52 protein-coding genes (1 of these 52 only partly in view) are annotated in these 56237 nt (G+C 70.8%); 15 read left to right on the forward strand and 37 right to left on the reverse strand.

The window, feature by feature from the left end; all coding sequences use genetic code 11:
- Window positions 1-113: 113 nt before the first annotated feature.
- The 8 genes from ACIOC1_RS27055 to ACIOC1_RS27090 all read right to left on the reverse strand — a co-directional run bounded on the left by ACIOC1_RS27055 (window position 114) and on the right by ACIOC1_RS27090 (window position 6840).
- The gene (locus ACIOC1_RS27055) at window positions 114-455 is read right to left on the reverse strand and encodes a metal-sulfur cluster assembly factor (RefSeq protein WP_188284432.1); all 342 of its coding nucleotides are present in this window, start codon (window positions 453-455) and stop codon (window positions 114-116) included.
- Window positions 452-934 (reverse strand): Fe-S cluster assembly sulfur transfer protein SufU, encoded by a 483-nt coding sequence (sufU, locus tag ACIOC1_RS27060; protein ID WP_188284431.1) that lies wholly within the window; start codon window positions 932-934, stop codon window positions 452-454. Before sufU ends, ACIOC1_RS27055 begins: the two co-directional genes overlap by 4 nt.
- A 10-nt stretch (window positions 935-944) precedes the next feature.
- A complete protein-coding gene (locus tag ACIOC1_RS27065) occupies window positions 945-2192 on the reverse strand; it encodes a cysteine desulfurase (RefSeq protein WP_355334677.1) in 1248 nt (415 codons plus the stop codon).
- Between the two features lie 26 nt (window positions 2193-2218).
- Window positions 2219-3013, reverse strand: a complete 795-nt coding sequence (gene sufC / locus ACIOC1_RS27070) for a Fe-S cluster assembly ATPase SufC (protein ID WP_355333844.1) — start codon at window positions 3011-3013, stop codon at window positions 2219-2221.
- A gap of 7 nt (window positions 3014-3020) precedes the next feature.
- The gene (locus ACIOC1_RS27075; RefSeq protein WP_355333847.1) at window positions 3021-3359 is read right to left on the reverse strand and encodes a non-heme iron oxygenase ferredoxin subunit; all 339 of its coding nucleotides are present in this window, start codon (window positions 3357-3359) and stop codon (window positions 3021-3023) included.
- Entirely contained in the window at window positions 3359-4525 is a 1167-nt protein-coding gene (sufD, locus tag ACIOC1_RS27080; RefSeq protein WP_355333849.1) for a Fe-S cluster assembly protein SufD, read from the reverse strand. Before sufD ends, ACIOC1_RS27075 begins: the two co-directional genes overlap by 1 nt.
- A 72-nt stretch (window positions 4526-4597) precedes the next feature.
- Entirely contained in the window at window positions 4598-6019 is a 1422-nt protein-coding gene (sufB, locus tag ACIOC1_RS27085) for a Fe-S cluster assembly protein SufB (RefSeq protein ID WP_355333852.1), read from the reverse strand.
- Entirely contained in the window at window positions 6016-6840 is an 825-nt protein-coding gene (locus tag ACIOC1_RS27090) for an ArsR family transcriptional regulator (RefSeq protein ID WP_391044106.1), read from the reverse strand. Before ACIOC1_RS27090 ends, sufB begins: the two co-directional genes overlap by 4 nt.
- A 200-nt stretch (window positions 6841-7040) precedes the next feature.
- On the opposite strand from ACIOC1_RS27090, the gene ACIOC1_RS27095 reads away from it, so the two are divergent.
- Both ACIOC1_RS27095 and ACIOC1_RS27100 read left to right on the forward strand, forming a co-directional pair.
- Complete coding sequence (locus tag ACIOC1_RS27095; RefSeq protein WP_355333858.1) at window positions 7041-7967, forward strand: ABC transporter ATP-binding protein; 927 nt, start codon at window positions 7041-7043, stop codon at window positions 7965-7967.
- Between the two features lie 66 nt (window positions 7968-8033).
- Window positions 8034-8825: an ABC transporter permease gene (locus ACIOC1_RS27100; protein ID WP_355333860.1), complete on the forward strand. Its 792-nt coding sequence runs from the start codon at window positions 8034-8036 to the stop codon at window positions 8823-8825.
- Between the two features lie 6 nt (window positions 8826-8831).
- On the opposite strand, the gene ACIOC1_RS27105 is transcribed toward ACIOC1_RS27100, so the two are convergent.
- A complete protein-coding gene (locus ACIOC1_RS27105) occupies window positions 8832-10142 on the reverse strand; it encodes a glycosyl hydrolase family 28-related protein (protein ID WP_401856609.1) in 1311 nt (436 codons plus the stop codon).
- Window positions 10143-10287: 145 nt separating this feature from the next.
- On the opposite strand from ACIOC1_RS27105, the gene ACIOC1_RS27110 reads away from it, so the two are divergent.
- On the forward strand, window positions 10288-11283 hold the full coding sequence (locus ACIOC1_RS27110; RefSeq protein ID WP_355333865.1) for a COX15/CtaA family protein: 996 nt from the start codon (window positions 10288-10290) through the stop codon (window positions 11281-11283).
- Here the strand turns inward: ACIOC1_RS27110 and ACIOC1_RS27115 are convergent.
- From ACIOC1_RS27115 to ACIOC1_RS27125, 3 genes are all read right to left on the reverse strand, one after another.
- Window positions 11260-12387 (reverse strand): amidohydrolase, encoded by a 1128-nt coding sequence (locus ACIOC1_RS27115; RefSeq protein WP_401856610.1) that lies wholly within the window; start codon window positions 12385-12387, stop codon window positions 11260-11262. The two genes, ACIOC1_RS27110 and ACIOC1_RS27115, sit on opposite strands and share 24 nt — an antisense overlap.
- Before the next feature lie 86 nt (window positions 12388-12473).
- Entirely contained in the window at window positions 12474-12812 is a 339-nt protein-coding gene (locus ACIOC1_RS27120; RefSeq protein WP_355333869.1) for a hypothetical protein, read from the reverse strand.
- Window positions 12813-12864: 52 nt separating this feature from the next.
- Window positions 12865-13812: a heme o synthase gene (locus tag ACIOC1_RS27125; protein ID WP_355334680.1), complete on the reverse strand. Its 948-nt coding sequence runs from the start codon at window positions 13810-13812 to the stop codon at window positions 12865-12867.
- 312 nt (window positions 13813-14124) lie between these two features.
- Between ACIOC1_RS27125 and tkt the strand changes: the two genes are divergently transcribed.
- The 5 genes from tkt to pgl are packed head-to-tail and all read left to right on the forward strand — an operon-like array spanning window position 14125 to window position 20730.
- Complete coding sequence (tkt, locus tag ACIOC1_RS27130; protein ID WP_401856611.1) at window positions 14125-16227, forward strand: transketolase; 2103 nt, start codon at window positions 14125-14127, stop codon at window positions 16225-16227.
- A 34-nt stretch (window positions 16228-16261) separates the two neighbouring features.
- Complete coding sequence (gene tal, locus ACIOC1_RS27135) at window positions 16262-17380, forward strand: transaldolase (RefSeq protein WP_355333874.1); 1119 nt, start codon at window positions 16262-16264, stop codon at window positions 17378-17380.
- Between the two features lie 10 nt (window positions 17381-17390).
- A complete protein-coding gene (gene zwf / locus ACIOC1_RS27140) occupies window positions 17391-18920 on the forward strand; it encodes a glucose-6-phosphate dehydrogenase (protein WP_355334683.1) in 1530 nt (509 codons plus the stop codon).
- Window positions 18917-19954 carry a glucose-6-phosphate dehydrogenase assembly protein OpcA gene (gene opcA, locus ACIOC1_RS27145; RefSeq protein WP_355333876.1) on the forward strand — a complete coding sequence of 346 codons (1038 nt, stop codon included), beginning with the start codon at window positions 18917-18919 and terminating at the stop codon, window positions 19952-19954. The genes zwf and opcA overlap by 4 nt, the downstream gene beginning before the upstream one ends.
- Window positions 19951-20730, forward strand: a complete 780-nt coding sequence (pgl, locus tag ACIOC1_RS27150) for a 6-phosphogluconolactonase (protein WP_401856612.1) — start codon at window positions 19951-19953, stop codon at window positions 20728-20730. The genes opcA and pgl overlap by 4 nt, the downstream gene beginning before the upstream one ends.
- 84 nt (window positions 20731-20814) lie before the next feature.
- Here pgl and pgi read toward each other — a convergent pair whose 3' ends face one another.
- From pgi to ACIOC1_RS27165, 3 genes are all read right to left on the reverse strand, one after another.
- Window positions 20815-22473 carry a glucose-6-phosphate isomerase gene (pgi, locus tag ACIOC1_RS27155; protein ID WP_401313345.1) on the reverse strand — a complete coding sequence of 553 codons (1659 nt, stop codon included), beginning with the start codon at window positions 22471-22473 and terminating at the stop codon, window positions 20815-20817.
- Between the two features lie 292 nt (window positions 22474-22765).
- The gene (locus tag ACIOC1_RS27160) at window positions 22766-23530 is read right to left on the reverse strand and encodes a sugar isomerase domain-containing protein (RefSeq protein ID WP_401856613.1); all 765 of its coding nucleotides are present in this window, start codon (window positions 23528-23530) and stop codon (window positions 22766-22768) included.
- A 211-nt stretch (window positions 23531-23741) separates the two neighbouring features.
- A complete protein-coding gene (locus tag ACIOC1_RS27165) occupies window positions 23742-24779 on the reverse strand; it encodes a BadF/BadG/BcrA/BcrD ATPase family protein (protein WP_355333887.1) in 1038 nt (345 codons plus the stop codon).
- A gap of 70 nt (window positions 24780-24849) precedes the next feature.
- Here ACIOC1_RS27165 and ACIOC1_RS27170 point away from each other — a divergent pair, with 70 nt between their 5' ends.
- Window positions 24850-25716: a MurR/RpiR family transcriptional regulator gene (locus ACIOC1_RS27170; protein WP_188284199.1), complete on the forward strand. Its 867-nt coding sequence runs from the start codon at window positions 24850-24852 to the stop codon at window positions 25714-25716.
- Between the two features lie 108 nt (window positions 25717-25824).
- On the opposite strand, the gene ACIOC1_RS27175 is transcribed toward ACIOC1_RS27170, so the two are convergent.
- The 11 genes from ACIOC1_RS27175 to uvrA all read right to left on the reverse strand — a co-directional run bounded on the left by ACIOC1_RS27175 (window position 25825) and on the right by uvrA (window position 38797).
- Window positions 25825-26160, reverse strand: coding sequence for an RNA polymerase-binding protein RbpA (locus ACIOC1_RS27175; protein WP_073497103.1), 336 nt, complete (start codon window positions 26158-26160; stop codon window positions 25825-25827).
- Window positions 26161-26330: 170 nt separating this feature from the next.
- Window positions 26331-26567: a preprotein translocase subunit SecG gene (gene secG / locus ACIOC1_RS27180; RefSeq protein WP_355333892.1), complete on the reverse strand. Its 237-nt coding sequence runs from the start codon at window positions 26565-26567 to the stop codon at window positions 26331-26333.
- Between the two features lie 153 nt (window positions 26568-26720).
- A complete protein-coding gene (gene tpiA / locus ACIOC1_RS27185; RefSeq protein ID WP_391044090.1) occupies window positions 26721-27506 on the reverse strand; it encodes a triose-phosphate isomerase in 786 nt (261 codons plus the stop codon).
- Between the two features lie 4 nt (window positions 27507-27510).
- Entirely contained in the window at window positions 27511-28734 is a 1224-nt protein-coding gene (locus ACIOC1_RS27190) for a phosphoglycerate kinase (protein WP_401856614.1), read from the reverse strand.
- A 143-nt stretch (window positions 28735-28877) separates the two neighbouring features.
- Window positions 28878-29882, reverse strand: coding sequence for a type I glyceraldehyde-3-phosphate dehydrogenase (gene gap / locus ACIOC1_RS27195; protein ID WP_355333900.1), 1005 nt, complete (start codon window positions 29880-29882; stop codon window positions 28878-28880).
- A 180-nt stretch (window positions 29883-30062) separates the two neighbouring features.
- Window positions 30063-31040, reverse strand: coding sequence for a DNA-binding protein WhiA (gene whiA, locus ACIOC1_RS27200; RefSeq protein WP_188284204.1), 978 nt, complete (start codon window positions 31038-31040; stop codon window positions 30063-30065).
- Complete coding sequence (gene yvcK, locus ACIOC1_RS27205; protein ID WP_355333903.1) at window positions 31031-32035, reverse strand: uridine diphosphate-N-acetylglucosamine-binding protein YvcK; 1005 nt, start codon at window positions 32033-32035, stop codon at window positions 31031-31033. The genes whiA and yvcK overlap by 10 nt, the downstream gene beginning before the upstream one ends.
- 2 nt (window positions 32036-32037) lie before the next feature.
- Window positions 32038-32964 carry an RNase adapter RapZ gene (gene rapZ / locus ACIOC1_RS27210; RefSeq protein ID WP_355333906.1) on the reverse strand — a complete coding sequence of 309 codons (927 nt, stop codon included), beginning with the start codon at window positions 32962-32964 and terminating at the stop codon, window positions 32038-32040.
- On the reverse strand, window positions 32961-35051 hold the full coding sequence (gene uvrC, locus ACIOC1_RS27215; protein ID WP_391044085.1) for an excinuclease ABC subunit UvrC: 2091 nt from the start codon (window positions 35049-35051) through the stop codon (window positions 32961-32963). Before uvrC ends, rapZ begins: the two co-directional genes overlap by 4 nt.
- A gap of 113 nt (window positions 35052-35164) precedes the next feature.
- Window positions 35165-35587 (reverse strand): Rieske (2Fe-2S) protein, encoded by a 423-nt coding sequence (locus ACIOC1_RS27220; protein WP_355333910.1) that lies wholly within the window; start codon window positions 35585-35587, stop codon window positions 35165-35167.
- 219 nt (window positions 35588-35806) lie between these two features.
- A complete protein-coding gene (gene uvrA / locus ACIOC1_RS27225) occupies window positions 35807-38797 on the reverse strand; it encodes an excinuclease ABC subunit UvrA (RefSeq protein WP_391044083.1) in 2991 nt (996 codons plus the stop codon).
- Window positions 38798-39011: 214 nt separating this feature from the next.
- Here uvrA and ACIOC1_RS27230 point away from each other — a divergent pair, with 214 nt between their 5' ends.
- Both ACIOC1_RS27230 and ACIOC1_RS27235 read left to right on the forward strand, forming a co-directional pair.
- Window positions 39012-39740, forward strand: coding sequence for a maleylpyruvate isomerase family mycothiol-dependent enzyme (locus tag ACIOC1_RS27230; protein ID WP_401856615.1), 729 nt, complete (start codon window positions 39012-39014; stop codon window positions 39738-39740).
- 26 nt (window positions 39741-39766) lie between these two features.
- Window positions 39767-40423, forward strand: coding sequence for an MBL fold metallo-hydrolase (locus tag ACIOC1_RS27235; protein ID WP_391044077.1), 657 nt, complete (start codon window positions 39767-39769; stop codon window positions 40421-40423).
- A 115-nt stretch (window positions 40424-40538) separates the two neighbouring features.
- On the opposite strand, the gene ACIOC1_RS27240 is transcribed toward ACIOC1_RS27235, so the two are convergent.
- The 6 genes from ACIOC1_RS27240 to uvrB form a co-directional block, all read right to left on the reverse strand.
- Window positions 40539-41219, reverse strand: a complete 681-nt coding sequence (locus tag ACIOC1_RS27240; protein ID WP_401856616.1) for a DUF3761 domain-containing protein — start codon at window positions 41217-41219, stop codon at window positions 40539-40541.
- Window positions 41220-41320: 101 nt separating this feature from the next.
- Window positions 41321-42355: a cytochrome c oxidase assembly protein gene (locus ACIOC1_RS27245; protein ID WP_401856617.1), complete on the reverse strand. Its 1035-nt coding sequence runs from the start codon at window positions 42353-42355 to the stop codon at window positions 41321-41323.
- A 151-nt stretch (window positions 42356-42506) separates the two neighbouring features.
- Complete coding sequence (locus ACIOC1_RS27250) at window positions 42507-43505, reverse strand: TerC family protein (protein WP_355333925.1); 999 nt, start codon at window positions 43503-43505, stop codon at window positions 42507-42509.
- Between the two features lie 202 nt (window positions 43506-43707).
- Window positions 43708-45642 (reverse strand): TerD family protein, encoded by a 1935-nt coding sequence (locus tag ACIOC1_RS27255; RefSeq protein ID WP_401856618.1) that lies wholly within the window; start codon window positions 45640-45642, stop codon window positions 43708-43710.
- Window positions 45643-45723: 81 nt separating this feature from the next.
- Window positions 45724-46302 (reverse strand): TerD family protein, encoded by a 579-nt coding sequence (locus ACIOC1_RS27260; protein ID WP_355333929.1) that lies wholly within the window; start codon window positions 46300-46302, stop codon window positions 45724-45726.
- A 121-nt stretch (window positions 46303-46423) separates the two neighbouring features.
- On the reverse strand, window positions 46424-48520 hold the full coding sequence (uvrB, locus tag ACIOC1_RS27265; RefSeq protein WP_355333931.1) for an excinuclease ABC subunit UvrB: 2097 nt from the start codon (window positions 48518-48520) through the stop codon (window positions 46424-46426).
- A 211-nt stretch (window positions 48521-48731) separates the two neighbouring features.
- Here uvrB and ACIOC1_RS27270 point away from each other — a divergent pair, with 211 nt between their 5' ends.
- A complete protein-coding gene (locus ACIOC1_RS27270) occupies window positions 48732-49235 on the forward strand; it encodes a methylated-DNA--[protein]-cysteine S-methyltransferase (RefSeq protein WP_355334689.1) in 504 nt (167 codons plus the stop codon).
- A 97-nt stretch (window positions 49236-49332) separates the two neighbouring features.
- On the forward strand, window positions 49333-49464 hold the full coding sequence (locus tag ACIOC1_RS27275) for a hypothetical protein (protein WP_401856619.1): 132 nt from the start codon (window positions 49333-49335) through the stop codon (window positions 49462-49464).
- A 91-nt stretch (window positions 49465-49555) separates the two neighbouring features.
- On the opposite strand, the gene ACIOC1_RS27280 is transcribed toward ACIOC1_RS27275, so the two are convergent.
- The 4 genes from ACIOC1_RS27280 to ACIOC1_RS27295 form a co-directional block, all read right to left on the reverse strand.
- On the reverse strand, window positions 49556-50515 hold the full coding sequence (locus tag ACIOC1_RS27280; RefSeq protein ID WP_401856620.1) for a slipin family protein: 960 nt from the start codon (window positions 50513-50515) through the stop codon (window positions 49556-49558).
- Between the two features lie 5 nt (window positions 50516-50520).
- Window positions 50521-50889: a tetratricopeptide repeat protein gene (locus tag ACIOC1_RS27285; protein WP_188283400.1), complete on the reverse strand. Its 369-nt coding sequence runs from the start codon at window positions 50887-50889 to the stop codon at window positions 50521-50523.
- Between the two features lie 91 nt (window positions 50890-50980).
- Window positions 50981-51589: a dephospho-CoA kinase gene (gene coaE / locus ACIOC1_RS27290; RefSeq protein ID WP_355333939.1), complete on the reverse strand. Its 609-nt coding sequence runs from the start codon at window positions 51587-51589 to the stop codon at window positions 50981-50983.
- A 326-nt stretch (window positions 51590-51915) separates the two neighbouring features.
- Window positions 51916-52845, reverse strand: a complete 930-nt coding sequence (locus ACIOC1_RS27295; protein WP_188283398.1) for a PAC2 family protein — start codon at window positions 52843-52845, stop codon at window positions 51916-51918.
- A gap of 183 nt (window positions 52846-53028) precedes the next feature.
- Here ACIOC1_RS27295 and ACIOC1_RS27300 point away from each other — a divergent pair, with 183 nt between their 5' ends.
- A complete protein-coding gene (locus tag ACIOC1_RS27300) occupies window positions 53029-54024 on the forward strand; it encodes a right-handed parallel beta-helix repeat-containing protein (RefSeq protein WP_401313388.1) in 996 nt (331 codons plus the stop codon).
- 112 nt (window positions 54025-54136) lie between these two features.
- Here the strand turns inward: ACIOC1_RS27300 and rpsA are convergent, their stop codons facing one another.
- Complete coding sequence (gene rpsA, locus ACIOC1_RS27305; protein WP_188283396.1) at window positions 54137-55642, reverse strand: 30S ribosomal protein S1; 1506 nt, start codon at window positions 55640-55642, stop codon at window positions 54137-54139.
- A gap of 283 nt (window positions 55643-55925) precedes the next feature.
- Between rpsA and ACIOC1_RS27310 the strand changes: the two genes are divergently transcribed.
- Window positions 55926-56237, forward strand: partial view of a class I SAM-dependent methyltransferase gene (locus tag ACIOC1_RS27310; RefSeq protein ID WP_355333945.1) — the beginning only. Its footprint extends 561 nt past the window's final position; the window shows 312 of its 873 coding nt (coding positions 1-312); it begins with the start codon at window positions 55926-55928; its stop codon lies beyond the right edge, outside the window.

Consider the following 56237-nt stretch of genomic DNA (forward strand, 5'->3'; position numbering starts at 1 on the left):
CGCCCGCCCCCGCCCCGCCCCCGGCTGGGGGCGCCCCCGGGGTGCGCCGGGGGGCCCGCCCGATGCCGTGGCGCGGAGCCCTGCGATGCCGAGGCGGAGAGCCCGGAGAGAGATCAGACGTTGAAGCCCAGGGCGCGGAGCTGGTCGCGGCCGTCGTCGGTGATCTTGTCGGGGCCCCACGGGGGCATCCAGACCCAGTTGATCTTGAGGTCGTTGACGATGCCCTCGGTGGCGGAGACGGCCTGTTCCTCGATGACGTCGGTGAGGGGGCAGGCCGCGGAGGTGAGGGTCATGTCGAGGGTGGCGACGTTGGAGTCGTCGACGTGGATGCCGTAGATGAGGCCGAGGTTGACGACGTCGATGCCGAGTTCGGGGTCGACGACGTCGTAGAGGGCCTCGCGGATCTCTTCTTCTGAGGCCGGAGTGGTGCTCAGGCCGTTCGGTACGGGGCTCATGAGGTCTTCCCTTCGGAAGCTTCCGAGGCTTCGGGACCGTCGGCCAGCGCTTGCGCCGTCGCGTCCTTCCACGCCATCCAGCTCAGCAGCGCGCACTTCACACGCGCCGGGTACTTCGAGACACCGGCGAACGCGACCGCGTCCTCCAGCACTTCCTCCATCGCGTCGTCCGGCTCGACCTGGCCCTTGGACTGCATCAGCTCCAGGAAGGTCTCCTGGATCTTCCGCGCCTGGGCCACGTCCTTGCCGACCAGCAGCTCGTTCAGCACCGACGCGCTGGCCTGGCTGATCGAGCAGCCCTGGCCCTCGTACGAGATGTCGCCGATGACGGCGCCGTCCATCCGCACCCGCAGGGTGATCTCGTCCCCGCAGGTGGGATTGACGTGGTGCACCTCCGCCTGGCCGTCCCGCAGGCCGCGCCCGTGGGGGTGCTTGTAGTGGTCCAGGATCACTTCCTGGTACATCGAGTCGAGCTTCACAACACCACCATCACCCGAAGAAGTTCCGTACCTGCTCCAGCCCCTCGACCAGGGTGTCGACCTCGGCCGGGGTGGAGTACAGATAGAACGACGCCCGCGTGGTCGCAGGAATTCCGTACCGCAGGCAGACCGGCCGCGCGCAGTGGTGGCCGACGCGTACGGCGATGCCCTGTTCGTCGAGCACCTGGCCGACGTCGTGCGGGTGGATGTCGCCGAGCGTGAAGGAGATCGCGGCGCCGCGGTCCTCGGCCGTGGTGGGGCCGATGATCCGCAGGTCGGGAACCTCCAGCAGACGGCCCACCGCGTAGTCGGTCAGCGCGTGCTCATGCGCGGCGATCTTGTCCATGCCGATCGCGGTCAGATAGTCCACGGCCGCGCCGAGGCCGACGGCCTGGGCGATCGGGGGCGTACCGGCCTCGAACTTGTGCGGCGCGGGCGCGTACGTCGAGGAGTGCATGGAGACGGTCTCGATCATCTCGCCGCCGCCGAGGAACGGCGGCAGATCCTCGAGCAGCTCCTGGCGGCCCCACAGGACGCCGATGCCGGTCGGGCCGAGCATCTTGTGGCCGGTGAAGGCCACGAAGTCCGCGCCGAGCGCCTGCACGTCGAGCACCATGTGCGGCGCGGCCTGCGAGGCGTCGATCAGCACCAGGGCGCCGACGTCCTGGGCGCGGCGCACGATGGCCTCGACCGGGTTGACGGTGCCCAGGATGTTGGAGACCAGCACGAAGGAGACGATCTTCGTCTTCTCGGTGATGATCTGCTCGATGTCCGACAGGTCGAGCCTGCCGTCGTCGGTCAGCCCGAACCACTTCAGCTTCGCGCCGGTGCGCTGCGAGAGCAGCTGCCACGGCACGATGTTGGAGTGGTGCTCCATCTCCGTGATGACGATCTCGGTGTCGCTGTCGACGCGGTACGGCTCGTCGGCCCAGCCGAGCATGTTGGCCACGAGGTTCAGCGACTCGGAGGCGTTCTTGGTGAAGATCACCTCGTCACGGCTGGGCGCGTTGATGAAGGCGGCGATCTTGTCGCGCGCGCCCTCGTACAGCGCGGTGGCCTCCTCGGCGAGCACGTGGACGCCGCGGTGCACATTGGCGTTGTGCCGCTCGTAGTACTCGTTCAGCGCGTCGAGCACCTGGCGCGGCTTCTGCGAGGTCGCCGCGTTGTCCAGGTACACGAGCTTCTTACCGTCGTGGACCAGGCGGTCCAGGACGGGGAAGTCCTTGCGGATCGCTTCGGTGTCCAGGAGGCCCGGCAGCACCCGGCCGACGGACGAGGGGACTGTCACGCGGCGTCCCCCTCGGAGTTCGCTCCGCTGCTCACGGGGCCGCCCTTCACGTAGGACTCGTAGCCCTCTTCCTCCAGCTTGTCCGCCAGCTCGGCGCCGCCGGACTCGGCGATCCGGCCCTGCGCGAAGACATGCACGAAGTCGGGCTTGATGTAGCGCAGGATGCGCGTGTAGTGGGTGATCAGCAGGGTGCCGACCTCGCCGCTCTCGCGGACCCGGTTGACGCCCTCGGAGACGACCCGCAGCGCGTCGACGTCGAGGCCGGAGTCGGTCTCGTCGAGGATCGCGATCTTCGGCTTGAGCAGTTCGAGCTGAAGGATCTCGTGGCGCTTCTTCTCGCCGCCGGAGAAGCCCTCGTTGACATTGCGCTCGGCGAAGGCGGGGTCCATCTGGAGGCGTTCCATCGTCTCGCGGACCTCCTTCACCCAGGTGCGCAGCTTGGGCGCCTCGCCGCGGATCGCGGTGGCCGAGGTGCGCAGGAAGTTGGAGACGGAGACGCCGGGGACCTCGACCGGGTACTGCATGGCGAGGAAGAGACCGGCGCGGGCCCGCTCGTCCACGGTCATCGCCAGCACGTCCTCACCGTCGAGGGTGACGGTGCCGCCGGTGATCGTGTACTTGGGGTGGCCCGCGAGCGAGTACGCCAGGGTGGACTTGCCGGAGCCGTTGGGGCCCATGATGGCGTGGGTCTCACCCTGCTTCACGGTCAGGTCGACGCCGCGCAGGATCTCGCGGGGGCCGTTCTCGGCTTCGACGGTGACGTGCAGGTCGGTGATTTCAAGCGTTGCCATGGGTGCCTCAGGACTCCTGGGTGACGGAGACGAGCACGTCGTCCCCAACGATCTTTACGGGGTATACGGGGACCGGCCGCGTGGCCGGCAGCCCGGACGGCTTGCCGGTGCGCAGGTCGAAACTGGAACCGTGCAGCCAGCACTCGATCTGGCAGTCCTCGACCTCGCCCTCGGAGAGCGAGACGTTCGCGTGCGAGCAGATGTCGTTGATGGCGAACACCTCGCCCGCGGTGCGGACCACGGACACCGGGACGCCGTCCAGCTCGACCCGGCGGGGGGTGTCCTCCTCCAGGTCGCTGGCGGCGCAGGCGCGGACGAATCCGACCGTGCCGTTGTCGACGCTCATCAGACGGACGCCTCCAGCTCGGCGTCGATCTTGGTCATCAGCCGCTCTTCGAGGTCGGCGAGTCCGATCTGCTGGACCAGTTCGCCGAAGAAGCCGCGGACGACCAGGCGGCGGGCCTCGTCGGAGCGGATGCCGCGGGACTGGAGGTAGAAGAGCTGCTCGTCGTCGAAGCGGCCGGTCGCCGAGGCGTGGCCGGCGCCGACGATCTCGCCGGTCTCGATCTCCAGGTTGGGGACCGAGTCGACCCGCGCGCCGTCGGTGAGCACCAGGTTGCGGTTGAGCTCGTAGGTGTCGGTGCCCTCGGCCTCCGCCCTGATGAGCACGTCGCCGATCCACACCGCGTGCGCGTCCTGCCCCTGGAGCGCGCCCTTGTACGTGACGTTGCTGCGGCAGTGCGGGGTGTCGTGGTCGATGAAGAGCCGGTGCTCCTGGTGCTGGCCCTCGTCGGTGAAGTACAGGCCGAACAGCTCGGCCTCGCCGCCGGGGGCGCCGTAGATCACCCGCGGGTGCAGCCGGACCAGGTCGCCGCCGAAGGTGACGACCACCGACTTGAAGGTGGCGTCACGGCCGACCAGCGCGGTGTGCTGGGCGACGTGCACGGCGGTGTCGTCCCAGTCCTGGATCGAGACGACGGTGACCTTGGCGCCGTCGCCGACCAGGACCTCCACGTTGGCGGCGAAGGTGCCGTCACCGGTGTGGTCGATGACGACCACGGCCTCGGCGAAGGCGCCGACCTCGATCACCTGGTGGCCGTAGACCGTGCCGCCCTCGCCGTGGACGGCGATCCGGACCGGCTCGGTGAGGACGGTGTCCTTGGGGATCGAGACGACCGAGGCCTTCTCGAAGGCGCTGAACGCCTGGGCGGTGACGCGGTCGGCGGGCTTGCCCGCCTTGCCGACGCGGGCGTCGGTGCGGTCCACGGTCTCCACGGTGACGCCCTCGGGCGCGGTCACCTCGACCCGGAGGGCGCCGGTGGCCTCGGCGGTGCCGTCGTGCAGGCCGCGCAGCCGCTCCAGCGGAGTGAAGCGCCACTCCTCCTCGCGGCCGTGCGGCACCGGGAAGTCGGCCACGTCGTACGACGGGGCCGCGCTGACCCGGGCGTCGGCGGGATGGCCCACCGTGATGGCACCGTCCGTGGTGCTGCCCGCAGGGGTGTTGTCAGCCATGGCTGTGCTGGTGCTCGCTTTCTGCCTTATTGTGTCCGGCCGGGGGGATGGTGGACGAGGAAGCCGGCGCGGTCAGCCGACCGAGCCTTCCATCTGGAGCTCGATCAGCCGGTTCAGCTCCAGGGCGTACTCCATGGGGAGTTCCTTGGCGATCGGCTCGACGAAGCCGCGCACGATCATCGCCATGGCCTCGAACTCGGTCATGCCGCGGCTCATCAGGTAGAAGAGCTGGTCGTCGGAGACCTTGGAGACGGTCGCCTCGTGACCCATCGACACGTCGTCCTCGCGGACGTCGACGTAGGGGTACGTGTCCGAGCGCGAGATGGTGTCGATCAGCAGCGCGTCGCACAGCACGTTGGACTTGGCGCCCGACGAGCCCTCGCCGATCTCGATCAGACCGCGGTAGGACGTCCGGCCGCCGCCGCGGGCCACCGACTTGGAGACGATGTTGGACGACGTGTTCGGCGCCATGTGCACCATCTTCGCGCCCGCGTCCTGGTGCTGGCCCTCGCCCGCGAAGGCGATGGACAGCGTCTCGCCCTTGGCGTGCTCGCCCATCAGGTAGACGGCCGGGTACTTCATGGTCACCTTGGAGCCGATGTTGCCGTCGACCCACTCCATCGTGGCGCCCTCGTAGGCGACCGCGCGCTTGGTGACCAGGTTGTACACGTTGTTCGACCAGTTCTGGATGGTCGTGTAACGGCAGCGGCCACCCTTCTTCACGATGATCTCGACGACCGCGGAGTGCAGCGAGTCCGACTTGTAGATCGGCGCGGTGCAGCCCTCGACGTAGTGGACGTACGCGTCCTCGTCGACGATGATCAGCGTCCGCTCGAACTGGCCCATGTTCTCGGTGTTGATCCGGAAGTAGGCCTGGAGCGGGATGTCGACGTGCACGCCCTTCGGCACGTAGATGAAGGAGCCGCCGGACCACACCGCGGTGTTCAGCGAGGCGAACTTGTTGTCGCCCGCCGGGATGACCGTGCCGTAGTACTCCTGGAACAGCTCCGGGTGCTGCTTGAGCGCGGTGTCGGTGTCGAGGAAGATGACGCCCTGCTCCTCCAGGTCCTCACGGATCTGGTGGTAGACGACCTCGGACTCGTACTGCGCGGCGACACCGGCGACCAGCCGCTGCTTCTCGGCCTCGGGGATGCCGAGCTTGTCGTAGGTGTTCTTGATGTCCTCGGGCAGGTCCTCCCAGGACTCCGCCTGCTTCTCCGTGGACCGCACGAAGTACTTGATGTTGTCGAAGTCGATGCCCGACAGATCCGAGCCCCAGGTGGGCATGGGCTTCTTGCCGAAGAGCTTGAGGCCCTTCAGCCGCATCTTCAGCATCCACTCGGGCTCGGACTTCTTCTGCGAGATGTCACGGACGACGGCCTCGGACAGGCCGCGCTTGGCCGCGGCGCCGGCCACGTCCGAGTCGGCCCAGCCGTACTCGTACGTACCGATGCCCTCGAGCTCCGGGTGAGTGGTCTCCGTGGGAGCAGTCATGCGGGGTTCCTCCCGGACGTGCTGGCAGATGCTGTGGGATCTTCGGGTGCGTTCTGGGGTGGGTCCGACGGGGTCCCCGGTGGTGTGTCAGGTGGGGCTCCCGACGGGATGGTGCTCGCGTGGTTGACCTGCGGGATGAACGTGGTGCACACCCCGTCGCCGTGGGCGATGGTGGCCAGCCGCTGGACATGCGTCCCGAGCAGGCGGGAGAAGACCTCGGCCTCCGCCTCGCAGAGCTGCGGGAACTGCTCGGCGGTGTGGGCCACCGGGCAGTGGTGCTGGCAAAGCTGCTCCCCGGCGGGGCCGGGGGCGCTTCGAGCCGTAGCAGCGTACCCGTCCGCGGACAGCGCCTGGGCCAGCGCGCGTGCGCGGTCCTCGGGCGCCGCCGCCTCGACGATGGGGCGGTACCGCTCGGCCTGGTCGGCCACCCGGGCGCGGGCGAAGGCCGACACCGCGGCCTCGCCGCTCTCGCCGCCGCCCGCGGACCTGGCGATCCAGTGCAGGGCGTCGGCGGCGAGCTGGTCGTACGCCTGGTCGAACGCGTCACGACCACAGTCGGTGAGCGCGAAGACCTTGGCGGGCCTGCCGCGGCCACGGTGGCCGTAGACCCGCTGGTCACGCGGCTCCACGACATTGTCCGCGTGCAGTGCGTCCAGATGGCGGCGGACGGCGGCCTGCGTGAGGCCGAGCCGTTCCGCCAGGTCGGCCGCGGTGGAAGGTCCGTGGTCCAGGATGGACCGGGCGACCCGGTTGCGGGTGCGCCGCTCCCCGGTCGTCTGCTCCTCCGCCGCCCTCCGGGCAGCACTGGTCCCGTATTCCACAACACCATTGTTGCGTAATTCCTCAGGAGCAGGCAAGCCGCGCCGGTCGCGATCACGGTGGGCTGCGTCACTTAGGGTTACCTAACCAGGGACGGTACGAGGCCGCGTACGGGCGGTACGAGGCCGCCGCGGAGGAGAGCGGGGAGCGGCTTCCCGGGACCCGGGCACGGCCGGTCCTGCGCCGTCCCTAGACTCACAGCATGCGAAACGAGCCCGCGGTCGAGGTGACCGGTCTGGTCAAACGGTACGGGACAAGGACCGCGGTGGACGGCCTCGACCTGACCGTGGCCCGCGGCGGCGTCACAGCGGTGCTCGGCCCCAACGGCGCGGGCAAGACCACCACCGTCGAGGTCTGCGAGGGCTACCGGCGGCCGGACGGCGGCACCGTACGGGTCCTCGGTCTCGACCCGGCCGCGCGCGGCGCGCAACTGCGGCCCCGGATCGGCGTGATGCTCCAGTCCGGCGGTGTGTACCCCGGCGCGCGCGCCGAGGAGATGCTGCGGCACACCGCGACCCTGCACGCCGACCCCGTCGACCCGGCGCTGCTGATCGAACGGCTGGGTCTGGAGTCCTGCGGTCGCACCACCTACCGCCGGCTGTCCGGCGGCCAGCAGCAGCGCCTCGCGCTCGCCATGGCCGTCGTCGGCCGCCCCGAACTGGTCTTCCTCGACGAGCCCACCGCCGGTCTCGACCCGCAGGCCAGGCACGCGACCTGGGATCTGGTGCGGGAGCTGCGCGCGGACGGCGTCACGATCGTGCTCACCACCCATTTCATGGACGAGGCCGAGCAGTTGGCCGACCAGGTGGTGATCATCGACGGCGGCCGGGCCATCGCCCGCGGCACCCCGGACGAGCTGTGCCGCGGCGGCGCGGAGAACACGCTGCGCTTCTCGGGACGCCCCGGGCTCGACCTGGTCTCGCTGCTCAACGCGCTGCCCGCCGACACCGCCGCGGCGGAACTGACCCCGGGCAACTACCGCATCGAGGGCAAGGTCGACCCCCAACTGCTGGCCACCGTCACCTCCTGGTGCGCCCAGCACGGCGTCCTCCCCGACCGCCTCTCGGTCGAGCGCCGCACCCTGGAGGACGTCTTCTTGGAGCTGACCGGCAAGGAGCTGCGCGGATGAGGAACCTGGCGGGCATGAAGGAGCTGCGCGGATGAGGAACCTCGCGGGCATGAAGGAGCTGCGCGGATGAGCGCCGAAGTGAGCGCCCCGACCGGTACCGGCGTCTTCGCCCCCGCCCCCGGAGCCGCGCCGCTCCCCCGGATGATCCGGGCCCAGGCGGCGCTGGAGACCAGGATGCTGCTGCGCAACGGCGAGCAACTGCTGCTCACCGTGATCATCCCGGCGCTGCTGCTGGTGCTGTTCAGCGCCGTCGACATCGTGGACACCGGGGCGGGCAAGTCGGTGGACTTCCTGGCCCCCGGCATCCTCGCGCTCGCGGTGCTGTCCACCGCGTTCACCGGCCAGGCCATCGCCACCGGCTTCGAGCGGCGTTACGGCGTGCTCAAGCGCCTCGGCGCCTCGCCGCTGCCGCGCTGGGCGCTGATGACGGCGAAGACCTGCTCGGTGCTGGTCACCGAGGCGTTGCAGATCGCGCTGCTGGTGGTGATCGCCTTCGCGCTGGGCTGGTCGCCGCACGGCAACCCCTTCGCCGTCGTGCTGCTGCTCCTGCTCGGCACCGCCGCCTTCTCCGGGCTCGGGCTGCTGATGGCGGGCACGCTGAAGGCCGAGGCGACACTGGCCGCCGCGAATCTGGTCTTCATCCTGCTGCTGGTCGCGGGCGGCGTGATCGTGCCGCTGAGCAAGTTCTCCGGCGGCGTCCAGTCGGTCCTGAGGCTGCTGCCGATCTCGGCGCTGTCCGACGGGCTGCGGGACGTGCTCCAGCACGGCGCCTCGATGCCCTGGGGCGACCTGGGCATCCTCGCCGTCTGGGCGGTCGTCGGGCTGGCCCTGGCGGCCCGCTTCTTCCGCTGGGAGTAGCCGCCCTCACCCGCCCGCGGCCGGGATGCAGTCGGTGAACCGTACGAAGTCCCGGCCCTGCCCCTCGTCCAGCGCCAGGAACGCGGTCGGCGGGTGCGAGCCGAAGCGGCACATGTCGTAGCGCACGCACACCGGCGGATTGGCGTTCGCCGCCGTACGGAACTGGTGCGCGCCGACGAGCTGGCAGGAGTCGTAGCGGACCAGCGGGCCGTTGGCGCCGATCGTGTAGCGGTGGGCGCGCAGGTCGTCGGAGAAGTCCTTGAAGGCGTGCGCAGTGTCGTCGCAGTCGTTGAAGTGGACGGTGCCGCGGTTCCACGCGCAGTCGATGACGACGACCGAGGGGTCGCGCAGTTCGAAGCGGATGTCCTCGGCGTGGAAGCGCTGGGCGCCGTCGAAGTGCGAGGCGCGCGGGAAGCGGAAGAAGGCGCTCTCGAAGCCGTAGTCGGGGTGCGGGGTGGGGCGGCGCCCGGTGACGATGTAGCTGCCCGCGCGGCAGGTGACGGACCCGCCGTAGGGGAACTCCAGGAAGTTGCCCCACTCGTAGGTGACGTTCATGTCGGTGAACCAGTAGTTGAGGAACTGGTCCTGCTGCTCCAGGTTCTTGGAGTTCAGCGACAGCCCCGAGTAGAGGAACGCCTTGCGGTAGGCGCCGCCGACCCGGCACGCCTCCCAGCGCATCTCGGAGTTGGTGTTGCTGCCGTCGAGCGCGAGCCCGTACTCCCACTCCCCCATCCACTCGCAGTCCGAGAAGCGGTAGTTCGCGGCGCCGCCGGTCGAGTACGAGTAGAAGAAGGACGCGCCGGGCGTGGCGGAGGTGAAGCGCAGACCCTCGAAGGAGATGTTCTGCCAGGTGTCGATGTTGCGGCACAGGTAGGCGTCCGACGCGTTCGGCGGGTCGAAGACGATGTCGCTGATCCGCAGCCCCGCGCCCCGGAACCGCAGCCCGTTGACCTGCCGGGTGGGCTTGTTGGCGTCGATGAAGGCGTACGGCTTGGTGATCCGGAACACACCGGGCGGCACGTCGATGACGGTACGGCCGGTGCCGCCGTCCGCGCGCGACTCGGCGTAGGCGTACGCGGCGGCGAAGGCGGCGCTGTCGTCGGTGTGGCCGTCGCCCTTGGCGCCGAAGTCGGCCACGACGTCGACGTATCCGGGGTGGTTCGCGGGCCCCGGGTGCGCGGGGTCCGCGGTGTCGGCCGCCGAGGAGTCCCAGGCGCCGCCCGCGTAGGCGGCGAGGCCCGTCCCCGCGAGGGCGGCTGCCGCGCCTCCGTAGAGCAGGTGCCTGCGGTTGACGGTCTCACGGTGTTCGCCGGTCATACGGCGCCTCCCGTCGTCGGTCCCCGTGCGTGAGCCCCGATGGTAGGGCCGTACCACCGGGTTCGGGTGGTTTCGGGGCGATCGGATCCGGCGCGTACACACCCCTCGTGAAAGCGTGCACAAGCGTGCCGCCTACCATGGGCGCGTGCCGAAGCTTCTCGAACTCGTGCGAAACCCCCTCGCCGCCATCGCAGAGCGGTGGACCCCGTCCCCCGCCACGGTCCGCAGGGCGACCCTGTCCGCGCTGGTCATGTCGGTCGTCATCGTGGTCACCGGCGGTGCGGTACGGCTGACCGGTTCCGGCCTCGGCTGCCCCACCGCGCCCCGCTGCGTGGGCGACAGTTGGGTGCCCACCTCGGCGATGGGCGTACACGGGGCGATTGAGTTCACCAACCGCATGCTGACGTACGTTCTCTGCGCCGCCGTCGGCTGGGCCATCATCGCGGTGCGGTCGCAGAAGCCGTACCGGCGCAGTCTGACCCGGCTCGGCTGGGCGCAGTTCTGGATGGTCGTGGCGAACGCGGTGCTGGGCGCCTTCACCGTGCTCACCGGGCTCAACCCGTACACCGTGTGCGTGCACTTCCTGCTGGCGTTCGTGCTGATCACCATCGCCGTGGTGATGTGGCGGCGGACCGCGGAGGGCGACAGCGCGCCGAGTCCGCTGGTCGGCAAGCCGGTGCAGCAGCTCGGCTGGATTCTGACCTGTGCGACCGGGCTGCTGGTCGCGGTGGGCACCGTCGTGACCGGCGCGGGGCCGCACGCGGGCGACTCCAGCGATGTGCACCGCGTCCCGGTGGACTGGAAGTCGGTGGCGCAACTGCACGCGGATCTCGCGTGGGTGGTGGTCGCGCTGACCGTCGCGCTGTGGTTCGTGCTGCGCGCGGTGGACGCGCCGGTCGGGCCGCGCAACAGCGCCCGCGACCTCTTCCTGGTGCTGATGTCCCAGGGCGTGATCGGCTACGTCCAGTACTTCACCGATCTGCCGGAGGCCGTCGTCGGCCTGCACATGTTCGGCGCGGCCATCGTGTGGATCGCGGTGCTGCGGGTGCTGCTGTCGATGCGCGAGCGGGCCGTCGACGTGCCCGACGCCACCGTGCCGGGGCCCGCGCAGGCCGGGTCAACGCTGAGCGTCGGCGTCTGACCCCTCAGGTCCCGTCCACCGGTCCGCGTCGGCGGCCGGGTCGGGGCGGAAGACCCGGCGCGCGTTCCCGCCGCCGACCAGCGCGCTGACCCTGCGGCCGTCCGCGGCCGACCAGTCGCCGCCGGCCACCCGCTCGCCGACGAACCGGCCGAGCGCCGCGCCGAAGGTCCGCACCCCGGTCACGTACAGCTCGGGCAGCGCCACGGCGCCGCTGGCGTACAGCACCTTCGCGAAGGGCACCCGGTCGAGCACCGCGGCCGGTCCGGCGCCGAGCGCCACATGCACATGCGGGAGTACGGCCGCCAGGTCGGCCGCCGCGCCCTCGTGTCCGGGCCCCGGCAGCAGCACCACCTCGGTGCCCAGGCCCGCGGTGGCCCGCAGGAATCCCCCGGCCGCCGAGGGTCCCGCCCCGCCCGCGCCGTGCCGCAGCGTCAGCGGCACCCCGGTCGCCACCGCGTTCCACAGCAGATGACGCAGGAGTACGGGGTCGGCGGGGCGCTCGCCGACCGGCCGCCGGGCGAGCCAGTCGGCGGCGGCGTACCGCACGTGCGCGGTGTCCGGCGGTCCGGTGCCCAGCGCCTGGTCGGCGCCCGCGCGGAAGGGTCCGCCGTGCGGGCGGTCGGCGCAGGAGAAGCCGACCGTGTCGAGCGCGGCGGTGTGCACGGCCTCGGCGAGGTTGGCCAGGAAGCCGTCGACCGTGCCCGAGGTGTCGGCGACCTGCTGGGCCAGCGGTTCGAGGCGGACGATTTCGTGGGCCGCCGCGCCGCCCGCCGCGCCCAGCTCCTTGGGCGATGTGAGGTCGCCGGGCTCCCCGGTGTCGACGAGATACGCCTCGATGCCGGTGGCGCGCAGCAGCAGCCGGGTCGCCTCGTACGCGCCCAGCTCGCGGCGGCGGGCCAGGTAGCGGGCCGGGGAGCAGTGCGGTTCGAGGCCGAGCAGCGGCGCGCACCAGCGGCGCACCGCGAAGCCGGTGGGGCTGTCGAAGAGGGTGGTGTGCGGCGCGGCGACGCCGGGCAGCCGCGCCTCGAACGCGCCGAGGCCGAGGTCGCCGGGGAGCACGCCGTGGCAGTACGCGTCCACGAGGTGTGTCAGGTCCCCGGTCATCCGCCCGCTCCCTCGCCGTCGTTCCCGGTCTCCCGGCCTCCTGGCTTAACGGACGAGGGCGCCGTCAGGTGTGGGCGCGGCGGCGGTCAGGTGTTGGCCGGGCCGCCGATCTGCATCCCGGCCATCCGGGTCCACTCGTACGGGCCGGTGCGGACCCGGCCCGCGAACTCCCCGTCGAAGTCCTCGTGGACGGTGACGCCCGCGTCGGCGACGGCCGCCCGCGCCATGGCGTACGTCGGTGCGACGAGGTCGCCCCAGGCGCCGTCCGGCGCGACGAGCACGATGCGCGCGCCGCGCTCACCGATGTACGCGATGTTCGCCTCGGCGGCGCCGCCGTGCTTCTTGCCGAAGGCGTCGATCTGCCGGACGAGCCGGGCGGTGCGTCGCGCCTCGCGCGGGTTCTCCTGAACCGTGTCATCAGCCATACCGCTGATGCTACTTCCCGGTAACCGCCGAGGGCACCCCGCCGGAGGGGACTCAGTGCAGGAAGGGGTCGACCGCCACCGCGACGAACAGCAGGGTCGCGTAGGTGATGGACCAGTGGAAGAGCCGCATCTCCTTGAGCTTCGCGCCGGTGACGCCCGCCTTGGCGCGGGCGTGCAGGCCGTGCGCCTCCTTGAGCCAGAACGCGCCGAGTACGGCCGCGACCACCGGGTAGAACCAGGAGGTCTCGCCCAGCGGCCACCACAGTGCCAGGGAGGTGATCACCATCACCCAGCTGTAGAGGACGATCTGCCGGGCCACGACCTGGTTGCCCGCGACGACCGGCAGCATCGGGACGCCGACCCGCTCGTAGTCGTCCTTGACCTTCATCGACAGCGGCCAGTAGTGCGGCGGCGTCCAGAAGAAGAGGACGAGGAAGAGGACGAAGGGCGCCCAGGCCAGCTCGTCGCGCACGGCGGACCAGCCGATGAAGACCTGGAGACAGCCCGCGACCCCGCCCCAGACGATGTTCTGCGCGGTACGCCGTTTGAGACCGAGGGTGTAGACGAAGACGTAATAGAGGATGGCCGTCAGCGACAGCCCGGCGGACAGCGGATTGACCAGCGTCCAGAACCAGACCGTCGAGACGACGGAGAGCGTGATGCCGAAGACGAGTCCTTCGCGCGGCGACACCAGACCGGTCACCAGCGGACGCTGCTCCGTACGGTGCATCAGCGCGTCGATGTCGCGGTCGATGTACATGTTCAGCGCGTTCGCACCGCCGGCCGACAGATAGCCGCCGACCACCGTGGCGATCACGAGCCACAGATCGGGCACCCCGCCGGCGGCGAGGAACATCACCGGAACCGTCGTGATGAGCAGTAGTTCGATGATCCGCGGCTTGGTCAGCGCCACGAAGCCCATCACACGGGCTCCGAACGGGCGGTGACCGGAGGAGCCCGTCCCGATGACCCCAGCGGGTCGGGATTCGACGGCCGTCACGAACACCCCAAGAGAAGAGATGAAGTCCAGCAAGTCCGGTCACCTGCGGAGGCGCGGGACCCGGTGAGACTTGCGCGTACCACGCCACTCTAGACGCAGGGAATACTCCGTCCGCTTTTGGGGGGTGGAGAGTGTCGCTCGACCCGGTTCACCAGGCGTTCACCGCGTTCAGGAGGCGAAGACCGGCGTACCGGGGCAGGATCGAAAAGGTGAGCGCCTGTACGGCGGTAGGCTCGACAACGCCGGGTAGGCACCACGTCACCGGCGTTTTCAACATGTGGACAAGCATGTGGAGAGGAGCCCTGACCCAGGGTGAGCAAGCAGCCGACCACCACAGACCTCGAGTGGACCGATCTGGACCGGCGGGCCGTTGACACCGCCCGCGTCCTGGCCATGGATTCCGTGCAGAAGGTCGGCAACGGCCATCCCGGCACGGCGATGAGCCTGGCCCCGGCGGCCTATCTGCTGTTCCAGAAGGTCATGCGGCACGACCCGGCGGACGCCGACTGGGTCGGCCGGGACCGCTTCGTGCTCTCCGCGGGGCACTCCAGCATGACCCTCTACACGCAGCTCTACTTCGCCGGTTACGGCCTGGAGCTGGCCGATCTGGAGGCGCTGCGGACCTGGGGTTCGCAGACCCCCGGCCACCCGGAGTACGGCCACACCAGGGGCGTCGAGACGACGACCGGGCCGCTCGGCCAGGGCGTCGCGAACGCGGTCGGCATGGCGATGGCGTCCCGTTACGAGCGCGGCCTGTTCGACCCGGACGCGGCGGCCGGCACCTCGCCGTTCGACCACACCATCTGGGCCGTCGCCGGTGACGGCTGCCTCCAGGAGGGCATCTCCGCCGAGGCGTCCTCGATGGCCGGTCACCAGAAGCTCGGCAATCTCGTCCTGCTCTGGGACGACAATCACATCTCCATCGAGGGCGACACCGAGACCGCCGTCTCCGAGGACACCGTCAAGCGGTACGAGGCGTACGGCTGGCACGTCCAGCGCGTCACTCCGCTGGAGAACGGCGACCTCGACGTGCACGCCCTGCACGCCGCGATGCTCGCCGCGAAGGCCGAGACCGAGCGCCCGTCGTTCATCGCGGTCCGCTCGATCATCGGCTGGCCCGCGCCGAACAAGCAGAACACCGGCGCCGCGCACGGCTCGGCGCTCGGCGAGGACGAGGTGCGCGCCACCAAGGAGATCCTGGGCTTCGACCCGGACAAGCACTTCGACGTGGCCGAGGACGTCATCACGCACACGCGTGCGGTCGGCGACCGCGGCCGCGAGGCCAAGGCGGAGTGGGAGAAGTCCTTCGCCGCCTGGCGGACCGCCAACCCCGAGCACGCGGCGACGTACGACCGGATCGAGGCCGCCGAGCTGCCCGAGGGCTGGGAGCAGCACATCCCCGCCTTCGAGACCGGCTCCTCGCTCGCCACCCGCGCCGCGTCCGGCAAGGTCCTGGAGGCGCTGGGCCCGGTCATCCCCGAACTGTGGGGCGGCTCCGCCGACCTCGCCGGGTCGAACAACACGACGATCGACAAGAATTCGTCGTTCCTGCCGACGGGCAACCCGCTGCCGGGCGCCGACCCGTACGGCCGTACCGTGCACTTCGGTATCCGTGAGCACTCGATGGCCGCCGAGATGAACGGCATCACGCTGCACGGCAACACCCGGGTCTACGGCGGCACCTTCCTGGTCTTCTCGGACTACATGCGCAACGCGGTCCGGCTGTCCGCGCTGATGCACCTGCCGGTGACGTACGTGTGGACGCACGACTCGGTCGGTGTCGGCGAGGACGGTCCGACGCACCAGCCGGTGGAGCACCTGGCGTCGCTGCGCGCGATCCCCGGTCTCAACGTGGTGCGGCCCGCCGACGCCAACGAGACGGCCGTCGTGTGGCGCGAGGTGCTCAAGCGCTGGACGAAGGTGTTCGGCAAGGGCGCGCCGCACGGCTTGGCGCTGACCCGGCAGGGCGTGCCCACGTACGAGCGCAACGAGGACGCGGCGCGCGGCGGTTATGTGATGTTCGACGCGACGGACGCCGACGGCGTGGCGACCGCGCCGCAGGTCGTCATCATCGGCACCGGTTCCGAGGTGCAGCTCGCGGTGGGCGCGCGTGAGCAGCTCCAGGCGGCCGGGGTGCCGACCCGCGTGGTGTCGATGCCGTGCGTGGAGTGGTTCGACGAGCAGGACCAGGAGTACCGCGACAGCGTGCTGCCCAAGGACGTGAAGGCGCGGGTGGCGGTCGAGGCCGGTATCGGTCTGACCTGGCACCGCTTCGTGGGTGACGCGGGACGCATCGTCAGCCTTGAGCACTTCGGTGCCTCGGCCGACGGCAAGGTGCTCTTCCGTGAGTTCGGGTTCACCGCGGACGCGGTGGCCGCCGCGGCCCGGGAATCACTCGACGCCGTTGATCGCTGACGCAGGTAAACGACAAGTAGGAGATGCAAATCCCATGACAGACGCACTCAAGCGCCTCTCCGACGAAGGCGTCGCGATCTGGCTGGACGACCTGTCGCGCAAGCGCATCACGTCCGGCAATCTGGCCGAACTCATCGACGAGCAGCATGTGGTGGGTGTCACCACCAACCCGTCGATCTTCCAGAAGGCGATCTCCCAGGGCGACGGCTACGACCAGCAGCTCGCCGACCTCGCCGCCCGGCGGCTGACGGTCGACGAGGCGATCCGCATGATCACCACCGCGGACGTCCGGGACGCGGCCGACATCCTGCGGCCGGTCTTCGACCGGACCGACGGCCAGGACGGCCGGGTCTCGATCGAGGTCGACCCGCGGCTGGCGAACAACACGAAGGCCACCGTCGCGGAGGCCAAGCAGCTCGCGTGGCTGGTCGACCGGCCGAACACGCTGATCAAGATCCCGGCGACGCCCGCGGGGCTGCCCGCGATCACCGAGGTGATCGGCAAGGGCATCAGCGTCAACGTCACGCTGATCTTCTCGCTGGAGCGCTACCGCGGTGTGATGGACGCGTACCTCTCCGGTCTGGAGAAGGCCAAGTCCGCCGGGCTCGACCTGTCGCTGATCCACTCGGTCGCCTCGTTCTTCGTGTCCCGCGTGGACACCGAGATCGACAAGCGGCTGGAGAAGCTGGGCACCGACGAGGCGAAGGCACTTAAGGGCAAGGCGGCCGTCGCCAACGCGCGGCTGGCCTACGAGGCGTACGAGGAGGTCTTCTCCTCCGACCGCTGGCTGGCCCTGGAGAAGTCCGGCGCCAACAGGCAGCGCCCGCTGTGGGCCTCGACCGGCGTCAAGGACCCGGCCTACTCCGACACGCTGTACGTCACCGAGCTGGTCGCGCCGAACACGGTGAACACCATGCCGGAGGCCACGCTGGACGCCACCGCCGACCACGGCGAGATCACCGGCGACACCGTGACCGGCACGTACGCGCAGGCGAAGGCCGAGCTGGCCGCCGTGGCGGCACTCGGCATCTCCTACGACGACGTCGTGCAGCTCCTGGAGGACGAGGGCGTCGAGAAGTTCGCGACGGCCTGGAACGAACTGCTGGCCTCCACCCAGGCGGAACTCGATCGGCTCGCTCCTTCGGAGGCCTGAGTTGTCCACGCTGACATCTTCGGAAGGCAACCCGCTGCGGGATCCGCTGGACCGGCGGCTGCCGCGGATCGCGGGCCCGTCCGGCCTGGTCATCTTCGGCGTGACGGGTGACCTGTCGCGCAAGAAGCTGATGCCGGCCGTGTACGACCTGGCCAACCGCGGTCTGCTGCCGCCGGGCTTCGCGCTGGTCGGCTTCGCCCGCCGCCAGTGGGAGAACGAGGACTTCGCCCAGGAGGTCCACGACGCGGTCAAGGAGCACGCGCGCACGCCCTTCCGTGAGGAGGTGTGGCAGCAGCTCGCCGAGGGCTGCCGCTTCGTGCAGGGCGACTTCGACGACGACACCGCCTTCGAGACGCTGAAGGCGACCATCGAGGAGCTGGACAAGGCGCGGGGCACGGGCGGCAACTTCGCCTTCTACCTGTCCGTACCGCCGAAGTTCTTCCCCAACGTGGTGCAGCAGCTCAAGAAGCACGGGCTGTCGGACGGCACCGGGGACTCCTGGCGGCGCGCGGTCATCGAGAAGCCGTTCGGCCACGACCTGGCGAGCGCGATGGACCTCAACCAGGTGGTGCACGAGGTCTTCCCGCCCAACGAGGTCTTCAGGATCGACCACTACCTGGGCAAGGAGACCGTCCAGAACATCCTGGCGCTGCGCTTCGCCAACACGATGTACGAGCCGATCTGGAACCGGTCGTACGTCGACCACGTCCAGATCACCATGGCCGAGGACATCGGCATCGGCGGCCGGGCCGGGTACTACGACGGCATCGGCGCCGCGCGCGACGTGATCCAGAACCACCTGCTGCAACTGCTGGCGCTGACCGCGATGGAGGAGCCCGGCTCCTTCCACCCGAAGGCGCTCACCGCGGAGAAGCTGAAGGTGCTCAGCGCGGTCGTCCTCCCCGACGACCTCGGCAAGAACACCGTGCGCGGCCAGTACGCGCACGCCTGGCAGGGCGGCGAGGAGGTGCTCGGGTACCTGGAGGAGGACGGCATCGACCCCAAGTCCAAGACCGACACCTACGCGGCCGTGAAGCTGGAGATCAACAACCGGCGCTGGGCGGGTGTGCCGTTCTACCTGCGGACCGGCAAGCGGCTGGGCCGCCGCGTCACCGAGATCGCGGTGGTCTTCAAGCGGGCGCCGTATCTGCCGTTCGAGTCCGGGGCCACCGAGGAGCTGGGGCAGAACGCCCTGGTCATCCGGGTGCAGCCGGACGAGGGCGTGACGGTGCGGTTCGGTTCGAAGGTGCCCGGCACCTCGACCGAGGTCAGGGACGTGACGATGGACTTCGCGTACGGCGAGTCCTTCACCGAGTCCAGCCCGGAGGCGTACGAGCGGCTCATCCTCGATGTGCTGCTCGGTGACGCCAACCTCTTCCCGCGCCACCAGGAGGTCGAGATCTCCTGGACGATCCTCGACCCGATCGAGGAGTACTGGGACAAGCACGGCAAGCCCGCCCAGTACGCGTCCGGCACCTGGGGACCGGTCGAGGCGGACGAGATGCTCGCACGAGACGGCAGGAGCTGGCGTCGGCCATGAAGATCGATCTGACGGACACCACGTCCGCGAAAATCAACTCGGGTCTGATCCAGGCCCGGCGGGCGATCGGCACTCCCGCGGTCGGGATGGTGCTGACCCTGGTCATCGTCACCGACGAGGGCAGTGCCTACGACTCGCTCAAGGCCGCCACCGAGGCGTCCAAGGAGCACCCGTCGCGGATTCTGGTCGTCGTCAAGCGGCCGGGCCGTTCGCCGCGGGACCGGGCGAGCGCCCGGCTCGACGCGGAGGTGCTGGTCGGCTCGGAGGCGGGCACCGGCGAGACCGTGATGCTGCGGCTGCACGGCGAGCTGGCCAACCACGCCGAGTCGGTGGTGCTGCCGCTGCTGCTGCCCGACGCCCCCGTGGTCGTCTGGTGGCCGGACAACGCGCCGGACAACGCGGCGGAGGACCCGCTGGGTCGCCTCGCGCAGCGCCGGATCACGGACGCCGCGGCGGCCGAGGACCCGGTGGCGTCGCTCGGCGTCCGCGCGGCCAGTTACTCGCCCGGCGACACCGACCTGGCCTGGACCCGGATCACCCCGTGGCGTTCGATGCTCGCGGCGGCCCTGGACCAGAAGCACTCGAAGATCACCGACGCGATCGTCGACGGCGAGGCGTACAACCCGAGTACGGAACTGCTCGCGCTGTGGCTCGCGGACCGGCTGGGTGTGCCGGTGGAGCGCAGGGTCTCCGACGGCCCCGGCATCACCGCGGTGCGGCTGGCGACGGCCGACGGCGACATCTGCCTCGACCGGGCGGACGGCGCGCTGGCGGAGCTGGCGATGCCGGGTCAGCCGGACCGGCATGTGGCGCTCAAGCGGCGTGAGACCTCCGAGCTGATCGCGGAGGAGCTGCGCCGTCTGGACCCGGACGACATATACCGCTCCACCGTGCAGTTCGGGGTCAAGCACCTGGTCAACAACCCCGGCGGCGCGGAGACGGTGAGCCCGGACGGCACCGTCACGGCGAAGGACAAGACGCCCAGCGCCGCCAAGCGGGCCGCCGTGGCCAAGAAGGCGGAGAGCGCGAAGTGAGCACGCCACAGGTGGTCGTCCACCGGGACAAGGAGCTGATGGCGCAGGCCGCGGCGGCCCGGCTGATCACCAAGGTCGTGGACGCCCAGGCCGCCCGTGGCACCGCTTCGGTGGTGCTCACGGGCGGGCGCAACGGCAACGCGCTGCTCGCCGCCCTCGCCGCGTCCCCCGCGCGTGACGCGGTGGACTGGGCGCATCTGGACCTGTGGTGGGGCGACGAGCGGTTCGAGCCGGACGGCGACCCGGAGCGCAATGTCACGCAGGCCCGCGCGGAGCTGCTGGACGCGGTCCCGGTCGATCCGTCGCGGGTGCACGCCATGCCCGCCTCGGACGGGCCGTACGCCGACGCCGACGAGGCGGCCGAGGCGTACGCGGCGGAGCTGGCCGCGGCGGCGGGTCCCGAGGACCGGCTGCGGGTGCCGGCCTTCGACGTGCTGATGCTGGGGGTGGGGCCCGACACGCATGTGGCGTCGCTCTTCCCCGAGCGCCCCGCGGTGCGGGAGAGCGAGCGGACGGTCGTCGGTGTGCACGGCGCTCCGAAGCCGCCGCCGACCAGGATCTCGCTGACGCTGCCCGCGATCCGCGCAGCCCGCGAGGTGTGGCTGCTGGCGGCGGGCGAGGACAAGGCTTCGGCGGTGGCCCTGGCGCTGTCGTCCCCGGGTGAGTTGCAGGCGCCCGCCTCGGGTGCCTACGGGCGGTCCAGGACCCTGTGGCTGCTGGACCGGACCGCGGCGGCCAAGCTCCCGCCGCAGCTGTATCCGCCGGCCTCGTCGTAGGCCGTCCGAGCGGCCCTCGGCCTGGTCGCTCGCCACCGCGGCGGTTCACCGGATCTCCGGTGAACCGCCGCGGTGCGTGGTGCCTCAGCGACCACGCAGCTCGCGGTACTTGGCGACCAGGGCCGTGGTGGAGGCGTCCAGGCCGGGGACTGCGGTGCCCTCGGCGAGGGCGGGCTCGACGCGCTTGGCGAGGACCTTGCCCAGCTCGACGCCCCACTGGTCGAAGGAGTCGATGTTCCAGACGGCGCCCTGGACGAACACCTTGTGCTCGTAGAGGGCGATGAGCTGGCCGAGGACGGACGGCGTCAGCTCGGTGGCCAGGATGGTGGTCGTGGGGTGGTTCCCGCGGAAGGTCTTGTGCGGGACCAGCTCCTCGGGCACGCCCTCGGCCCTGACCTCGTCCGGCGTCTTGCCGAAGGCCAGCGCCTGGGTCTGCGCGAAGAAGTTCGCCATCAGCAGGTCGTGCTGGGAGGCGAGCGGCCCGAGTTCCTCGACCGGCCGCGCGAAGCCGATGAAGTCCGCGGGGACGAGCTTGGTGCCCTGGTGCAGCAACTGGTAGTACGCGTGCTGCCCGTTGGTGCCCGGCGTGCCCCAGACGACCGGACCCGTCTGCCAGGTCACCGGGTTGCCCTGCCGGTCCACGGACTTGCCGTTGGACTCCATGTCGAGCTGCTGGAGGTAGGCGGTGAACTTGCTCAGGTAGTGGCTGTACGGCAGCACCGCGTGCGACTGCGCGTCGTGGAATCCGCCGTACCAGACGCCGAGCAGGCCGAGCAGCAGCGGGACGTTCTCCTCCGGCGGCGCGGTCCTGAAGTGCTCGTCGACCAGGTGGAATCCGGCCAGCATCTCGCGGAAGCGGTCGGGGCCGATGGCCAGCATCAAGGAGAGGCCGATGGCCGAGTCGTAGGAGTACCGGCCGCCGACCCAGTCCCAGAACTCGAACATGTTCTGGGTGTCGATGCCGAAGTCGGCGACCTTCTCCGCGTTGGTGGACAGCGCCACGAAGTGCTTGGCGACCGCGGACTCGTCGGCGCGCAGCTCGGTGAGCAGCCAGTCGCGGGCGGAGGTGGCGTTGGTGATGGTCTCGATGGTGGTGAAGGTCTTGGACGCGATGATGAACAGCGTCTCGGCCGCGTCCAGGTCACGGACCGCCTCGTGCAGGTCGGCGCCGTCCACGTTGGACACGAAACGGACCGTCAGACCGCGGTCGGTGTAGGCGCGCAGCACCTCGTAGGCCATCGCGGGGCCGAGGTCGGAGCCGCCGATGCCGATGTTGACGACATTCCTGATCCGCTTGCCGGTGTGGCCGGTCCACTCCCCCGAGCGCACCCGGTCGCAGAAGACCTGCATCTTGTTGAGCACGGAGTGCACGGCGGGCACGACGTCCTGGCCGTCCAGCTCGATCACCGCGGAGCGCGGGGCGCGCAGAGCGGTGTGCAGGACCGCCCGGTCCTCGGTGACATTGATCCGCTCGCCGCGGAACATCGCGTCACGAAGCTCGAACACCCCGGTCGCGGCGGCCAGTTCGCGCAGCAGCCGGAGCGTCTCGTCCGTCACGAGCTGCTTGGAGTAGTCCAGATGGAGGTCACCCACTTGGAGGGTGTAACGGCTGCCCCGCTCGGGGTCGGCCGCGAACAGATCCCGCAGGTGCGCGTCCGCCAGTTCCTCGCGGTGCTTGCCGAGCGCGTGCCATTCGGCACGCTGGTCGAGAGCCTTCGGGCCCTGCGCGTTCGTTTCGGACATCAGTCCACTTCTCCTCGTCCTCGCTGCACGCCCCACGCTAATTGATGACACGCCGGAACGAGACGAGGGCGGGCATCAGGAAGGCGTGCGGTTGGCGGCGCTGACCCGGCCGAGCAGGTCCGCCGGGGTGCGTTCCTGGAGGAGCGTCACCTCACTGACGTTCCGCACCGTGCCGAGAGCGCCGGATACGGCCGTCACGGTGACCGCGGCGGGCCGAGTCCGCCGCGCCGGGGCAGCGCGGCGGACTCGGCGAGCGCGGGCGGCTCGGTGGCGGGGGAGAAGTGGCGACGGGTCAGAAACCGCCGCGGTGCAGGCGGCCCGCGTAGCGCTCCTCCAGGACGGCGTTGCGCTCGAAGCCGCCGGGCAGATTCGCGGAGATGTAGACCGGGGCCTGGTGCCCCTCGGCGGTGAGCAGGCCCACGCACTCGGCGACGACCATCTGGACCAGCAGGGCCGAGGTGATGGTGGAGACACCGCACAGCGCGCCGCCGTCGGGCAGCGGGAGCAGGGCGTCACCGGCGGGCGCGCAGTTGTCGAGGACGGCGTCGGCGATGTCCGCGAGCCGCTTGCCGCTGGGGTGCAGAGCGGGCACGGCGCGGGTGTGGGTCAGCGAGGTGAGGGCGACCAGCGGATGCCCCGCCTCCTTGACCTGGAGGGCCATGTCCACCACGGAGTTGTTCACACCGGAGTTGGAGACGATCACGAACAGGTCCCGCGGGTGCGGCGTCGACAGGTCGTACAGCCGCCTGGCCAGGCCGGGGGAACGTTCCAGCAGCGGGTCGTCGAGCACCGAGCGGTCCTCGCCGCCGCGCAGCACGAGATCGGCGAGGCCGATCCGGTTGGTGGGGATCAGGCCGCCCGCGCGGCCGACGATCTCCAGGACGGTGGCCTGGGAGTGGCCGGTGCCGAAGCCGTGGATCACACCGTCGGCGGCCACGCAGTCGGCGAAGAGCCGTCCCGCGGCGGCGACGGAGTCCTTGTTGGCCGCGATGGCGCGCTCGACGGCGGCGCGCCCCTCGTCGGCGAACCGGGCGGCGCTGAGCTGTGCGTCGGCCATGGCCGAGCCCCCTTGGTGGGTCGGGTGGTGAGATCGGTGGCCGGTTCGGCTCGATCAACCATCTTTGAGATGGTCCGATGAAACAATGAACCACCCTTCGCGCCGCCGTCAAGACACCCCGGCGCCGCCGTGACCCCGCGAGGAACCCGGCCTCACCACAGGAGACCCCTCGCCCCAGAGGGCCCCGCCCTCACACCAGCGGCCCCCGCCCTCACAGCAACAGCCGTGCCAGCGCCGCCGCCCCCACTCCCCCGTTCGCCACCGGGAAGACCCGCAGCGCGAGCCCGTCGAGCCGGGCGACGACCCGGTCGAGCAGCGGGCCGCCGGGCCCGAGCAGTCCGCCGGTGAGCACCAGCGGCTCCCCCGGCCGCGGCTCCAGCGCCCGTACGGTCGCCACCAGCAAATCGGCCGCGCCGTCCAGCAGCCGCAGCGCCACCGCGTCGCCCTCGTCCGCCGCCTCCACCGCCTGCCTGCTGAGCTGCGCGAGCCGGGCGGGCGTCTGCTCGTACGCGCTGGTCACGATGGCCTCGCTGAGATCGGCGCGCGCCTCGCCGTCGGGCAGTGGCCGTTCCGCGCCGTCCAGGCGCCCGGTGCCGCCCAGCCGCTCGTACGCGCCCGGCGGCAGATAGTGCGCGGCGACCCTGGCGACCAGCGAGGTCCAGGGGCCGCGGCCGTCCAGCGCCTCCAGCGCCGCCCGCACCGCCCGGCCGCCGAGCCAGAAGCCGCTGCCCTCGTCGCCGAGCAGCCAGCCGTGGCCGTCCACGACCGCGGAGCGGCGTCTGCCGGTGAGCCGGGTGGCGATGGCGCCGGTGCCCGCGATCAGCACCAGGCCGTCGCCGGGCGCGCCGGGCGCGGAGGCCAGCGCGACCTCGGTGTCGCCGCCGACGCCGATCGCGGCGCCCGTGATGCCGTTGGCGGCCAGCGCGTCGGCCAGACAGGACAGCGCGAGGCCGTGGCCGCGCTCGGCGCCGAGCCCTTCCGCGGCGCCCGCGAAGCCGCCGTAGACCGCGGCGACCCGCCCCCGCAGGTCGGCCGGGACCGCCTGGGCGACCGCGTCCGTCAGGTGCCGGGTCAGTTCGGCCCGGCCGACGCTCAGCGCGTTGCCCGGCCCCCCGGTGCCGCGGCCGAGCACGACGACCTCCGCCGGGCCCCCGGCCGTCTCCGGCGCCGCCTCCGCCAGATACGCGCGGCTGCTGGTACCGCCCGCGTCGATGCCGATCACAAGCGGTCGGCTGTAGATTTCACTCATTGCCACGAATGGTGGTTGATAGATTCACCCGCAGGCAAGTCCTCAAGCCGTCCAGCCGAGACGAGTCACCATGATCACCGCGTTGATCCGCTCCGAACTGCCCCGGATGTCCGGTTCCCTGCGCAAGGTGGGCGAGCTGGTGCTGGCCGACCCGGTCGCGGCGACGCACGGCTCTGCGGCCGAGCTGGGTCGGCGTACGGGCACCTCGCAGGCCACCGTCACCCGCTTCTGCCGGGCGCTCGGCCTGGACTCGTACCAGCAGCTCCTGATCGAGCTGGCGCAGGAGCAGGGCCGCAGCGAGGCGGAGCCCCGTACGGCGGCGCTCGGGCCGCAGATCGGGCCCGAGGACGACCTGGAGCAGGTGATCGGGGTGGTCGCGGAGGCCGATCTGCGGGCGCTGCGGCAGACCGCCGACCGGCTGGACCGCGAGGCACTGGAACGGGCCGCGCAGACGCTCGCGAAGGCCCGCAGGATCGACGTCTACGGCGTCGGCGGCTCGGGGATCGTGGCCAGGGAGACCGAGGCGCGGCTGTACGGCATCGGCTGCGCCGCGCACGCCTGGACCGAGGTGCACGCGGCGGAGACCTCCGCGGCCCTGCTGACGCCCTCCGACGCGGTGGTGGCCATCTCGCACTCGGGCGCCACCCGGGAGGTGCTGGAGCCGCTGCGGCTGGCCGCGGAGCGCGGCGCCGTCACCGTGGCCGTCACCGGCGACCCGCGCTCGCCGATCGCCCAGGCCGCCGACGTACGCCTCACGTCCACCTCGGGCGAAACCAGCTTCAGGCGCGGCAACTTCGGCACCCGCCACTCCGTACTGCTTATCGTGGACTGCCTGTACGCCCGCGTCGCGCAACTCACCTACGAACGGGCTACGGCCTCCATCGCGTTGACGGGCCATATCGCGGACGCGCACGCGGCCCGGCCGCGCCGCCGCTGAGACGCCCGCCGCGGAGCGTGCCGTGAAAACAGAAAGCCCTCGGTCGCCGGGCGGGCTCAGAGGTCTGAGCCCGCCCGGCAACCGAGGTCCGGGACTTCCCTGATCTCGCTAGATCTCGCCGCGGAGCTTCGCCAGCGCCTCGGCGAGGATCGCCTCGCCGTCGGCGGCGCTGCGCCGCTCCCGCACGTAGGCGAGGTGGGTCTTGTACGGCTCGGTACGCGGCGGCGCCGGCGGATTCTCCTCGTCCTGCCCCGCCGGGAAGCCGCAGCGTGGGCAGTCCCAGGTCTCCGGGATCTGCGCGTCGCTGGCGAAACTCGGCTGGGTCTCGTGCCCGTTCGAGCACCAGAAGGAGATGCGGAGGCGCGGCGCGGACTCGCCGCGCTCGGCCTCTCCCATCGGCCCCGCTCCGACCCGACTTCCACGGATCGCGTTGCCACTTGCCACGGTCGTAACTCCCTGCGTGATGGTGCTGCGAGGTCGCCAGTTTACGGAGACCTTACGTGCCGTCCAGTGGCAGGCGCTCGACCTGTCCCCCGAGGACGTCTCCCCATAGTAAGCCGGGGTGGCGACGAGGCGTCAGTTCTCCCTGGATGCGCGGGAGTCGAACGTCGGCCCTACTTCTGGAACTTCATCACCAGGCCAAGGGTGACAATGCAGGCGAACCACAGCAGACCGACCACGACGGTGATCCGGTCGAGGTTGCGCTCGGCCACCGAGGAGCCGCCGACGGAGGACTGCATGCCGCCGCCGAACATGTCCGAGAGGCCGCCGCCCTTCCCCTTGTGCATCAGCACGAGCAGCAGAAGCAGCAGGCTGAAAATGATGAGGGCGATGGAGAACCCGATGACCACGGCTGGACCAACTCTCTCGACTACATGACAACGGCGCGGGGCCGGACGGCGCGGTCACGCCGGTCCGGCCCCGACAGGGTACTTCCTGAGGGGCGTGTCAGCCCACTGCCCGGTGCCCCGGCTCACTGTCCGTGGCCGCGGGCCCCGGTTCCGTCACTGGTCGCGGAACCGGACGATCTTGACGAACTCCTCGGCGTCCAGTGCCGCGCCGCCCACCAGGGCGCCGTCCACGTCCGGCTGCGCCATGATCGCGGCGACGTTGCCGGACTTCACGGAGCCGCCGTACTGGATGCGCACGGCGTCCGCCAGCTCCTGGTCGTACAGCTCGGCCAGCCGCCCGCGGATCGCCCCGCAGACCTCCTGCGCGTCCTCGGGGGTGGCCACCTCGCCGGTGCCGATCGCCCAGACCGGCTCGTACGCGACCACGATCGTGGCGGCCTGCTCGGCGGGGATGTCCTTCAGGGCGCCGTCGAGCTGCGCGAGGGTGTGCGGGACCTGCTGGCCGGCCTTGCGGACGTCCAGGCCCTCGCCGACGCACAGGATCGGGGTGAGGCCGTTCCTGTAGGCGGCCTTCACCTTGGCGTTGACGACGGCCTCGTCCTCGCCGTGGTACTGGCGGCGCTCGGAGTGCCCGATCGCCACGTACGCGCACTTCAGCTTGGCCAGCATCGATCCGGAGATCTCGCCGGTGTACGCGCCGGAGTCGTGCGCGGACAGGTCCTGGGCGCCGTACTTGATCTTCAGCTTGTCGCCGTCGACCAGCGTCTGTACGGAGCGCAGGTCGGTGTACGGCACCAGGACGGCGACCTCGACCGCGTCGTAGTCCTTGTCGGTGAGCGCGAAGGCGAGCTTCTGGACGTGCGCGATGGCCTCGAGGTGGTTGAGGTTCATCTTCCAGTTGCCCGCCATCAGCGGGGTGCGGGTGCTCTGCTCGGTCATCTGCTCACTTCTCCAGTGCGGCAAGGCCGGGGAGCGTCTTGCCCTCGAGGTATTCCAGGCTCGCGCCGCCGCCGGTGGAAATATGGCCGAAAGCGTTCTCGTCGAAGCCGAGGATGCGGACGGCCGCGGCCGAGTCGCCGCCGCCGACGACGGTGAACGCGTCGGAGTCGATCAGCGCCTGGGCGACCGCGCGGGTGCCGTCGGCGTAGTCCGGGTGCTCGAAGACGCCCATCGGGCCGTTCCAGAAGATGGTGGCGGCGTCGGCGAGCTTGGCGGCGAAGAGCTTGCGGGACTCGGGGCCGATGTCCAGGCCGATCACGTCGGCGGGGATCGCGTCCACCGGCGCGTTGACCGGCGAGGACGGCGCCTTGGTCTTCAGGTCGGGGAACTCGGTGGCGCCGACGACGTCGACCGGCAGGACGAATTCCACGCCCTTGGCCTTGGCGCGCTCCAGGTACTCCTTGACCACGGGGATCTGGTCCTCCTGGAGCAGGCTCTTGCCGACCTCGTGGCCCTGGGCCTTGAGGAAGGTGAAGACCATGCCGCCGCCGACCAGGATGCGGTCGGCCTTGTCCAGCAGGTGGTCGATGACGCCGAGCTTGTCGGAGACCTTGGAGCCGCCGAGCACCACCGCGTAGGGGCGGGAGACGTCCTCGGTGAGCTTCTTCAGGACGCCGACCTCGGTGGCGATCAGTCCGCCCGCGGCGTGCGGGAGGCGGGCCGGGAGGTCGTACACCGAGGCGTGCTTGCGGTGCACCGCTCCGAAGCCGTCGCCGACGTAGGTGTCGGCCAGCTCCGCGAGCCGGTCGGCGAAGGCGCCGCGCTCGGCGTCGTCCTTGCTGGTCTCGCCCGCGTTGAAGCGCAGGTTCTCCAGCAGCGCGACCTGGCCGTCGGCCAGGCCCGCCACGGTGGCCGCGGCGCTCTCGCCGACGGTGTCGGCGGCGAACACCACCTCGTGACGGCCTTCGCCGAGCAGCTCGCCCAGGCGCGCGGCGACCGGCGCGAGCGAGAACTTCGGGTCGGGCTCGCCCTTGGGGCGGCCGAGGTGCGAGGCCACGATCACCTTGGCGCCCGCCTCGGCGAGCTTGGTGATGGTGGGGAGGGCGGCGCGGATCCGGCCGTCGTCGGTGATGCGCTCCCCGTCGAGCGGGACGTTGAGGTCGGCGCGGACGAACACCCGCTTGCCGGCGATCCGCCCCTCGCTGATCAGGTCGTCGATCGTCTTCATCTGTACGGTCTCCTACGGGTACGGCTGCGGGTACTGACGGGTACGGGACTGCGGAGTGGGCAAGGGACAGGGCCCGGACCGGCGCTTCGTCGCACCCGTCCGGACCCTGTCGCTCACATCGCTGTGCGTCGGCCGCTACGGCGTCAGAGCTGGCCGCCGACGAAGACCGTGAGGTCCACGAGGCGGTTGGAGTAGCCCCACTCGTTGTCGTACCAGCCGATGACCTTGACCGTCTTGCCCTGGACCATGGTCAGGGAGGAGTCGAAGGTGCAGGAGGCCGGCCAGTTGACGATGTCCGAGGAGACGATCGGGTCCTCGGTGTACTCCAGCAGGCCCTTGAGCTGACCCTCGGACGCCTTCTGGAAGGCGGCGTTGACCTCGTCCTTGGTGACCTCGCGCTCGAGGTCGACGACCAGGTCGGTGACCGAGCCGGTGGGGACCGGGACGCGCATCGCGATGCCGTCCAGCTTGCCCGCCAGCTCGGGGATGACCAGCGCGGTGGCCTTCGCGGCACCCGTGGTGGTCGGGATGATGTTCTCCGCGGCGGCGCGGGCGCGGCGCAGGTCCTTGTGCGGGAAGTCCAGGATGCGCTGGTCGTTGGTGTACGCGTGGACCGTCGTCATCAGGCCCTTGACGATGCCGAAGTTCTCCAGCAGCACCTTCGCCATCGGCGCCACACAGTTCGTGGTGCACGAGGCGTTGGAGATGATGTGGTGGTTCGCGGCGTCGTACTTGTCCTGGTTGACGCCCATCACGATCGTGATGTCCTCGCCGGTGGCGGGCGCCGAGATGATGACCTTCTTGGCACCGCCCGCGATGTGCTTGCCCGCGTCGGCGGCCTTGGTGAAGATGCCGGTCGACTCGATGACGACGTCGACGCCCAGCTCGCCCCACGCGATGGCGGCGGGGTCGCGCTCGGCGAGCACCTTGATGGTCTTGCCGTCGACGGTGATGGAGTCCGCGGTGTGGGTGACCTCGGCCTTGAGGCGGCCGAGGATGGTGTCGTACTTCAGCAGGTGCGCCGTCGTCGCGGTGTCACCCAGGTCGTTGACAGCCACGATCTCGATGTCCGCACCCTGCTCCAAGGCGGCGCGGAAGAAGTTACGACCGATGCGGCCAAAGCCGTTGATGCCTACCCGGATCGTCACGAACCGATCTCCTCGCTCATTCGCCGGAGCCCTCTCCGGCTGCGAAATATGGGATGTCCCCGACCAGGGACGAGCCTACCCGGCCAGGGGCGCGGAGGTGACATCGGGCCGAGGCCCCTCCGCCTCCGCCCCGTCCGCCGCCGCGCGCGTGCCGACCGGGGCCTGTCCGGCGGACACGCCCTAGCCGACCATCTCGTCGGTGAGGTTGGCGTCGGTGCCGGGCAGGCCGAGGTCCGAGGCGCGCTTGTCGGCCATGGCCAGCAGGCGGCGGATCCGGCCGGCGACCGCGTCCTTGGTCAGCGGCGGCTCGGCGAGGGAGCCCAGCTCCTCCAGGGAGGCCTGCTTGTGGTCCATGCGCAGGCGCCCGGCCGCGGCGAGGTGTTCCGGTACGTCGTCGCCGAGGATCTCCAGCGCGCGCTGCACACGGGCTCCGGCGGCGACGGCGGCGCGGGCCGACCTGCGCAGGTTGGCGTCGTCGAAGTTGGCGAGCCGGTTGGCGGTGGCCCGGACCTCGCGGCGCATGCGGCGCTCTTCCCAGGCGAGCACTGAGTCGTGGGCGCCGAGCCGGGTCAGCAGCGCGCCGATCGCGTCGCCGTCCCGTACCACCACGCGGTCCACATTGCGGACCTCGCGGGCCTTGGCGGGGATCTGGAGGCGGCGGGCGGCGCCGACCAGGGCCAGGGCGGCCTCGGGCCCCGGGCAGGTGACCTCCAGCGACGAGGAGCGGCCGGGCTCGGTGAGCGAGCCGTGCGCGAGGAAGGCACCGCGCCAGGCGGCCTCCGCGTCGCAGGTGGCGCCGGAGACGACCTGCGGGGGCAGGCCGCGGATCGGCCGGCCGCGGCCGTCCACCAGGCCGGTCTGCCGGGCGAGCTGGTCGCCGCCCGCCACCACGCGCACCACGTACCTGCTGCCCCTGCGCAGCCCGCCGGGCGCCATCACCACCAGGTCGGAGGAGTGCCCGAAGATCTCCAGGATGTCCTTGCGCAGCCGCCTGGCCGCGATCCCGGTGTCCAGCTCCGCCTCGATCACGATCCGGCCGCTCACCAGGTGGAGGCCGCCGGCGAACCGCAGGATCGACGAGACCTCCGCCTTCCGGCAGCAGGTCCGGGTGACGGGAAGCCGGGAGATCTCATCCTTCACCGCTGCCGTCATCGCCATGGGCCGATCCTTCCACGCATACGAAAAATCCTGTCATACGCGGCGGCCAACAGCTCCGGGTCGTGCCGCGGCCCGTCGGGGGCGGCGACCGGTGCCAGCTCGACCGTGCCGCCCAACCGCTGTGCGGCCTCGGAGAGGCTGTCACGGTCGGGTACGGCGGCCTCGTCGGCGAGAACCACGTCGATGGTGAGTTTAGGGGCGTGTCGGGCCAAAACCTCCAAGTGACGCTGCGGAGAAAATCCGTCGGTCTCACCTGGTTGCGGCGCGAGGTTCAGCGTGAGGACCCGGCGCGCCCTGGTCGTCATGAGGGCGTCGACCAGCTCGGGGACGAGCAGATGCGGGATCACCGAGGAGAACCAGGAGCCGGGGCCGAGCACCACCCAGTCCGCGTCGAGGACCGCCTGCACGGCCTCGGGAACGGCGGGCGGATCGGCCGGGACGACCTGCACTTCCTGCACCTCACCGGGGGTGAGGGCGACCGTGGCCTGGCCGCGGACGGTGCTGATCTCGTCGGGCCTGTCGGGGTCGTGGCCGCGGACGATGGCGTGCAGGTCGAGCGGGACCGCGGACATCGGCAGCACCCTGCCGTGGGCGCCCAGCAGCCGCCCGACCCACTCCAGCGCGGCGACCTCGTCGTTGAGCTGTTCCCACAGCGCGACGATCAGCAGATTGCCGACCGCGTGCCCGTGCAGATCACCCTCGCTGGTGAAGCGGTGCTGGACCACTCGGGCCCATGTGCGCCCCCATTCGTCGTCCCCGCAGAGCGCGGCGAGCGCCTTGCGGAGGTCTCCCGGCGGCAGTACGCCCATCTCCTGGCGGAGTCTGCCGCTGGAGCCGCCGTCGTCCGCGACGGTGACCACCGCGGTCAGATCGCCGGTGATCCGGCGCAGTGCGGCGAGGGAGGCGGCCAGGCCGTGCCCCCCGCCGAGGGCGACCACCTTGGGCGGCACCCCGGCGCGGCGGCCCGTACCCCGGCGCCGCCGCCGACCCGTCATGATCACTCGCGCCCCATGTCCCTGTGCACTGTCACGGTCTCCACCCCATCCGCGGCCAGCCGTGCGGCCAGCCGTTCCGACATCGCCACGCTGCGGTGCTTGCCGCCCGTGCAGCCGACCGCGATCGTCACGTACCGCTTGCCCTCGCGCCGGTATCCGGCGGCGATGATGTGCAGCAACTCGGCGTAGCGGTCGAGGAATTCCTTCGCGCCCGGCTGGTTGAACACATACTGCGCCACCTCGTCGTTGAGCCCGGTGAAGGGCCGCAGCTCCGGCACCCAGTGCGGGTTGGGCAGGAAGCGGCAGTCCACCACCAGGTCGGCGTCGACGGGCAGGCCGTACTTGAATCCGAACGACATGACCGTGGCCCGGAGTTCCGGCTCCTCCTCGCCCGCGAACTGGGCGTCCAGCTTGGCGCGCAGCTCGTGCACGTTGAGACTGGAGGTGTCGATCACCAGGTCGGCGTCGCCGCGCAGCTCGCGCAGCAGGTCGCGCTCGGCCGCGATGCCGTCCACGATCCGGCCCGAGCCCTGGAGCGGGTGCGGCCGGCGGACCGACTCGAAGCGGCGGACCAGGGCCTCGTCTGAGGCTTCCAGATAGATGATCCGGCGCTTGACGCTGCGGGTCGCCAGGTCGGCGAGGGACTCGCGCAGATTGTCGAAGAAGCGGCGTCCGCGGACGTCCACGACCACGGCGATCCGGGCGACGTTGCCCTGCGAGCGCGCGCCGAGATCCACCATGGTGGGGATCAGCGCGGGCGGCAGATTGTCCACCACGAACCAGCCGAGGTCCTCCAGACACTTGGCCGCGGTGCTGCGGCCCGCTCCGGACATGCCGGAGATGATCACCAGTTCGGGGATGGCCTCCACGGCCTCCCCCGCTCCGCCGGTTGTCACGTGCGTTCCGTCCTGTTCGTCCTGGTCGCTCATGTGCTGATCCCCCGATGGTGGGACGGGTCCGCCCCGGGCGGGGTCCCGTCGGCCTCTTCGATGATCTCTCCTGTCGCGGTGTTCACCGCGGGTGCGGCCGGAGCCGCGGCTGCCAGGGTCGCCGCGACCGTCTCCGCCGTACGGCGGCCGATCCCCGGGACCTCGCAGATCTCCTCGATCGTCGCCGCCCGGAGCCGTTTCAGCGAGCCGAAGTGCTTCAGCAGCGCCTGCCTGCGGGTCTCGCCGAGCCCCGGCACGGAGTCCAGCGCGCCGGCCTTCATCGACTTGGAGCGCTTGCTGCGCTGGTACGAGATCGCGAACCGGTGCGCCTCGTCGCGGACCCGCTGGAGCAGGTACAGGCCCTCGCTGGAGCGCGGCAGGATCACCGGGTCGTCGTCGCCGGGCAGCCAGACCTCTTCCAGGCGCTTGGCGAGGCCGCACACGGCGACGTCGTCTATGCCCAGCTCCTCCAGCGCGCGCCGGGCGGCGGCCACCTGCGGCTGTCCGCCGTCGACCACGACGAGCTGCGGCGGGTACGCGAATTTGCGCGGCCGTCCGGTGTCGGGGTCGATGGGGCCGGACGCCTGTTCCTCGTGGTCCAGGGGAACATCGCCGTGGTTCGCGGGGACCTCGCCGGACTCGCCCTCCCACTCGCCGGTCTTCTGCTTCTCCAGCAGATAGCGGCGGAAGCGGCGGGAGATCACCTCGTGCATCGACCGGACGTCGTCCTGCCCGGCGAAGGACTTGATCTGGAAGCGGCGGTACTCGCTCTTGCGGGCCAGGCCGTCCTCGAAGACCACCATGGACGCGACCACGTCGTCGCCCTGGAGGTGGCTGATGTCGTAGCACTCGATCCGCAGCGGCGCGGTGTCGAGGTCGAGCGCGGCGGCGATCTCCTCCAGCGCGCGGGAGCGGGTGGTGAGGTCGGAGGCGCGCTTGGTCTTGTGCAGCGCGAGGGCGTGCTGCGCGTTGCGCTGCACGGTGGCCATCAGGTCCTTCTTGTCGCCGCGCTGCGGTACGCGCAGGCTGACGTGCGAGCCGCGGCGGTCGCTCAGCCACTGCGCGACCGGCTCCGACGGTGCGGGCAGCGCCGGGACCAGCACCTCCTTGGGCACACCGCCGCTGCCGCCGGAGCGCTCGGCGTCGCCGCGCTCGTCGCCGTAGAGCTGCTGGAGGGCGTGCTCGACCAGGCCCGCGGTGTCGACCGCCTCGACCTTGTCGGTGACCCAGCCGCGCTGGCCGCGGACCCGGCCGCCGCGTACGTGGAAGATCTGCACGGCGGCTTCCAGCTCGTCCTCGGCGACGGCGATCAGGTCGGCGTCGGTGGCGTCGGCGAGCACCACCGCGTTCTTCTCCATGGCGCGGCGCAGCGCCTCCAGGTCGTCCCGCAGCCGGGCGGCCTGCTCGTACTCCATCTCGCTCGCCGCGTCCTTCATGCGCTGTTCCAGGCGGCGCAGGTAGGTGCCGGTGTGTCCGGCCATGAAGTCGCAGAATTCCTCGGCCAGTTCGCGGTGGTCGTCGGCGCTGATCCGGCCGACGCAGGGCGCGGAGCACTTGCCGATGTAGCCGAGCAGACAGGGGCGGCCGATCTGCGCGGAGCGCTTGAAGACCCCGGCGGAGCAGGTGCGGACCGGGAAGACCCGCAGCAGCAGGTCGACGGTCTCGCGGATCGCCCAGGCGTGCGCGTACGGACCGAAGTAGCGCACGCCCTTGCGCTTGGGGCCGCGCATGACCTGCACGCGCGGGAACTCCTCGTTCATCGTCACCGCGAGGGACGGATAGCTCTTGTCGTCGCGGTACTTGACGTTGAACCGCGGGTCGAACTCCTTGATCCAGGAGTATTCGAGCTGGAGCGCCTCCACCTCGGTGGAGACCACCGTCCACTCGACGGCCGCCGCGGTGGTCACCATCGTGGCGGTCCGCTGGTGGAGGTTGGTGATGTCCTGGAAGTACGAGGAAAGCCGCTGGCGCAGGCTCTTCGCCTTGCCGACGTAGATCACCCGACCGTGCTCGTCCCGGAACTTGTAGACCCCCGGGGAGTCGGGGATCTGGCCCGGCTTCGGTCGGTAGCTGCTGGGGTCCGCCATGTCTCCCACCCTACTGGCGGGATGCGACATTCCCGGGCCAGGCCGGGCAGTGCCGACCGGTGCGGATACCGGCGGGCGGGACCGCCGGTTCGCGCGGGCCGGACTGCCGGTGGTCAGCTCGCCGGACCGGCGGTGAGCTTGCCGCCGGAGGCGGTGACCTGCACGGCGGGCAGCGGCTTGGTCGCCGGGCCCTGGAGCACGGCGCCGGTGTCCGCGTCGAACTGGCTGCCGTGGCAGGCGCAGGTGATCGTCGTGCCGTCCACCGAGGTGACGACGCAGCCCGCGTGCGTGCAGACCGCGCTGAACGCCTTGAAGGTGCCCTCCTTCGGCTGCGCCACGACCACCTTGTCGTTCCGGTAGAGCTTGGCGCCGCCGACCGGTACCTCGGTGGCGGCGCCCAACTCCACGGCTTTGGCGGGCCCGTCGGACGAACCGCCGCCGGAGCCGCCGCACGCGGTGAGGCCGAACCCGGCGGCTCCGGCCAGGGCCGCGCCTCGCAGGACGGTACGGCGGCAGGCGGGCAGTTCGGTGGTCATGTGCGCTCCAGGTCGGGGAGGTGGGGAGGTCTCGCGACCCGTAACCCTACGTCCCCCACCTGTCCGCTTCCTCTGTGGCACTCCCGGACGGCCACTGCCTGACGGCCGCGCCTGACGACCGCTGCCTGACGACCGCTGCCTGACGACCGCTGCCTGACGACCGCGCCTCGACGGCGTGCCGCCGCGCCCGCGCCGGCCCGTCCTTGACCTTCCGCGGTGCTACGCCTTGCCCGCCGTCCGCTTGCGCGGCGCCGGGGTCTTCTTCGCGGCGGCCGTCGTGCCCTTCTTGGCCGCGGCGGCCGTCCCCGTGGCCTTCTTGGGGGCGGGCACCCGCTTCTTGGGCGCGGGCACCGACGCGTCGCTGATCCGCTCCGCGCCCAGGACGTCCCGCAGGAACTTGCCCGTGTGGCTGGCCGGGACGGCCGCGATCTGCTCGGGGGTGCCCTCGGCGACGACCAGTCCGCCGCCGTTGCCGCCCTCGGGGCCCATGTCGACCACCCAGTCGGCGGTCTTGATGACATCGAGATTGTGCTCGATGACGATCACGGTGTTGCCCTTGTCGACCAGGCCCTGGAGCACCTTGATCAGCTTGCTGATGTCCTCGAAGTGCAGACCGGTGGTCGGCTCGTCCAGGACGTAGACCGTACGGCCGGTGGAGCGCTTCTGGAGCTCGGAGGCGAGCTTCACGCGCTGCGCCTCGCCGCCGGAGAGCGTCGGCGCGGACTGCCCCAGGCGTACGTATCCCAGGCCGACCTCGTAGAGCGTGCGCAGGTGCCGGGCGATGGCGGGCACCGCCTCGAAGAAGTCCAGCGCCTCCTCGATCGGCATCTCCAGCACCTCGGCGATGGACTTGCCCTTGTAGTGCACTTCCAGCGTCTCGCGGTTGTAGCGGGCGCCGTGGCAGACCTCGCACGGGACGTAGACGTCCGGCAGGAAGTTCATCTCGATCTTGATCGTGCCGTCGCCCGAGCAGTTCTCGCAGCGACCGCCCTTGACGTTGAAGGAGAAGCGGCCGGGCAGATAGCCGCGGACCTTCGCCTCCATCGTCTCCGCGAAGAGCCGCCGCACATGGTCGAAGACACCGGTGTACGTGGCCGGGTTGGAGCGCGGGGTGCGGCCGATCGGCGACTGGTCGACGTGCACGACCTTGTCCACCAGGTCGTCGCCGTCCACCCGGGTGTGCCGGCCGGGGACGCTGCGCGCCCCGTTCAGCTCGCGGGCCAGGTGGGTGTAGAGGATGTCGTTGACCAGCGTCGACTTGCCGGAGCCGGAGACGCCGGTGACGGCGGTGAGCACTCCGAGCGGGAAGGACACGTCGATGTCCTGGAGATTGTGCTCGCGGGCGCCGTGCACCGTCAGCCGCCGCTTGCGGTCGATCGGGCGGCGTACGTCGGGGGTGACGATGACGCGCTTGCCCGAGAGGTACTGCCCGGTCAGCGACTCCTCGTTGACCAGCAGTTCCTTCAGCGAGCCGGAGTGCACCACCTTGCCGCCGTGCTCACCGGCGCCGGGGCCGATGTCGACCACCCAGTCGGCGGTCTTGATGGTGTCCTCGTCGTGCTCGACGACGATCAGCGTGTTGCCCAGGTCGCGCAGCCGTACCAGGGTCTCGATCAGCCGGTGGTTGTCGCGCTGGTGCAGGCCGATCGACGGCTCGTCCAGCACGTACAGCACGCCGACCAGGCCCGAGCCGATCTGGGTGGCGAGCCGGATGCGCTGGGCCTCGCCGCCGGACAGGGTGCCCGCGGCGCGGTTGAGCGAGAGGTAGTCCAGGCCGACGTCGACCAGGAACTTCAGCCGCTCGTTGACCTCCTTGAGCACCCGCTCGGCGATCTTCTTGTCGCGGGCGTCCAGCTTCATCCCGCCGAGGAACTCGGCGCAGTCGCTGATCGACATGGCGGAGACGTCCGCGATGGAGCGGTCCTGGACGGTGACGGCCAGCACGATCGGCTTGAGCCTGCTGCCGTGGCAGGTGGGGCAGGGCACCTCGCGCATGTACCCCTCGAAGCGCTCCCGGCTGGAGTCGCTCTCGGAGTCCTGGTGCCGCCGCTTCACGAACGGGATGGCGCCCTCGAAATGCGCGTTGTACGCGCGCTCGCGGCCGTACCTGTTCTTGTACGCGACCCTGACCTCGGCCTTGTGGCCGTAGAGCAGCGCCTTCTTCGCGCGGGCGGGCAGCCCGGCCCAGGGGATGTCGGTCCTGAAGCCCAGCTCCCCCGCGAGACCTTCGACCAGCCGCTCGAAGTAGCCCTTGGACATGCCGCCGGTCCAGGGCGCGATGGCGCCCTCGGCCAGGGACTTCTCCTCGTCGGGGACGATCAGCTCCGGGTCGACCTCCATGCGGGAGCCGATGCCGGTGCAGTCGGGACAGGCGCCGAAGGGCGAGTTGAAGGAGAAGGAGCGCGGCTCCAGCTCCTCGAAGGACAGGTCGTCGTACGGGCAGTACAGGTGCTCGGAGAACATCCGCTCGCGCTGCGGGTCGTCCTCGGGCAGGTCGACGAAGTCCAGGATGACCATGCCGCCGGACAGGCCGAGCGCGGTCTCGACGGAGTCCGTGAGGCGGCGCTTGGCGCTGTCCTTCACCGTGAGGCGGTCGATGACCACCTCGATGGTGTGCTTCTCCTGCTTCTTCAGCTTGGGCGGGTCGGTGAGCTGGATCGTGGCCCCGTCGACCCGGGCACGGCTGTAGCCCTTGGTCTGGAGGTCGCCGAAGAGGTCGACGAATTCACCCTTGCGCTCACGGACCAGCGGGGAGAGCACCTGGAAGCGGCTGCCCTCCTCCAGCTCCAGCACCCGGTCGACGATGGCCTGCGGCGACTGCCGGGAGATCGGGCGGCCGCACTCGGGGCAGTGCGGCTTGCCGATCCTGGCGAAGAGCAGCCGGAGGTAGTCGTAGACCTCGGTGATGGTGCCCACCGTCGAGCGCGGGTTGCGCGAGGTGGACTTCTGGTCGATGGAGACCGCAGGGGACAGGCCCTCGATGAAGTCCACATCGGGCTTGTCCATCTGGCCGAGGAACTGGCGGGCGTAGGAGGAGAGCGACTCGACGTACCGGCGCTGCCCCTCGGCGAAGATCGTGTCGAAGGCGAGGGAGGACTTGCCCGATCCGGACAGCCCTGTGAACACGATGAGGGAGTCCCGCGGCAGGTCGAGCGACACGTTCTTCAGATTGTGCTCGCGAGCGCCACGGACGGTGAGTCGATCGGCCACGCCAGTGCGCACCTTTCATAGAGACGGGGGGAGAGTCGGCACCCCCAGTCAGCCTAAACGGGGTGCGCTCGGGTTTTCTTCCGGTTCGCCGCGTTCTCAGAAGTTGCGACACACCGACCATATAGCACGTGCATTCGATTTACGGGCGCGCTCTGACCACTTCACCCGATCGTGTGTCCTGCGCGAGCGCGGGGTGACGCGCTAGCGTCGGTACGTGACCGTCCAACGACCGGATCCCGCACTCGATGCGGTTGCCGTCCGGGAAGCCACCGACCGATTCGTCGCCGCGGTGTCCGCGCTCCCCGCCGACGGCGTCGCCGAACCCTCGCTGCTGCCCGGCTGGACCCGCGGGCATCTGCTGACCCATGTCGCCCGCAATGCCGACGCCCTGGCCAATCTGCTGATCTGGGCGGGGACCGGCGTGGAGACCCCGATGTACGCGGACGCGACGTCCCGCGACCGGGCCATCGAGGAGGGCGCGGGCCGTCCCCTCGACGACCACCTCGCCGATCTGCGGGCCTCGGCGGAGCGGTTCGAGCGGGCCGCCGCGCAGGTGCCGCCGTCGGGCTGGGCGACGCAGGTCACGCTGCGCTCCGGCCGGGTGATCGCCGCCGCCGAGGTCCCCTGGCGGCGGCTGGGCGAGGTGTGGCTGCACCTGGTCGACCTCGGCATCGGCCCCACCACCGCCGACCTGCCCGCCGACTTCGCCGCCCGTGAGCTGGCCTCCCTCGCCGACGGCCTCACCGGGCACGAGGGCATCGCCGCGGTCCGCCTGGAGGACACCGAGTCCGGCGCGTCCTGGACGATCGGCGCCGCCGCGGAACCCGACCTCACCGTCAGCGCCGCCACCCGCCCCCTGCTGGCCTGGGTCTCCGGCCGCGGCCCGTACGAGGGCCTGACCGTGACCCCCGACGGCCCGCTGCCCGTACTGCCTCCGCTCTAGGCACCCCGAACCTCTAGGCTGGCGGCATGGCGTACAGCGGAGAAGTGACGGTGGGCGGGACCCCCGACGTGCATGAACTGGAAGACCTGATCATCACCAAGGTCGCGGTCGGGCCGATGAACAACAACGCGTACGTGTTGCGCTGCCGGGCCACCGACGAGCAGCTTCTGATCGACGCGGCCAACGACGCGCAGACGCTGCTGGAGGTCGTCGGCGACGCCGGGCTCGGCGCCGTCGCGACCACCCACCAGCACGGCGACCACTGGCAGGCGCTGCGCGCGGTGATCGACGCGACCGGCGCGCGTACCTACGCGGGCCGCGAGGACACGGTGGGCATCCCGGTCCCCACCGATGTGGCGCTGGACGACGGCGACACCGTGACCTTCGGCCGCGTCAGCCTCACCGCGCGGCACCTGGTCGGCCACACCCCGGGCAGCATCGCCTTCGTCTACGACGACCCGCACGGCGCCCCGCACGTCTTCACCGGCGACTGCCTCTTCCCGGGCGGCGTCGGCAACACGCACGACGACCCGGCCGCCTTCACCTCGCTCCTCGACGACGTCACGGCCAAGCTCTTCGACGTGCTCCCGGACGAGACCTGGGTCTACCCCGGCCACGGCAACGACACGACCCTCGGCGCCGAGCGCCCCCACCTCAAGGAATGGCGCGAGCGCGGCTGGTAGCGGTCGGCGCGCACACCCCGGCCCGGCGGGGGCGAGCAGCGGATTGCCGCCGGCTCGCCCCCGCCCCGCGCTCCCCCGGATGTCCGTACGGTCGCCGTACGGCCGGGCGGGCGGGCTACTTGTACCAGACGGCCACGCCGTGGTGGTGCGAGCACGTGCCCCGGTGGTGCTGCGAGTAGGACAGCGTGCCGTCGTTGCAGAGGGCGGTGGCGCCGTCGTGGTCGTTGACCGGGGGCTCGGTGTACCCGACGGTCGGCTTCGGCTTGGGTTTCGGCTTGGGCTTCGGGGTCGGCTTGTGGGTGACGGTGGTGGGGCGGGGCTTGGGCGTCGCCTTGTGCGTGGCGGTCGGAGACGGCGCCGTGGTGCGGGTGACCGTGGGTGTGGGTGACGGCGCCGGGGTGCCGTCCGCGGGCGGGCAGATCTCGGCGATCTTGACGACGGCGAGGTCGACCGGGGCGGACAGCGCCGCGGGCCCCTGGCCGGGCTGCTGGAAGCACACCTTCCAGTCGCCGTCGGAGACCTGGGTGCGCTCGGCCCCCGTCGCGTCGTGCGCGGCGATCCGGGTGAACCCGGCGTCGTCGGCCATGGTGCGCGCGGCGAGCAGCGGCATCCCGGTCAGATTGGGCAGTTGGCCGGTGAGCGCGGCCTGCGTGGTGGTGGGCGCGGCCGTGGGTGTGGCCGAGACCGAGGCGGCGGCGCCCGATATGTCGTCGGTCCCCCCGTCGCCGTCGCATCCCGCGAGCGCGAGCCCCGCGACGGCCAGTAAACAGGCAGCGGTGATGGCACGTTGACGCAATTTGTCCCCCCAGGACAGGTATGAGGGGGAGAGCGTGACACGCGCCGACTCGTGACGTGGTGCCCGTAACGCAGTTGTGACCCCGAGCCGCCGCGGACCGCTCAGCGACCGCGCCGCATGCGCTCGCCGACCTCGCCCTGATCGGTCTCCCACCAGGGGCGGGTCATCTCCGGAACGGGAGCGGCCGCGGGAGCGGCGGCGGACGCGGGGGCCTTTGTGGAGGCGGGCGCGGCAGAGGCACCGGCGGCGGCACCAGCACCAGCACCAGCACCGGCACCGGACATCGCGACGACAGCCTCGCGGTCCAGCCGCGCGTCGAGTTCCGCCGTCTTCTCCCGCTCGGCCCGCCACCACTCGAAGAAGACCAGGATCAGGAAGGGCAGCGCGACGAGTTCGGCGAGGGTGAGCATCAGGCCGCCGCCGAGCATCTGGTCGTGCTGGACGCTCGGCCCCCAGGAGCGCGGGTGCGCGGCGTACCAGTGCCCGGCCACCAGCGTGCCGCTGGTCATGACGACGATGCCGGGCACGGAGTCGAAGAGCCCGTCGAAGAAGACCAGCGCGGCCCTGACCGGATGGCCGCACCAGGACGGCAGCAGGTCCTGACGGCTGAGCATCGGCAGCACGAACAGGCAGCCGGTGAGCAGCAGTTGCAGGTGCATGAGCTGGAGCACGAGCCCGTTGCCGAGGGCGGTGGAGAAGTACGGCGTGAAGTAGATCGTCAGCTCGGAGGCGAGCACCAGCACCGAGCTGACCAGCGGATACATCAGCAGTCGTACCGTACGGCCGGTGAAGGCGCGGCGCAGTCGGCTGTCGGGGGCGGCGAGCGCGAGCGGGTCGCCGAGCGCCAGGCCGAGCGGGGCGAAGAGGTCGAGCAGGATGTTCTGCACGGCGGCGGGCCAGAACAGCACCCGGTCGTAGACGGCGAGCGAGGACATCGTCGCGACGACGAGGGTGCCGAGGCCGAGGACGTAGAACGCGGCGGTGCGCCACAGCGGCCACCGCTCCCCCGCGCGCCGCTTGCGCCGTACGCCCAGCGCGTACGCGACGCCGAGCAGGACGACGGCGGTCAGCGCGACGTCGTCGAGCCGCCAGGCGTCGAAGAACCGCGCGCCGGTCAGCTCGGGAAGGACCACCATGCCGCTCGCCACCATCCGCGCCTTCCCACACGCCACGCACAACCGCTCCGTTACGAGGGCCACGGTAGCCCTCGTAACGGAGCGGTCTGCGCCAAGGGGTCGGTACGGAGGCGTCGGTACGGAGGGGGCGGAGAGACTGCGCAGGGACCGGTCAGCGGACCGGCGTCGCGGGGCGCTCCTCGTCCTCGGAGGCGGCGGCCTCGGCCTCCGCCTGCCGCTTGGAGGCGACCAGGCTGGTGGCGGTGGTGACCGCGAGGACGAGGACGATGACGCCGAGCGAGACGGGGATGGAGATCTCCGGCACGTGCACACCGGACTCGTGCAACGCGTGCAGCACCAGCTTGACGCCGATGAAGCCGAGGATCACCGACAGCCCGTACGACAGGTGGACCAGCTTCTTGAGCAGGCCGCCGATCAGGAAGTAGAGCTGGCGCAGGCCCATCAGGGCGAAGGCGTTGGCGGTGAAGACGATGTACGGGTCCTGGGTGAGGCCGAAGATCGCGGGGATCGAGTCGAGCGCGAAGAGCACGTCGGTGGTGCCGATGGCGAGCATCACGACGAGCATCGGCGTCATCAGCCGCTTGCCGTTCTCCGTGATGAACAGCCGGGTGCCGTGGTACTTGTCGGTGGACGGCACGCGCTTCTCGACCGCCTTGAGCAGCCGGTTCTCCTCGAATTCCTCGTCCTCGTCGTCCGAACGGGCGTCCTGGATGAGCTTCCAGGCGGTCCAGATGAGGAAGGCGCCGAAGATGTAGAAGACCCACGAGAAGCTGGCGATGATCGCCGCGCCGCCCGCGATGAACACCGCGCGGAGCACCAGCGCTATCAGCACGCCCACCAGCAGTACGCGCTGCTGGTACTGGGACGGCACCGCGAATTTGGACATGATCAGGACGAAGACGAAGAGGTTGTCGACGCTCAGCGACTTCTCGGTGATGTAACCGGCGAAGAACTCGCCCGCCGGCTGGCCGCCGGAGAAGACGAGCAGGCCGAGTCCGAAGAGCCCGGCGAGTACGACCCAGACGATCGTCCAGGCCCCTGCCTCCTTGACGGAGACGTCGTGCGGGGTGCGGCCGATGACGAAGTCAACGGCGATCAGGGCGATCAGTCCGGCGATGGTGAGCGCCCAGAGGGCGAGGGAGACATCCACAGGTCCTCCGGCAATTCGATACGGCAACTGTCAGCGTCGTCGCTGCGGGAGGTCCCCGCCACTTGAGTCCGTTCAGGGAGAGGTTTCACTCCGCACCAAGAACAGTACACGAATTGCCCAAGAGTTAGTAAAGAATCGCACAAGTGTGCAGGTCAGAGCCGTAAAGCCGGTAAAGCACCGGCGCAGGACCCGGCACGACCGGTCAGGGGCCGTAGGCCGGGCGGGCCGCCGCGATCTCCCTGAGCACCTGCGTGAGCACCTGGCTCCCCGGCGGCACCAGCGACGGCTCGAACGTCCAGGCGTGCCCCACCCACGGGTCGGCCAGGTGGTCGCTGGGCAGCGGGGTGAGCCGCAGCAGCGAGCGCCACAGCGGATCGAGCACCGGCCCGTACGCGGACGCGTCCTCGCGGTCGGCGACCAGCAGCAGGTGCACCCCGGCGCGCGGTCCCTCGTCGGCGAGATAGCGCAGTTGGGTGACCGCCCGGTCGTCGAAGCCGTACGGGAACTCGTTGACGATCAGAAGCTGCTCGGCGGTGTCGAAGCCGGGCGGCAGCGAGTCGGCGGCGCCGCCGCGCAGCGCCATCTGGAGCAGATCGACGCGTTCGGTCAGCCGGTTCAGCACCTCGCCGACCCCGGCCGCGCCCCCGGCCGACGGCATCAGCACGGCGCCGCTGCCGGTGAGCGGGGCGAGCGCGGCGGAGCCGGAGCCCGCGGGGTCGAGGGCGTGCACCGCGAAACCGCCCACCGGGTACGAGGCGAGCAGCCGGGCGGCGATCGCCACGGCGGTGTCCATGGCGACCCCGCGGTCCTCCTCGCTGTCGATCCACAGACCGCGGTCCAGCGGCAGCCGGGCCAGCAGCGGGATGCGCAGTTCGGGCGCCTCGGGCAGGTAGAGGCCGCCGAGCCGTACGGCGAGCGGCGGCTGGTCGGGCACCCGGTAGGCGTGCCACACCGGATTCTCCCAGCCCGCGAAGGCGGCGGGCAGCGCGGGCTCGACGACCTCGGCCTCGGCGACGAGCTGCGCGATGTCCCGGTCGAGCACGGCGCGGGCCTGGTCGACCAGCGCGAACTGCCGGGCCTGCGCCTGGTCGCGGGCGGCGTCCGCGGCCTGACCGCCGCGGGTCGCGGGGTCGGCGAGCAGCCGGTCGAGCTCCTGCTCGAAGCGGGACTCGGCGAAGTCCACCGCGCTGCGGTAGGCGGCGATGGTGCGGGCCAGGTCCTCGAACATGCCCCACACCTGATTGTGCAGCCGCTCCTCCATCGTCCAGCCGGAGGCGTCGCCCGCGACGGGGACGGGCGGGGTGCCGGGCGGGGTGCCGGGCTGTCCGTCGGAGGACGGCCGCGGCGCGGCGGGCGGGGCGTCGTACGGCGAGCCCGGCCGGCCCTGGGCCGGTCCCTGAGCGGGCGGGGGCGGCGCGGTGGCGGCGGCCTTGCGCCGCGGGTGCCGGTAGTCGACCGGTCCTGAGGACGCGGTGGTCCGGCCGTCGCCCGGAGCGGCGGCCGGGGCCGCGGTTTCCGGCCGCGGCGGCGGGGCCGTACGCGGCGCGGCGGGCAGGTCGACCGAGCGGGACAGCTCGCGCCCCACCGCCTCGTCGATGCCCGCGGCCACCCCGGCGGGCTCCGGGACACCCTGGTCGAGCAGCAGCGCGGGCAGACCGCCCTCGTACCCCTGGCCGACGGCGCGCACCTTCCAGGCGCCCTGCCGCCGGTACAGCTCGATGGCCAGCAGGGCCGTCTCGGGGCCGAGGCCGGTCATGGTGAATCCGGCGACGGCCTCGCCCTCGGTGGTGGTGACGGCGAGATGCGGGGCGGGGGCGGCGCCGAAGGCGGCGGGCGCGCCGGGGCGGCCCGCGGCGCCCGGGAGAGCCAGCAGTACGTGCACCCGGTGCACCTGCGGCGGCATCGCGCCGAGGTCCACCGCGAGCCGGTGCTCGGCGGCGGCCTGCCGGGGCACCTCGACGCCGGGGAGCTGCGGCGCGCCGGGGTGCGCCAGCCACTGCGAGGAGTCACCGACGACCCGCCCCCGCTCGTCCCCGAGGGTGACCGCGGCCACCACCGGGGTGCCCGCCGACACCCGGATCTCCATCCGGGTGCCCGACAGCGGATGGTTCTGTCCCCGGACCAGTTCGGCCGTCATGTCCGCCGCCCCCCGTTCCCGTTATGCGTGTGTACGTGTTCCGGCCCGCGGGCCGGGGGCCGCGTCAGCGGCCGTGCGGCCTCAGAGCGCGGGCAGAATGGCCGGGATGAGGTCCTGGAACGTCCGGCCGTTGGCCGCCGTGCCGATGGCCGTCATCGACCAGCCGGTCGCGCCGCGCTGCACCTTGGCCATGATCTGCGCCGTGTACTGGCCGCCGCCGGTCAGCGTGTAGCGGGCCAGCTCCTGCCCGTTGGTCTCGTCGACCAGGCGGCAGAACGCGTTCTGCACCTCGGCGAAGGTCTGGCCGGTGAAGGAGTTCACCGTGAAGACGATCTGGTCGACATGGACCGGTACGCGCTGGAGGTCGACGATGATCGACTCGTCGTCGCCGCCCTGGCCCGCGCCGCCGACCAGATTGTCACCGGTGTGCCGGACCGAGCCGTCGTCGCTGGTCAGGTGCTGGAAGAACACCACGTCGACCGGCTGCTTGTCCGCGAAGAGCACGGCCGAGGCGTCCAGGTCGATCTCCCGGGTGCGGGATCCGAACAGTCCGCGGCGCGGCGCGGCCTGCCAGCCCAGCCCCATCCGGATCGCCGTCAGCGTCCCTCCGTCGGACTTGCTCAGGCTGATCTTCTGGCCCTTGGTCATGTTGACCGTCACGCGCTGTCCCCTCTCACCCGTGTGTGCGGTTGTCCCGCACCCTAACAAGACGCCGTGCAACGGTATCCCGGTTCGCCGCGTGGCGATTCCTGGCGAACACCGGCCGGTCGCCGGTCCCGCGTCACGCCATTCCCGCTTCTCTCATCTGGCGCAACTCCTTCTTCAGCTCGCCCAGTTCGTCCCTGAGCCGGGCGGCCACCTCGAATTGCAGCTCGCCGGCCGCCGCGTGCATCTGGTCGGTGAGCTGAGCGATCAGGTCGGCCAGCTCCTCGGCGGGCAGCGTCTTCGCCCCGCGCTTCTCGCCCGCGCGGGCGGACAGTCCTGGCACCGGCGCCTTGCCCCGCGAGCGCTGCCGCCCGGAGCCCAGCAGCTCCTCGGTGTCGGCGTCCTCGCGGGCGAAGGAGTCCAGGATTCCGGCGATCTTCTTCCGCAGCGGCTGCGGGTCGACGCCGCGTTCCTTGTTGTACGCGATCTGCTTCTCGCGGCGCCGGTTGGTCTCCTCGATGGCCTTCTCCATCGCCGGGGTGATCCGGTCCGCGTACATGTGGACCTGGCCCGACACGTTACGGGCGGCGCGGCCGATGGTCTGGATCAGCGAGGTGCCCGAGCGCAGGAAGCCCTCCTTGTCGGCGTCGAGGATCGCGACCAGCGACACCTCGGGCAGGTCGAGGCCCTCACGCAGCAGGTTGATGCCGACCAGGACGTCGTACTCACCGGCCCGCAGTTCGCGCAGCAGCTCGACGCGGCGCAGGGTGTCGATGTCGCTGTGCAGATACCGCACCTGGATGCCCAGTTCGAGCAGGTAGTCGGTGAGGTCCTCGGACATCTTCTTGGTGAGGGTGGTGACCAGGACGCGCTCGTCCTTCTCCGTGCGCAGCCGGATCTCGTGCACCAGGTCGTCGATCTGGCCCTCGGTGGGCTTGACGATGACCTCGGGGTCGACCAGGCCGGTCGGGCGGATGATCTGCTCGACCACGCCGTCGCCGCGGGACAGCTCGTACTTTCCGGGTGTCGCGGACAGGTAGACGGTCTGGCCGACGCGGGTCAGGAACTCCTCCCACTTCAGCGGCCGGTTGTCGAGCGCGGACGGCAGCCGGAAGCCGTGGTCGACCAGGGTGCGCTTGCGGGACGCGTCGCCCTCGTACATCGCGCCGATCTGCGGCACGGTGACGTGCGACTCGTCGATGACCAGCAGGAAGTCCTCGGGGAAGTAGTCGATGAGGGTGTCGGGCGCGGAGCCCTGCTCGCGGCCGTCGATGTGCCGCGAGTAGTTCTCGATGCCGGAGCAGGTGCCGATCTGCCGCATCATCTCGATGTCGTACGTGGTGCGCATCCGCAGCCGCTGGGCCTCCAGCAGCTTGCCCTGCTTCTCCATCAGGGCGAGCTGGCCCTCCAGCTCCTTCTCGATGCCCGCGATGGCGCGTTCCATCCGCTCGGGGCCCGCGACGTAGTGGGTGGCGGGGAAGACGTAGATCTGCCGGTCCTCGGTGATCACCTCGCCGGTGAGCGGGTGCAGTGTGTAGAGCGCCTCGATCTCGTCGCCGAACATCTCGATGCGGACGGCCAGCTCCTCGTAGACCGGGAAGATCTCGATGGTGTCGCCGCGCACCCGGAAGGTGCCGCGGGCGAAGGCCACGTCGTTGCGCGCGTACTGGATGTCGACGAATTTCCGCAGGAGCTGGTCGCGGTCGATGACGTCACCGACATTGAGCCGCACCATGCGGTCGATGTACTCCTGCGGGGTGCCGAGGCCGTAGATGCAGGACACGGAGGCGACCACGACGACATCGCGCCGGGTCAGCAGCGAATTGGTGGTGGAGTGCCGCAGCCGCTCCACCTCCTCGTTGATCGAGGAGTCCTTCTCGATGTACGTGTCCGTCTGCGGGACGTACGCCTCGGGCTGGTAGTAGTCGTAGTACGAGACGAAGTACTCGACCGCGTTGTTCGGCAGCAGCTCGCGGAATTCGTTGGCGAGCTGGGCGGCGAGCGTCTTGTTCGGCGCCATGACCAGGGTGGGGCGCTGGAGCCGCTCGATCATCCACGCGGTGGTCGCGGACTTGCCCGTACCGGTCGCGCCGAGCAGCACGACGTCCTGCTCGTCACCGCGGATCCGCTTCTCGAGGTCGTCGATGGCGGTGGGCTGGTCGCCGCTGGGCTGGTAGGGGCTGACGACCTCGAAGGGCGCCACACTGCGTTCGATGTCTGATACGGGCCGCATGTCACCACCGTACGACCCACCACCGACAATCGTCCGGGCCCGGACGGGCGGGCCGCCGCCGGGGCGGCCACTTGCTCTCATGTGACCACCCGGTCACTTCCGGTGACGGGCCCCGCGCCGGCCGTGTTTGCCGGGCGGATCGCGGCGGCGGGGCGTTGTCGGACCCCCGATCTAGGCTGGCAGCGTGACGAACGACACCGCCTGGACGGTCATGGAGACCCCGATCGGGCCGCTGCTGCTGGCGGCGACCGACGAGGGGCTGGTCAATGTCGGTTTCCGGGCGGACGAGGCGGCGGTACGGCGCGCGGTGGCGTCGATGGGGCGGCGGCTGGGCGGCGAGCCGGTCGAGGACGCGGCCCGGCTGGCGCCGGTCACCGAGCAGATGGAGGCGTACTTCGCGGGTGCGCTGAAGGAGTTCTCGCTCGCTCTGGACTGGTCGCTGATCACCGGCTTCAACCGCCGGGTGCTGCGCGAGCTGGCGGCCGGGGTGCCGTACGGCACGGTCGTCGGGTACCAGGACCTGGCCGACCGGGTGGGCGAGCGCGGGGCGGCCCGCGCGGTCGGAACGGCGATGGGCGCGAATCCGATACCGCTGGTGGTGCCGTGCCACCGGGTGGTGGAGAGCGACGGCGGCATAGGCGGCTTCGGCGGCGGCCTGGAGATCAAGCGCACGCTGCTGGCGCTGGAGGGCGTGCTGCCCGCGCCGCTGTTCTGATGATCTGAGCAGGCTCCGCACGTCCGCCCCCGCGCCGCGCGGCGGGAGGACGTCACGGTCAACGACCGCTCCGCTGCCGGTCCGCAAGGGCGACCGGGTGACGATGCTCGGCCACGACCGGCCGCTGGACTGGGAGTTCGACGGCGGCACGCTGACCGTACGGGTGCCCGCGGCGGCGCGGGCGAAGGGGCGGTACGCGTGGGTGTTCAAGATCGACTGGACGCGCTGACGCGGGGCTGACGCGCGGGAGCGGGCGGAGTGACCCGCCCGCTCCCGTCCCGTTCCTGCCCTGGCCTTCCCTGCCGTTACGGCTTCGTCGCTCACTCCTCGGACGTGCGCGGGTCCGGGATCTGGATCGGGCCCGGCGGCTTCCGGTCGATCGCGGGCGGCTCCTCGGCCGCGGCCTCGACGGCGGACCGCGGTTCCGCGTCCGTCAGTTCGTCCGTCGCCGCAGGCGCCGCCGTCTTCTCGACCGGCTTCGTGTCCTGGCTGCCGCCGGTGTTCGCACCGGAATTCGCGCCGGAGTTCGCGGCCCGGTCGAAGAAGCGCAGCATCTCGACGGGGAAGGGCATCACCAGGGTCGAGTTCTTCTCCGCCGCGACCTCCACCACCGTCTGGAGGAGGCGCAGTTGGAGGGCGGACGGGTTGGCGTCCATGGTCCTGGCCGCCTCGGAGAGCTTCTGGGACGCCTGCAACTCACCGTCGGCGGTGATGATCCGGGCCCTCCGCTCCCGGTCCGCCTCCGCCTGCCGGGCCATCGACCGCTTCATGGACTCCGGCAGCGCCACGTCCTTGATCTCGACGCGGTCGATGTGGACGCCCCAGCCGGTGGCGGGCGTGGACAGCATCAACTCCAGCCCCTCGTGCAGGCGTTCGCGGCCGGACAGCAGATCGTCGAGTTCGCTCTTGCCGATGATGGAGCGCAGCGAGGTCTGCGCCACCTGCAACATCGCGAACTGGTAGTTCTGCACGTCCACGGTGGCCCGGATCGGGTCGATGACCCGGAAGTAGAGCACCGCGTCGACCCGTACCGACACGTTGTCGCGGGTGATGCCGTCCTGGGACGGCACCGGCATGGTGACGACCTGCATGTTGACCTTGGTCATCTTGTCCACGAACGGCACCAGCATGCGCGGGCCCGGCTCCTTGGGGAGCCGGTTGACCCGGCCGAAGCGGTAGATCACCCCGCGCTCGTACTGCTTGACCACCCTCAGACTGCTGGACACGCCGATCAGGGCGACCACCGCGATGATGATCAGCAGCACCACGACGACTTCCACGGCCGTCAGCCGGCGTCGTCGAAACGGGCTGCGGCCAGATAGTCCGGCCGGGGGTCGAGTGCGGCGGCGAGCCGGAAGTGGCGCTGGGCCTCGTCGGCGCGGTTCGCGCGTTGCAGCGTACGGGCCAGCGCGAAGTGGGCGAAGGCGTTGTCCGGCTCGCGCTCCAGCACTATCTGGAACTCCAGCTCCGCCGGACGCAGTTGGGCCGCGGCGAAGAACGCGCGGGCGCGCAGCAGGCGGGCCGCGGTGTTCTCCGGATGGGCCGAGATCACCGGGTCGAGGAGTTGTACGGCGCCGCGCGGGTCACGCGCCTCCAGCAGTTGCTCCGCGGCGCGGAAGTCGATGACGTGCGTCTCTGGGGTCCGCTCGTGCAAGGCCGCCTCCCTGAATTCGGGCACGGGTGACGACTGATCGTCTGGTCTGACATACCCAACGTCGTCGTCGGCAACCGCATTCCCCGGGCGACTACGCCGTCCCGGCCGCCGCCAGCTCCCGCAGCCGCTGCCACGCCGCGCGGACCTGGGGCTCCAGCTCCTCCAGCGGGCCGTCGTTGTCGATCACCAGATCCGCGACGGCGATGCGCTCCTCGCGGCCGGCCTGCGCCGCCATCCGCGCCCGCGCCTCGTCCTCGGTCATCCCGCGTGTCCGCACCAGGCGCTCGATCTGCGTGGCCGGGGCCGCGTCCACGACGATCACGAAGTCGTAGAACGGGGCCAGGTCGTTCTCCGCCAGCAGCGGTACGTCGTTGACGACGATGTCGTCCGGGGCCGCCGCCGCCCGCAGCTCCTGCGACCTGCGGCCGACCAGCGGGTGCACGATCGCGTTCAGCGCCTGGCGCCGGGCCTCGTCCGCGAAGACGATCGCGCCGAGTTTCGGGCGGTCCAGTGTCCCGTCCGCCGCCAGCACGTCCGGGCCGAACTCGGCCGTCACCGCCGCCAGGCCCTCCGTGCCGGGTTCCACCACTTCGCGGGCGATGCGGTCCGCGTCCACCAGGATCGCGCCGTGTGCCACCAGCAGTTTCGCCACGGAGCTTTTTCCTGACCCGATTCCACCGGTCAGCCCGACGTTCAGCATGCCGCCAGCTTACGGGCCCTCCGGCCCTCCGCGGGTGCCTCCCAGGGGCGCGGGGAACTGCGCGCTCAGCCACCAACGGTGGCGCGGCCGTCGAAAACCGGCCCCAGCGGGGCAGATGCTGTGAGTTTTCGGGCTGGCAGCCCGGTGGGGGCGGGCCGCGCAGTTCCCCGCGCCCCTGAAAACCAGGCCCTTCGCAAGGAACCGTCCAGGGGCCGCGCCCCTATAAATCAGGCCCTGCGCGAGCGCGGCGCGCCTTGCGGAGGGGAAGCGGAAGAGGGCCCGCGCCCTGGGGACGCGAACCCTCTTTCGTGAGCGCGCCGCAGGCGCTAGTCGTCCTCGCGGTCGGCGAGGAAGCGTTCGAACTCGGCGGCGAGATCGTCGGCGGAAGGAAGCTCTACGGCCTCGGCGATGAGACTCTCGCGGGACTGGGACCCGGCGACGGCGTCGTACTGGGACTCGAGGCCGCGGACGACGGAGACGAGCTCGCCGTCGCCTTCGGCGACCTGGCGGTCGATCTCGACGCGGACGGTGTGCGCCTCATTGCGCAAGGCGTGGGCGATCTCGGGCAGCACAAGGCCGGTGGCGGCGGTGATCGTCTCCAGGACGGCGAGGGCGGCGTCCGGGTAGGGCGAACGCGCCAGGTAGTGCGGGACGTGGGCGGCGACGCCGAGCACGTCACGGCCGGCCTCGGCGAGCCGCAGCTCGATGAGGGAGGCGGCGCTGCCGGGGACCTGGGCCTCCTCGAACCAGGCGCGGTGGCCGGGCATGAGGTCGACCCGGTTGCCGTGCGGGGTGAGGCCGACGGGCCGGGTGTGCGGCACGCCCATCGGGATGCCGTGGAAGTTGATGGCGAGGCGTACGCCCAGGCGTTCGATGACCTGGAGCACGGCGGTCGCGAACCGTTCCCACTCCACGTCCGGCTCGGAGCCGGTGAGCAGCAGGAAGGGGGTGCCGGTGGTGTCCCGCACCAGATAGAGGTCGATCTCCGGTGCCTCGTAGGAGGTCCAGTGGTCGCGCTCGAAGGTCATCAGCGGGCGGCGGGCGCGGTAGTCGACCAGCCGGTCGGCGTCGAAGCGCGCGACGAGCTGGTTGTCCAGGCGGTCCAGCAACTGCTCGCTGATCTGCTCGCCGGTGTCCCCGGCGTCCATGTACCCCTCGAAGTGGTACAGCAGTACGGGACCTGCGTCTCCGACCGCTGCGTCGACGGCCTCGGCCCCGCCCGGCACGTATTCGTACAGCCCTTGCGGATCCAGCACGATGATCGTCCTCCTCGCTCTCTCCCCCCCTCAACGAACGTACCCGCCCGGCCATTCCCACGCGTCCCCCCGGAACCCGGACGTCTTGACGGTCCGTCGGGTGGGCCCTACCTTCTCTCGTTACGCCCATGTGTTCACATGGACGACCAAGATTCACATGCTTGGAACGATGGAAGGACGCGGATGCGACCCCACACGCTTCTGACCCTGCCGGTGGCCCTGCCCGTCGCGGCACTGCTCGCCGGGCTGCTCTCGTACGCGACGCCGGCCGGTGCGTCGACGGCCGGTGCGGCAACGGCCGCCGCGGCGAGCACCGTCGAGGTGACCACGGCCAAGGAGCTGAAGGCGGCGCTGACCGCCGCCGCCCCCGGCCAGACGATCCATCTCGCCGACGGCACGTACACCGGCAACTTCAAGGTCACCGTGTCCGGCACGGCCGCCGACCGGATCACGCTCACCGGCTCCTCGAACGCCGTGCTCACCTCCTCCGGCGGCTACGGCCTCTATCTGAACGGCGCGAGCTACTGGACCGTCAAGGGGGTCAGCGTCACCGGCGGCCAGAAGGGCATCGTCACCGACGCCGCCGCGCATGTCGTCATCGACTCGGTGACCGTGCATGGGCTCCAGATGGAGGGCGTGCACTTCCGCACCTCCAGCACGGACGGCGTGATCAAGAACTCGCGGATCTACGACACCGGGCTCCAGCGGCCGGGATACGGCGAGGGCGTCTACGTCGGCACCGCCAACACCCTGACCGACAAGAGCGACCGGGTGCAGATCCTCAACAACGTCATCGGCCCCAACATCGGCGCCGAGAACATCGACCTCAAGGAAGGCACCACCGGCGGCCTGGTCTCCGGCAACACCTTCGACGGCAGCGGCCTCAGCATGACCAACTACGACGACTCCTGGGTCGACGTCAAAGGCAACGGCTACACCATCACCGGCAACACCGGCACCCGCACCCTCAACGACGGCTACCAGACCCACACCCAGCAGCCCGGCTGGGGCTGCGGCACCGTCTTCCGCGACAACACCTCCGACCTCACCGGCGCCACCGGTGCCACGCAGACGGCGATCTACGTCACCAACTACTCCGCCGACTGCCCCACCACCGTCTACGCCTCCAACAAGCGCACTGGCGGCAAGGCCCTGACCAACATCCCCGTGACCCCGTAGCCCCCCCCGCCGCGCCGCCCAGGGCCCCACGGCCACCGGGAAAGCACCGCGGTCCCGCACCCCCTGAGGGGTGCGGGACCGCGGTGTTGTGACTGGGCCTAGCGGAGAGCCGTCAGCTCTGGCCGCCCGCGAGCTTCTCGCGGAGGGCGGCGAGGGCCTCGTCGGAGGCGAGGGCACCGGAGGTGTCGTCGGACTCCGAGGAGTACGAGCCACCGGAGACGCCCGGGCCACCGGTCGCGGCGGGGGCGGCGGAACCGGCCTCGGCCGCGGCCTGCTCGTCGGCCTCGCGGGACTTGATGACCTGCGCCTGGTGCTGCTCGAAGCGGGTCTGGGCCGTGGCGTACTGGCCCTCCCACTCCTCGCGCTGCTTGTCGTACCCCTCGAGCCAGTCGTTGGTCTCGGGGTCGAAGCCCTCGGGGTAGATGTAGTTGCCCTGGTCGTCGTACGACGCGGCCATGCCGTAGAGCGTCGGGTCGAACTCGACCGAGGCCGGGTCGGCGCCGAAGGACTCGTTGGCCTGCTTGAGCGACAGCGAGATGCGGCGACGCTCGAGGTCGATGTCGATGACCTTGACGAAGATCTCGTCGTTGACCTGGACGACCTGCTCCGGGATCTCCACGTGGCGCTCGGCCAGCTCGGAGATGTGCACCAGGCCCTCGATGCCCTCGTCGACGCGGACGAACGCGCCGAACGGGACGAGCTTGGTGACCTTGCCGGGGACGACCTGCCCGATCTGGTGGGTCCGGGCGAACTGCTGCCACGGGTCTTCCTGCGTCGCCTTCAGCGACAGGGAGACACGCTCGCGGTCCATGTCCACGTCGAGAACCTCGACGGTGACTTCCTGACCGACCTCGACGACCTCGGACGGGTGGTCGATGTGCTTCCAGGACAGCTCGGAGACGTGCACGAGACCGTCGACGCCGCCGAGGTCCACGAACGCACCGAAGTTGACGATCGAGGAGACGACGCCGGACCGCACCTGACCCTTCTGGAGGGTGGTGAGGAAGGTCTGGCGGACCTCGCTCTGCGTCTGCTCCAGCCAGGCACGGCGGGACAGGACCACGTTGTTGCGGTTCTTGTCCAGCTCGATGATCTTGGCCTCGAGCTCCTTGCCCACGTAGGGCTGGAGGTCGCGCACGCGGCGCATCTCGACGAGCGACGCCGGCAGGAAGCCACGGAGGCCGATGTCGAGGATGAGACCACCCTTGACGACCTCGATGACGGTGCCGGTGACGATGCCGTCCTCTTCCTTGATCTTCTCGATGGTGCCCCAGGCACGCTCGTACTGAGCGCGCTTCTTCGAGAGGATCAGGCGGCCTTCCTTGTCCTCCTTCTGGAGAACAAGGGCCTCGATCTCATCGCCCACGGCGACGACCTCGTTGGGGTCGACGTCGTGCTTGATGGAGAGTTCGCGGGAGGGGATGACACCTTCGGTCTTGTAACCGATGTCGAGCAGGACCTCGTCCCGGTCGACCTTCACGATGACGCCGTCGACGATGTCGCCGTCGTTGAAGTACTTGATCGTCTCGTCGATCGCGGCGAGGAAGGCTTCCTCGTTGCCGATGTCGTTGACCGCCACCTGCGGGGTGGTGCGAGGGGCCTCGGTGCTGCTCGTCATTAGGGAAAGGACTCCGGTACGGACAGTAAGTCGTAGGTACTGCTACGCCGTAAGCCCTTTTCGCTCCTGCCGAATTCCGGACAGCCGTGGGGCCGAGGGGTATGCAACAGATTCCGAGCGCAGCCTGCTCTGTCTGAGGCGCGCAGGCTCGCAGCGCAACTTGTAGCATACGGGGGCAGCCGGGCACGGTCAACGCACGAAGAGCCCACCGGGCGCGTAACGGACCGAACCGGCACAAGTCACCCAGTGCCAGGTCTTCTCAGAGAGTACGACGACTGCCGCGATGATCCAAGGACCCGATCCCCGGGACGTACGCCGGGAAGCGCCCCGAGAGGCACACGAGGAACCGGAGGCCACCCGCCGCAGCGCGGGGGTCACGGAGAGCAGCCGGGCCAACCGCCGGTGGTGGGACCGCAACGCGGACGACTACCAGGTGGAGCACGGCGACTTCCTGGGCGACGCCCGCTTCGTCTGGGGCCCTGAGGGTCTGGACGAGGCGGACGCGGGGCTGCTCGGCCCGACGGCGGCCCTGAAGGACAAGGACGTGCTGGAGATCGGCGCGGGCGCCGCCCAGTGCTCGCGCTGGCTGGCCGCC

The sequence above is a fragment of the Streptomyces sp. NPDC088197 genome (assembly GCF_044741185.1).
Lineage (GTDB): Bacteria > Actinomycetota > Actinomycetes > Streptomycetales > Streptomycetaceae > Actinacidiphila.

What these genes read in the sequence shown, in the direction of transcription:
- ACIOC1_RS27300 (WP_401313388.1), top strand. Translation starts at nt 53,029, where the DNA reads ATGCGACCCCACACGCTTCTGACCCTGCCGGTGGCCCTGCCCGTCGCG.
- ACIOC1_RS27220 (WP_355333910.1), bottom strand. Translation starts at nt 35,587, where the DNA reads ATGACCACCGAACTGCCCGCCTGCCGCCGTACCGTCCTGCGAGGCGCG.
- uvrC (WP_391044085.1), bottom strand. Translation starts at nt 35,051, where the DNA reads ATGGCGGACCCCAGCAGCTACCGACCGAAGCCGGGCCAGATCCCCGAC.
- ACIOC1_RS27160 (WP_401856613.1), bottom strand. Translation starts at nt 23,530, where the DNA reads ATGGCCGACGCACAGCTCAGCGCCGCCCGGTTCGCCGACGAGGGGCGC.
- tpiA (WP_391044090.1), bottom strand. Translation starts at nt 27,506, where the DNA reads ATGACCGAGCAGAGCACCCGCACCCCGCTGATGGCGGGCAACTGGAAG.
- ACIOC1_RS27170 (WP_188284199.1), top strand. Translation starts at nt 24,850, where the DNA reads ATGATCACCGCGTTGATCCGCTCCGAACTGCCCCGGATGTCCGGTTCC.
- sufB (WP_355333852.1), bottom strand. Translation starts at nt 6,019, where the DNA reads ATGACTGCTCCCACGGAGACCACTCACCCGGAGCTCGAGGGCATCGGT.
- ACIOC1_RS27095 (WP_355333858.1), top strand. Translation starts at nt 7,041, where the DNA reads ATGCGAAACGAGCCCGCGGTCGAGGTGACCGGTCTGGTCAAACGGTAC.
- ACIOC1_RS27190 (WP_401856614.1), bottom strand. Translation starts at nt 28,734, where the DNA reads ATGAAGACGATCGACGACCTGATCAGCGAGGGGCGGATCGCCGGCAAG.
- yvcK (WP_355333903.1), bottom strand. Translation starts at nt 32,035, where the DNA reads ATGACGGGTCGGCGGCGGCGCCGGGGTACGGGCCGCCGCGCCGGGGTG.
- ACIOC1_RS27075 (WP_355333847.1), bottom strand. Translation starts at nt 3,359, where the DNA reads ATGAGCGTCGACAACGGCACGGTCGGATTCGTCCGCGCCTGCGCCGCC.
- coaE (WP_355333939.1), bottom strand. Translation starts at nt 51,589, where the DNA reads ATGCTGAACGTCGGGCTGACCGGTGGAATCGGGTCAGGAAAAAGCTCC.
- opcA (WP_355333876.1), top strand. Translation starts at nt 18,917, where the DNA reads ATGAAGATCGATCTGACGGACACCACGTCCGCGAAAATCAACTCGGGT.
- ACIOC1_RS27255 (WP_401856618.1), bottom strand. Translation starts at nt 45,642, where the DNA reads ATGACGGCCGAACTGGTCCGGGGACAGAACCATCCGCTGTCGGGCACC.
- tal (WP_355333874.1), top strand. Translation starts at nt 16,262, where the DNA reads ATGACAGACGCACTCAAGCGCCTCTCCGACGAAGGCGTCGCGATCTGG.
- ACIOC1_RS27235 (WP_391044077.1), top strand. Translation starts at nt 39,767, where the DNA reads ATGGCGTACAGCGGAGAAGTGACGGTGGGCGGGACCCCCGACGTGCAT.
- ACIOC1_RS27100 (WP_355333860.1), top strand. Translation starts at nt 8,034, where the DNA reads ATGAGCGCCGAAGTGAGCGCCCCGACCGGTACCGGCGTCTTCGCCCCC.
- sufD (WP_355333849.1), bottom strand. Translation starts at nt 4,525, where the DNA reads ATGGCTGACAACACCCCTGCGGGCAGCACCACGGACGGTGCCATCACG.
- ACIOC1_RS27245 (WP_401856617.1), bottom strand. Translation starts at nt 42,355, where the DNA reads ATGGTGGTCCTTCCCGAGCTGACCGGCGCGCGGTTCTTCGACGCCTGG.
- ACIOC1_RS27120 (WP_355333869.1), bottom strand. Translation starts at nt 12,812, where the DNA reads ATGGCTGATGACACGGTTCAGGAGAACCCGCGCGAGGCGCGACGCACC.
- pgi (WP_401313345.1), bottom strand. Translation starts at nt 22,473, where the DNA reads ATGTCCGAAACGAACGCGCAGGGCCCGAAGGCTCTCGACCAGCGTGCC.
- rpsA (WP_188283396.1), bottom strand. Translation starts at nt 55,642, where the DNA reads ATGACGAGCAGCACCGAGGCCCCTCGCACCACCCCGCAGGTGGCGGTC.
- sufC (WP_355333844.1), bottom strand. Translation starts at nt 3,013, where the DNA reads ATGGCAACGCTTGAAATCACCGACCTGCACGTCACCGTCGAAGCCGAG.
- ACIOC1_RS27165 (WP_355333887.1), bottom strand. Translation starts at nt 24,779, where the DNA reads ATGAGTGAAATCTACAGCCGACCGCTTGTGATCGGCATCGACGCGGGC.
- uvrB (WP_355333931.1), bottom strand. Translation starts at nt 48,520, where the DNA reads ATGCGGCCCGTATCAGACATCGAACGCAGTGTGGCGCCCTTCGAGGTC.
- ACIOC1_RS27270 (WP_355334689.1), top strand. Translation starts at nt 48,732, where the DNA reads ATGGAGACCCCGATCGGGCCGCTGCTGCTGGCGGCGACCGACGAGGGG.
- ACIOC1_RS27105 (WP_401856609.1), bottom strand. Translation starts at nt 10,142, where the DNA reads ATGACCGGCGAACACCGTGAGACCGTCAACCGCAGGCACCTGCTCTAC.
- ACIOC1_RS27055 (WP_188284432.1), bottom strand. Translation starts at nt 455, where the DNA reads ATGAGCCCCGTACCGAACGGCCTGAGCACCACTCCGGCCTCAGAAGAA.
- ACIOC1_RS27115 (WP_401856610.1), bottom strand. Translation starts at nt 12,387, where the DNA reads ATGACCGGGGACCTGACACACCTCGTGGACGCGTACTGCCACGGCGTG.
- rapZ (WP_355333906.1), bottom strand. Translation starts at nt 32,964, where the DNA reads ATGAGCGACCAGGACGAACAGGACGGAACGCACGTGACAACCGGCGGA.
- whiA (WP_188284204.1), bottom strand. Translation starts at nt 31,040, where the DNA reads ATGGCGATGACGGCAGCGGTGAAGGATGAGATCTCCCGGCTTCCCGTC.